The sequence below is a fragment of the Rhodococcus rhodochrous genome (assembly GCF_014854695.1).
Classification (GTDB): Bacteria; Actinomycetota; Actinomycetes; order Mycobacteriales; family Mycobacteriaceae; genus Rhodococcus.
The window spans coordinates 346029-402760 of record NZ_CP027557.1; the positions used below are offsets into that span (position 1 = coordinate 346029).

Annotated in this window: 52 protein-coding genes, 1 tRNA gene and 1 other RNA gene (2 of these 54 cut by a window edge); 26 read left to right on the top strand and 28 right to left on the bottom strand. The window is 68.6% G+C overall.

What is annotated here, in order from left to right:
- The 5 genes from C6Y44_RS01535 to C6Y44_RS01555 all read left to right on the top strand — a co-directional run.
- Positions 1-328, top strand: partial view of a beta/alpha barrel domain-containing protein gene (locus C6Y44_RS01535; RefSeq protein WP_016690980.1) — the final stretch only. The gene continues 839 nt to the left of window position 1, outside the view; only the last 328 of its 1167 coding nucleotides appear in the window; its start codon lies beyond the left edge, outside the window; its stop codon occupies positions 326-328.
- Complete coding sequence (locus C6Y44_RS01540; protein WP_016690981.1) at positions 325-1560, top strand: CaiB/BaiF CoA transferase family protein; 1236 nt, start codon at positions 325-327, stop codon at positions 1558-1560. The genes C6Y44_RS01535 and C6Y44_RS01540 overlap by 4 nt, the downstream gene beginning before the upstream one ends.
- 26 nt (positions 1561-1586) lie before the next feature.
- Positions 1587-2411 (top strand): enoyl-CoA hydratase/isomerase family protein, encoded by an 825-nt coding sequence (locus tag C6Y44_RS01545; protein ID WP_016690982.1) that lies wholly within the window; start codon positions 1587-1589, stop codon positions 2409-2411.
- A gap of 34 nt (positions 2412-2445) precedes the next feature.
- Complete coding sequence (locus C6Y44_RS01550; RefSeq protein ID WP_159419064.1) at positions 2446-3903, top strand: benzaldehyde dehydrogenase; 1458 nt, start codon at positions 2446-2448, stop codon at positions 3901-3903.
- 97 nt (positions 3904-4000) lie between these two features.
- Entirely contained in the window at positions 4001-4756 is a 756-nt protein-coding gene (locus C6Y44_RS01555; RefSeq protein ID WP_016690984.1) for an IclR family transcriptional regulator, read from the top strand.
- Positions 4757-4785: 29 nt separating this feature from the next.
- On the opposite strand, the gene C6Y44_RS01560 is transcribed toward C6Y44_RS01555, so the two are convergent.
- Positions 4786-5703 carry a LysR family transcriptional regulator gene (locus C6Y44_RS01560; protein WP_120281139.1) on the bottom strand — a complete coding sequence of 306 codons (918 nt, stop codon included), beginning with the start codon at positions 5701-5703 and terminating at the stop codon, positions 4786-4788.
- Positions 5704-5843: 140 nt separating this feature from the next.
- Between C6Y44_RS01560 and mdlC the strand changes: the two genes are divergently transcribed.
- Genes mdlC through C6Y44_RS01580 form a run of 4 tightly spaced genes read left to right on the top strand, consistent with a single transcriptional unit; the run spans position 5844 to position 11519 of the window.
- Complete coding sequence (mdlC, locus tag C6Y44_RS01565) at positions 5844-7424, top strand: benzoylformate decarboxylase (RefSeq protein ID WP_159416939.1); 1581 nt, start codon at positions 5844-5846, stop codon at positions 7422-7424.
- A 39-nt stretch (positions 7425-7463) separates the two neighbouring features.
- The gene (locus C6Y44_RS01570) at positions 7464-8585 is read left to right on the top strand and encodes an ABC transporter ATP-binding protein (RefSeq protein WP_016690987.1); all 1122 of its coding nucleotides are present in this window, start codon (positions 7464-7466) and stop codon (positions 8583-8585) included.
- Positions 8582-10390, top strand: a complete 1809-nt coding sequence (locus C6Y44_RS01575) for an ABC transporter permease (RefSeq protein ID WP_016690988.1) — start codon at positions 8582-8584, stop codon at positions 10388-10390. The genes C6Y44_RS01570 and C6Y44_RS01575 overlap by 4 nt, the downstream gene beginning before the upstream one ends.
- Positions 10391-10421: 31 nt before the next feature.
- Positions 10422-11519: an ABC transporter substrate-binding protein gene (locus tag C6Y44_RS01580; RefSeq protein ID WP_159416938.1), complete on the top strand. Its 1098-nt coding sequence runs from the start codon at positions 10422-10424 to the stop codon at positions 11517-11519.
- Between the two features lie 80 nt (positions 11520-11599).
- Here the strand turns inward: C6Y44_RS01580 and C6Y44_RS01585 are convergent, their stop codons facing one another.
- Entirely contained in the window at positions 11600-12481 is an 882-nt protein-coding gene (locus C6Y44_RS01585; RefSeq protein ID WP_159416937.1) for a LysR family transcriptional regulator ArgP, read from the bottom strand.
- A 72-nt stretch (positions 12482-12553) separates the two neighbouring features.
- On the opposite strand from C6Y44_RS01585, the gene C6Y44_RS01590 reads away from it, so the two are divergent.
- The gene (locus C6Y44_RS01590; protein WP_145691022.1) at positions 12554-13156 is read left to right on the top strand and encodes a LysE/ArgO family amino acid transporter; all 603 of its coding nucleotides are present in this window, start codon (positions 12554-12556) and stop codon (positions 13154-13156) included.
- A 5-nt stretch (positions 13157-13161) separates the two neighbouring features.
- On the opposite strand, the gene C6Y44_RS01595 is transcribed toward C6Y44_RS01590, so the two are convergent.
- Both C6Y44_RS01595 and C6Y44_RS01600 read right to left on the bottom strand, forming a co-directional pair.
- Positions 13162-14028, bottom strand: coding sequence for a cation diffusion facilitator family transporter (locus C6Y44_RS01595; protein ID WP_174247093.1), 867 nt, complete (start codon positions 14026-14028; stop codon positions 13162-13164).
- A gap of 36 nt (positions 14029-14064) precedes the next feature.
- A complete protein-coding gene (locus C6Y44_RS01600) occupies positions 14065-14484 on the bottom strand; it encodes a pyridoxamine 5'-phosphate oxidase family protein (RefSeq protein WP_145691020.1) in 420 nt (139 codons plus the stop codon).
- Between the two features lie 148 nt (positions 14485-14632).
- On the opposite strand from C6Y44_RS01600, the gene C6Y44_RS01605 reads away from it, so the two are divergent.
- The 3 genes from C6Y44_RS01605 to tgt all read left to right on the top strand — a co-directional run bounded on the left by C6Y44_RS01605 (position 14633) and on the right by tgt (position 20030).
- Positions 14633-17374 (top strand): calcium-translocating P-type ATPase, PMCA-type, encoded by a 2742-nt coding sequence (locus C6Y44_RS01605; RefSeq protein WP_159416936.1) that lies wholly within the window; start codon positions 14633-14635, stop codon positions 17372-17374.
- 161 nt (positions 17375-17535) lie between these two features.
- The gene (locus tag C6Y44_RS01610) at positions 17536-18774 is read left to right on the top strand and encodes an MFS transporter (protein WP_159416935.1); all 1239 of its coding nucleotides are present in this window, start codon (positions 17536-17538) and stop codon (positions 18772-18774) included.
- Positions 18771-20030 carry a tRNA guanosine(34) transglycosylase Tgt gene (gene tgt, locus C6Y44_RS01615; protein WP_174246950.1) on the top strand — a complete coding sequence of 420 codons (1260 nt, stop codon included), beginning with the start codon at positions 18771-18773 and terminating at the stop codon, positions 20028-20030. The genes C6Y44_RS01610 and tgt overlap by 4 nt, the downstream gene beginning before the upstream one ends.
- A gap of 32 nt (positions 20031-20062) precedes the next feature.
- Here the strand turns inward: tgt and C6Y44_RS01620 are convergent, their stop codons facing one another.
- The 5 genes from C6Y44_RS01620 to C6Y44_RS01640 all read right to left on the bottom strand — a co-directional run bounded on the left by C6Y44_RS01620 (position 20063) and on the right by C6Y44_RS01640 (position 24639).
- Complete coding sequence (locus C6Y44_RS01620) at positions 20063-20794, bottom strand: queuosine precursor transporter (protein WP_120281144.1); 732 nt, start codon at positions 20792-20794, stop codon at positions 20063-20065.
- Positions 20795-20919: 125 nt separating this feature from the next.
- Positions 20920-21657: an RDD family protein gene (locus tag C6Y44_RS01625; protein ID WP_120281145.1), complete on the bottom strand. Its 738-nt coding sequence runs from the start codon at positions 21655-21657 to the stop codon at positions 20920-20922.
- 109 nt (positions 21658-21766) lie between these two features.
- Positions 21767-22711: a DUF2189 domain-containing protein gene (locus C6Y44_RS01630; protein ID WP_120281146.1), complete on the bottom strand. Its 945-nt coding sequence runs from the start codon at positions 22709-22711 to the stop codon at positions 21767-21769.
- Between the two features lie 86 nt (positions 22712-22797).
- Positions 22798-23730 (bottom strand): tRNA glutamyl-Q(34) synthetase GluQRS, encoded by a 933-nt coding sequence (gene gluQRS / locus C6Y44_RS01635; protein ID WP_159416934.1) that lies wholly within the window; start codon positions 23728-23730, stop codon positions 22798-22800.
- Between the two features lie 9 nt (positions 23731-23739).
- Positions 23740-24639, bottom strand: a complete 900-nt coding sequence (locus tag C6Y44_RS01640) for a LysR family transcriptional regulator (protein ID WP_120281148.1) — start codon at positions 24637-24639, stop codon at positions 23740-23742.
- Positions 24640-24762: 123 nt separating this feature from the next.
- Between C6Y44_RS01640 and C6Y44_RS01645 the strand changes: the two genes are divergently transcribed.
- Together C6Y44_RS01645 and C6Y44_RS01650 are read left to right on the top strand one after the other, a co-directional pair.
- Positions 24763-26151 carry an MFS transporter gene (locus tag C6Y44_RS01645; RefSeq protein ID WP_120281149.1) on the top strand — a complete coding sequence of 463 codons (1389 nt, stop codon included), beginning with the start codon at positions 24763-24765 and terminating at the stop codon, positions 26149-26151.
- Entirely contained in the window at positions 26148-26885 is a 738-nt protein-coding gene (locus C6Y44_RS01650; RefSeq protein WP_120281150.1) for a 3-hydroxybutyrate dehydrogenase, read from the top strand. The genes C6Y44_RS01645 and C6Y44_RS01650 overlap by 4 nt, the downstream gene beginning before the upstream one ends.
- Positions 26886-26938: 53 nt before the next feature.
- On the opposite strand, the gene C6Y44_RS01655 is transcribed toward C6Y44_RS01650, so the two are convergent.
- On the bottom strand, positions 26939-27523 hold the full coding sequence (locus C6Y44_RS01655) for a TetR/AcrR family transcriptional regulator (RefSeq protein ID WP_088899132.1): 585 nt from the start codon (positions 27521-27523) through the stop codon (positions 26939-26941).
- A gap of 53 nt (positions 27524-27576) precedes the next feature.
- Complete coding sequence (locus C6Y44_RS01660; RefSeq protein ID WP_159416933.1) at positions 27577-28242, bottom strand: YoaK family protein; 666 nt, start codon at positions 28240-28242, stop codon at positions 27577-27579.
- A gap of 138 nt (positions 28243-28380) precedes the next feature.
- Here C6Y44_RS01660 and C6Y44_RS01665 point away from each other — a divergent pair, with 138 nt between their 5' ends.
- A complete protein-coding gene (locus C6Y44_RS01665; protein ID WP_159416932.1) occupies positions 28381-29451 on the top strand; it encodes a GmrSD restriction endonuclease domain-containing protein in 1071 nt (356 codons plus the stop codon).
- 90 nt (positions 29452-29541) lie between these two features.
- Here the strand turns inward: C6Y44_RS01665 and C6Y44_RS01670 are convergent, their stop codons facing one another.
- Both C6Y44_RS01670 and C6Y44_RS01675 read right to left on the bottom strand, forming a co-directional pair.
- Positions 29542-29805, bottom strand: coding sequence for a hypothetical protein (locus tag C6Y44_RS01670; protein WP_016691009.1), 264 nt, complete (start codon positions 29803-29805; stop codon positions 29542-29544).
- A gap of 85 nt (positions 29806-29890) precedes the next feature.
- Positions 29891-29978: transfer RNA gene (locus C6Y44_RS01675), tRNA-Ser, on the bottom strand.
- Positions 29979-30094: 116 nt separating this feature from the next.
- Between C6Y44_RS01675 and ffs the strand changes: the two genes are divergently transcribed.
- The 5 genes from ffs to C6Y44_RS01700 all read left to right on the top strand — a co-directional run bounded on the left by ffs (position 30095) and on the right by C6Y44_RS01700 (position 34637).
- An RNA gene (ffs, locus tag C6Y44_RS01680) (signal recognition particle sRNA small type) lies at positions 30095-30189 on the top strand.
- A gap of 47 nt (positions 30190-30236) precedes the next feature.
- Positions 30237-31529, top strand: a complete 1293-nt coding sequence (locus C6Y44_RS01685) for an aminotransferase class I/II-fold pyridoxal phosphate-dependent enzyme (protein WP_159416931.1) — start codon at positions 30237-30239, stop codon at positions 31527-31529.
- Positions 31530-31910: 381 nt separating this feature from the next.
- Positions 31911-33269 carry a hypothetical protein gene (locus C6Y44_RS01690; protein WP_225623695.1) on the top strand — a complete coding sequence of 453 codons (1359 nt, stop codon included), beginning with the start codon at positions 31911-31913 and terminating at the stop codon, positions 33267-33269.
- Between the two features lie 22 nt (positions 33270-33291).
- Entirely contained in the window at positions 33292-33864 is a 573-nt protein-coding gene (locus C6Y44_RS01695) for an HhH-GPD-type base excision DNA repair protein (protein WP_120283876.1), read from the top strand.
- Positions 33861-34637 (top strand): trypsin-like peptidase domain-containing protein, encoded by a 777-nt coding sequence (locus C6Y44_RS01700; RefSeq protein ID WP_159416929.1) that lies wholly within the window; start codon positions 33861-33863, stop codon positions 34635-34637. Before C6Y44_RS01695 ends, C6Y44_RS01700 begins: the two co-directional genes overlap by 4 nt.
- Positions 34638-34658: 21 nt before the next feature.
- Here C6Y44_RS01700 and C6Y44_RS01705 read toward each other — a convergent pair whose 3' ends face one another.
- Genes C6Y44_RS01705 through C6Y44_RS01715 form a run of 3 tightly spaced genes read right to left on the bottom strand, consistent with a single transcriptional unit; the run spans position 34659 to position 37567 of the window.
- Positions 34659-35765, bottom strand: coding sequence for an LLM class flavin-dependent oxidoreductase (locus tag C6Y44_RS01705; protein WP_120281156.1), 1107 nt, complete (start codon positions 35763-35765; stop codon positions 34659-34661).
- Entirely contained in the window at positions 35765-36610 is an 846-nt protein-coding gene (thiM, locus tag C6Y44_RS01710; protein WP_192378614.1) for a hydroxyethylthiazole kinase, read from the bottom strand. The genes C6Y44_RS01705 and thiM overlap by 1 nt, the downstream gene beginning before the upstream one ends.
- A 60-nt stretch (positions 36611-36670) precedes the next feature.
- Entirely contained in the window at positions 36671-37567 is an 897-nt protein-coding gene (locus C6Y44_RS01715; protein WP_120281158.1) for a sulfurtransferase, read from the bottom strand.
- A 124-nt stretch (positions 37568-37691) separates the two neighbouring features.
- On the opposite strand from C6Y44_RS01715, the gene C6Y44_RS01720 reads away from it, so the two are divergent.
- Entirely contained in the window at positions 37692-38381 is a 690-nt protein-coding gene (locus C6Y44_RS01720; RefSeq protein WP_060653963.1) for a GntR family transcriptional regulator, read from the top strand.
- Positions 38382-38385: 4 nt separating this feature from the next.
- Here the strand turns inward: C6Y44_RS01720 and C6Y44_RS01725 are convergent, their stop codons facing one another.
- A complete protein-coding gene (locus tag C6Y44_RS01725; protein ID WP_159416927.1) occupies positions 38386-39033 on the bottom strand; it encodes a PadR family transcriptional regulator in 648 nt (215 codons plus the stop codon).
- Between the two features lie 131 nt (positions 39034-39164).
- Between C6Y44_RS01725 and C6Y44_RS01730 the strand changes: the two genes are divergently transcribed.
- Complete coding sequence (locus C6Y44_RS01730) at positions 39165-41414, top strand: DNA polymerase III subunit gamma and tau (protein WP_159416926.1); 2250 nt, start codon at positions 39165-39167, stop codon at positions 41412-41414.
- Positions 41415-41446: 32 nt separating this feature from the next.
- Here C6Y44_RS01730 and C6Y44_RS01735 read toward each other — a convergent pair whose 3' ends face one another.
- Positions 41447-42517, bottom strand: coding sequence for a PDDEXK nuclease domain-containing protein (locus tag C6Y44_RS01735; RefSeq protein ID WP_225623696.1), 1071 nt, complete (start codon positions 42515-42517; stop codon positions 41447-41449).
- 130 nt (positions 42518-42647) lie between these two features.
- On the opposite strand from C6Y44_RS01735, the gene C6Y44_RS01740 reads away from it, so the two are divergent.
- The gene (locus tag C6Y44_RS01740; protein WP_120281160.1) at positions 42648-43226 is read left to right on the top strand and encodes a DUF2231 domain-containing protein; all 579 of its coding nucleotides are present in this window, start codon (positions 42648-42650) and stop codon (positions 43224-43226) included.
- 99 nt (positions 43227-43325) lie between these two features.
- Here C6Y44_RS01740 and C6Y44_RS01745 read toward each other — a convergent pair whose 3' ends face one another.
- The 8 genes from C6Y44_RS01745 to C6Y44_RS01780 all read right to left on the bottom strand — a co-directional run bounded on the left by C6Y44_RS01745 (position 43326) and on the right by C6Y44_RS01780 (position 50095).
- Entirely contained in the window at positions 43326-43760 is a 435-nt protein-coding gene (locus tag C6Y44_RS01745) for a RidA family protein (RefSeq protein ID WP_120281161.1), read from the bottom strand.
- Positions 43750-45348, bottom strand: a complete 1599-nt coding sequence (locus C6Y44_RS01750) for a gamma-glutamyltransferase family protein (protein ID WP_159416925.1) — start codon at positions 45346-45348, stop codon at positions 43750-43752. Before C6Y44_RS01750 ends, C6Y44_RS01745 begins: the two co-directional genes overlap by 11 nt.
- Positions 45345-45701 (bottom strand): Rieske (2Fe-2S) protein, encoded by a 357-nt coding sequence (locus C6Y44_RS01755; RefSeq protein ID WP_006552493.1) that lies wholly within the window; start codon positions 45699-45701, stop codon positions 45345-45347. The genes C6Y44_RS01750 and C6Y44_RS01755 overlap by 4 nt, the downstream gene beginning before the upstream one ends.
- Positions 45702-45740: 39 nt before the next feature.
- Positions 45741-47195, bottom strand: a complete 1455-nt coding sequence (locus tag C6Y44_RS01760; RefSeq protein WP_192378615.1) for an aldehyde dehydrogenase family protein — start codon at positions 47193-47195, stop codon at positions 45741-45743.
- Complete coding sequence (locus C6Y44_RS01765) at positions 47192-48418, bottom strand: NAD(P)/FAD-dependent oxidoreductase (RefSeq protein ID WP_159416923.1); 1227 nt, start codon at positions 48416-48418, stop codon at positions 47192-47194. The genes C6Y44_RS01760 and C6Y44_RS01765 overlap by 4 nt, the downstream gene beginning before the upstream one ends.
- Positions 48415-48801, bottom strand: coding sequence for a Rieske (2Fe-2S) protein (locus C6Y44_RS01770; protein ID WP_159419062.1), 387 nt, complete (start codon positions 48799-48801; stop codon positions 48415-48417). Before C6Y44_RS01770 ends, C6Y44_RS01765 begins: the two co-directional genes overlap by 4 nt.
- An 84-nt stretch (positions 48802-48885) precedes the next feature.
- Entirely contained in the window at positions 48886-49605 is a 720-nt protein-coding gene (locus C6Y44_RS01775) for a TenA family transcriptional regulator (protein ID WP_006552489.1), read from the bottom strand.
- Between the two features lie 40 nt (positions 49606-49645).
- Complete coding sequence (locus C6Y44_RS01780; RefSeq protein WP_159416922.1) at positions 49646-50095, bottom strand: GlcG/HbpS family heme-binding protein; 450 nt, start codon at positions 50093-50095, stop codon at positions 49646-49648.
- 328 nt (positions 50096-50423) lie between these two features.
- Here C6Y44_RS01780 and C6Y44_RS01785 point away from each other — a divergent pair, with 328 nt between their 5' ends.
- Positions 50424-52076 carry a PucR family transcriptional regulator gene (locus C6Y44_RS01785; protein WP_120281166.1) on the top strand — a complete coding sequence of 551 codons (1653 nt, stop codon included), beginning with the start codon at positions 50424-50426 and terminating at the stop codon, positions 52074-52076.
- Here C6Y44_RS01785 and C6Y44_RS01790 read toward each other — a convergent pair.
- On the bottom strand, positions 52063-53535 hold the full coding sequence (locus C6Y44_RS01790) for an MFS transporter (protein ID WP_159416921.1): 1473 nt from the start codon (positions 53533-53535) through the stop codon (positions 52063-52065). The genes C6Y44_RS01785 and C6Y44_RS01790 overlap by 14 nt on opposite strands.
- A gap of 327 nt (positions 53536-53862) precedes the next feature.
- On the opposite strand from C6Y44_RS01790, the gene C6Y44_RS01795 reads away from it, so the two are divergent.
- Positions 53863-55443, top strand: a complete 1581-nt coding sequence (locus tag C6Y44_RS01795; protein WP_159416920.1) for a TRAP transporter large permease — start codon at positions 53863-53865, stop codon at positions 55441-55443.
- A 40-nt stretch (positions 55444-55483) separates the two neighbouring features.
- On the opposite strand, the gene C6Y44_RS01800 is transcribed toward C6Y44_RS01795, so the two are convergent.
- On the bottom strand, positions 55484-56732 hold the 3' portion of the coding sequence (locus tag C6Y44_RS01800) for an FUSC family protein (RefSeq protein WP_159416919.1). 350 nt of this gene lie beyond the right edge of the window; only the last 1249 of its 1599 coding nucleotides appear in the window; the start codon falls outside the window, past its right edge; the stop codon is at positions 55484-55486.

Sequence of the window (56732 nt, forward strand, 5' to 3'; positions counted from 1 at the left end):
CGTGCACTTCCTCGAGAGCGAAGGCATCGACACCGGTGTCGATCTCGCGGCTCTCATCGAGGCCGTGGTGCTCGCCGAGGAGATCGTCGGGCACGAACTGTGGGGTCACGTCTCGAAGGCGGGTCCGCGACCCTACGGCAGCGACGTCTACGCGATGGACATGCCGTTCATCGAAACCTTCGAACAGGCACAGCATTTCCGGCTCGGACCGCAGGTCTACGAGGGCGCACTCTCGCCCTGGAAGACCGAGATCCGCTCGGCCGCCCGCGACGACTTCGAACGCACGCTGCTCACCGGTGCGTCGTCCCGAACAGGAGATTCCGCATGAGCACTCCCATCCAGGAGCCCACACCCGGTTCCCTCACCGGCCTGCGGGTGATCGAGATCAGCACCTCGGTCGCCGCGCCGTTCGGCGGGCAGATCCTCGGGGATCTCGGCGCCGAGGTCATCAAGATCGAGCGACAGGCCGGGGACGACACCCGCAAGTGGGCGCCGCCCGCATGGAACGGCGAGTCGATCGCGTTCATGTCGTTCAACCGCAACAAGAAGTCCGTCGTGCTGGACTACAAGACCGACGAGGGCAAGAAGATCCTCGTCGACCTGTTGCGCGACGCCGACGTGCTCGTCCAGAACCTGCGCCCCGGCGCACTCGCCAAGGCGGGATTCACGTGGGAGTACCTGCACGAACTCAACCCGCGGCTGATCTACTGCGAGATGTCCGGCTACGGCCACACCGGCCCCCGCGCCATGCAGCCCGCCTACGACCCGCTGCTGCAGGCGTTCTCGGGCATCGTGTCGATGACCGGTGAGGACGGCGGCGAACCCGCCCGCGTGCCCGTCTCGCTGCTCGACATGGGCACCGGCATGTGGATGGCGATGTCGGTGCTCGAGGCGCTGCGCCGCCGCGATATGACGGGCAACGGCTGCCACGTGCAGAACTCGCTGCTTCAGACGGCGCTGACCTGGATCACCTCGCCGCTGATCGGGATCGCGGCCGGCAACCCCGCCCCGCGTCGTCTGGGCTCCGGCTTCCGCGGCGTGGTGCCCTACGGCGCCTTCCCGACCGCCGACGGCCACATCTTCATCTCGGCCGGTAACGACGATATCTTCCGTCGCCTGCTCGAGGCCATCGACGCGCAGGACCTGGGGGAGCGCGAAGGCTTCACCAGCAACCCCGTGCGCGTCGAGAACCGCAAGCTCGTCCAGGACGTTCTCGGCGAGCGCACCTCGCAGTTCACCCTCGACGAACTGCTCGTCCGGTTGAAGGCCGCCAACGTGCCGCACTCACCGGTGAACACGGTCGACATGGTGTACCGCGACGAGCAGGTCAAGGCGACCGGCATGCTGCAGCCGCTGCCTCATCCCGTCGTCGAGGATCTCGAGGTCGTCAACCTCCCGGTCACCTTCGACGGGCAGTACCCGCCGCTGACCAAGTGCCCGCCCGCCCTCGGTGAGGACACCGTCGAGGTGCTCGCGGCGCTCGGACGCAGCGAGGACGAGATCCGCGCACTGATCGCCGACGGTGTGGTGCGAGCCGCCACCGAGCAGGCTCCGGCCTGACGAGACCGCGAAAGGAACGAAAGAGCATGACCACCACCGAAGTCGGTTCCGTCGACAACGCCGAGCCGGATTACTCCGACGAGGTCCTCTACGAGGTGCGCGGCAACGCCGCGTGGATCACGATCAACCGTCCGCATCGCCGCAACGCGATGGCGCGTCGCACCGTCAACCAGCTCACCGAAGCGTTCGTCGAGGCGGGGGAGGACCCGGACGTCTTCGCCGTCGTCATCACCGGTGCCGGGGACAAGGCGTTCTGCGCCGGCGGCGACATGAAGGAGATGGACGACATCGCCCGCTCGGGGCGTCAGGTCCACGTCCCGATGACCGGCCTGTACCGCGCGCTGTTCGAGGTGATGCTCGAGACGTACAAGCCCGTCATCGCCGCGATCAACGGCCACGCCATCGCAGGTGGCTGCGAGATCGTGCTCTCCAGCGACGTCCGCATCGCCGTCGAGGGTGCCACGATCGGCCTGACCGAGGCACGCCGCGGCATGGGCGCCAACCTCGGCTCGGTGCTGCTGCCGCGTCTGGTGCCCCGCGCCGTCGCGATGGACCTGCTCTACACCGCGCGGACCATCCCGGTCGAGGAGGCCAAGGAGATGGGCCTGATCAACCGCGTCGTCCCGCGCGAGGACTTCGAGGCCGAGGTCCAGAAGTACGTCGACGACATCCTCGCGAACTCACCGGTGACGTTGCGCCGCTACAAGGAGATGGCCACCAAGAGCTGGGGTCTGCCGCTGCCGAGCGCCCTGCGCCTGAACGTCGGCCCCAATCCGTACCTGAGCGAGGACCGCGTCGAAGGTGTCCGTGCCTTCCTCGAGAAGCGCGCACCCGTGTGGAAGAACCGCTGACCGAACCGACGCCGCGGCGCCTGCAAGGAGCATGATGAACCTTCTCGACCCCGGCCGTTGGGCCGGCAACATCCACAGCGGTGGCTGGATCCCCGGAGCGGCGGGCGACCAGCCGGCGCTCGAGGCCGCCACCGGCACGGAGCTCGGCCGGATCGGTGTCGCCGACGCCGGCCAGGTCCGGGCTGCGGCGACCGCTGCAGCCGGTGCGCAACGGGCGTGGGCCACGACGAAGCCTGCCGACCGGGCTGCCGTGCTGCGTCGCGCCGGCGACCTGTTCGCCGAGCACGCCGGGGAGATCGAGGAGTGGCTGGTCCGCGAGTCGGGTGGCACCCGGCTCAAGGCCGGCCGGGAGCTCGCGGCAGCGCGAGCGGAATGCTATGAGGCGGCCGGTCTTCCGACGCATCCGTCGGGAGAGGTGCTGGCCACCGACAGTGACCGCTGGTCGTTCTCGCGTCGCCGTCCCGCGGGCGTGGTGTCGGTGATCGCTCCGTTCAACTTCCCGCTGACGCTGTCGATCCGTTCCGTCGCACCGGCGCTCGCGCTCGGCAACAGCGTGCTGCTCAAGCCAGATCCGCGTACGTCCGTGAGCGGTGGGGTCGTTCTCGCGCGGATCTTCGAGGAGGCCGGTCTCCCCGAGGGTGTGCTCCACGTGCTCACCGGTGGCGCCGACGTCGGGGAGGCCGTGGTCTCCGCACCGGAGGTCGCCGTCATCTCGTTCACCGGTTCCACCGCAGCCGGGCGCCGGGTCGGGGAGGCCGCATCGCGCCTGCTCAAGCGGGCCCACCTCGAGCTCGGAGGCAACAACGCGCTGATCGTGCTGCCCGGAGCGGACCTCGACCGCGCCGCCTCCGCCGGAGCCTTCGGGTCGTTCCTGCACCAGGGGCAGATCTGCATGGCGACCGGCCGCCACATCGTCCATCGCGACATCTACGACGAGTACGTGGCGAAGTTGGCCACGAAGGCCGACGCGCTGCGGGTCGGCGATCCGTTCACCGACGACGTCGATCTCGGCCCGATCATCGACGAGCGACAGCTGAAGTCGATCGACGCGATCGTGCGCGACGCCGTGGACGCCGGTGCCCGGGTGTGTGCCGGTGGCACCAACGACGGCCAGTACTACCGGCCCACCGTGCTCGCCGACCTCGACCTGTCGATGCGGGCGTGGACGGACGAGATCTTCGGACCGGTCGCCCCGGTCGTGCCGTTCGACGACCTCGACGAGGCCGCTGCCCTGGTGAACGCGAGCGAGTACGGACTGTCGGTCGGCATCCTCGGCGAAGTGGGGCTCGCGATGCAGTTGGCCGATCGCATCGACTGCGGCAAGCTGCACATCAACGAGCAGACCGTCGGCGACGAAGCGTACGCGCCGATGGGGGGCACCGGGGCGTCGGGAACGGGTTCCCGCTTCGGTGGTCCGGCGGCGAACTTCGAGGCCTTCACCGAAACCCAGTGGGTCACAGTGCGGTCGGAGATCGCGCCGTATCCGTTCTGAGAACGATCGACGGTGCGCGGCACGGCTGTCCGGGACGGTGCGTGCGGGATGTGATTCGATGTTGTCGTACACATCCCGCACCACCTCAGGACGAGCCATGAGCAACAACGACGACGGCAAGCGGTCGGTCCTGGGTCGTGCCTTCGAGATCCTCGACTGTTTCGCCGGGGGCGCCGAGATGACGGTCGCGGGGATCTGCGACCGCACGGGGCTCCCACCGGCCACGGTGCATCGGATGCTTGCGGCGCTGGTGCGGTGGGAGGGCGTCGAACGCCTGTCCCACGGTCGCTACCGTCTCGGACGGCGGATCTGGAGCCTGGGAATCGGTGCGCCGCAGGTGCGTCGCCTCCGGGAGCTCGCGCAGCCCTATCTCGTCGACCTGCACGTCGCCACACGCGGCACCGTCTACCTGGGTGTGCGGGACGGATCGGACGGGATCTTCTCCGACCGCATCACCCGCGTCAAACCCACCGCCAATTCCTCCCGGGCGACCCGCAGACTTCCGTTGCACCGCACCGGAGGTGGGCGGGTCCTGCTCGCCTACAGCCCCGAGGCCTGGGACGAGCTCGTCGCCGATGCGGAGTCGGATCCGGAGATGGCGGCACGGATACCGGAACTGCGTGCGCAGCTCGCGGAGATCCGCCGCACGGGTGTGGGGATCGCCCGCAACGACGGCCTGCCCGGCCGCACGTCCGTCGCGGCCGCCGTGCTCGATTCGCAGGGCGGCATCGTCGCCAGCGTGACGGTGGCCTTCCCCGAGTCCCGGATTCCGCAACCCCAGCAGATCGTGCCGCGCGTGATCGCTACGGCACGTGCGATTTCCCGTGATCTCGCGGCGACCGGCGAGTTCTGACCGGCCGTATCCAGCATGCGAGCGGATAGCTACGCCGGGTCGAGCGTCGAACCGTCGCCGAGGATCTCGACGACGAGCTCGCGTAGCCAGTCGATCTCGGGGGACGGCAGGTCGCGCCGGATCGTGTACAGCGATACCACCGATTCCGGTACCTCGAAAGGCAGTTCGTACAGGCCGACCTCACCGAGACGGGCGGAGCGTTCGGCGTAGACGCGCGGGGCGAATCCCAGATAGGTGGTCGAGGCCAACACGCCGGCGATGCCGGTGAAGCTCGGGAGGGTCACCGCGACGTCGCGGTGGATTCCGAGTTCCCGGATGCGCAGATCCACTGCAGTATGTCCGGTTTCGACGGCAACCGACACGTGCCGTTCCGCCTCGAATTCCGCGAGGTTCGGTGTCGGTCCGATGCGTGGATGGTCGGGTCGGCGCACTCCGATGTAGGGCTGCGTGAACAGCGGCGTGCGGTCGAGATCCTGCCCGTTCAGAACCGGTGTGCACACCACCGCGTCGGCGTCCCCGAGCCACAGCGCCTCGCCTGCGTGCGAGAGGGCGAGGGGAACCACGTCGACGCTCGCGAGGGGAGCCCGAACGGACAGGGCAGCCATGATTTTGGGCAGAAGCCCCGTAATGCCCACATCGGACAGCACCAACCGGAAGGTCCGGGTCGTGGCGGCCGGGTCGAACGCCTCGGCGGCGTTCATGACGGCATCGAGACGCTCGAGCACCTCCCGCAGGCGGGGGTAGAGTTCGTCGGCCAGTCGTGTGGGTACGAGTTGCTGGTGGCGGCGGACGAACAACTCGTCGCCGAATCGCTTGCGCAGCTTGCCAAGTGCGTAGCTCACGGTCGGCTGGGCCACGAAGAGGTTCTCGGCGGCGAGCGTGACGCTTCTGGTCTTGTAGACGGATACGAACACCCGCAGCATACTGAGGTCGTAGTTGTTCGCCATTCGGTCGACTATAGATGCATTGAATAATGCGATCGGCAGAATCTATTGGATCTATGTGACCGCTCTAACATAGTGTGCTGATAAGTGGTCGTCCCGACCCTATGAATTCTCTTCTCGTCCTGCTGTAAGGGGACCTCTGCATGCCCACGATTCGCGAAGTGACCTTCGAGCTGCTGCGCCGGCACGGTATGACCACGATCTTCGGCAACCCCGGCTCGAACGAACTTCTGTTTCTCAAGGATTTCCCCGAGGACTTCGAGTACGTCCTCGGTCTCCACGAGGGCGCCGTGGTGGCGATGGCGGACGGTTACGCGCAGGCGAGCGGACAGCCGGTCTTCGTGAACCTGCACGCCGCAGCCGGCACCGGCAACGGCATGGGGGTGCTCACCAACTCGGTGTACTCGCACTCGCCGCTGGTGATCACCGCGGGGCAGCAGGTGCGCGACACCATCGGCCAGGAAGTCATGCTGGCCAACGTCGATGCGGCGAGCCTGACCCGACCGCTCACCAAGTGGAGCGCCGAACCGACCTGCCCCGAGGACGTGCCCCGCACCATCAGCCAGGCCGTCCACATGGCGACCCTGCCCGCCCCCGGCCCGGTCTACGTCTCGGTGCCCTACGACGACTGGGAGCACGAGGCCCCGGCCAACACCTCCTACCTCGCCGAGCGGCGCGTCACCACGACGACCGAACCGTCCGAGGCGATGACGGTCGAACTGCTCGCCGCCCTCGACGGTGCGGTCCGTCCCGCCCTGGTCCTCGGACCGGACGTCGACGCGGAGCGCGCGAACGGCTTCGCGGTGCAGCTCGCGGAATCGCTCGGAGCCGCGGTGTGGATCGCACCGTCGCCGTCGCGGTGCCCCTTCCCCAACACCCATCCGCTGTTCCGGGGGGTGCTGCCCGCCAACGTCATGTCCATCCACGAGGCACTGGCCGACCATGACGTGGTGCTCGTCGCCGGTGCCCCGGTCTTCCGCTACCACCACTACCGTCCGGGTCCCTTCCTGGCGGAGGGCACGCGTGTGCTGCACCTGTCCGAGGACACCGGCGAGGTCGCCCGTGCGCCCTTCGGCGAGGCCTACCTCGCGCCGGTCGGCGCGACGCTGCGCATCCTCGCCGAGCGGGTCCGCAGCCGCGACCTTCCGGCCGAGCCGGCACGGGAGGCGTTCGCACGCGGAGCCGATCGCACCGAGGCCATGCACCCCGACACGGTGTTCGCCACCATCGCCGAGATCGCTCCCCGCGACGTGGTCTACGTCAACGAATCCACCTCCACAGCGGACGCCTTCTGGCGGCACACCCAACTCGTCGAACCGGGTTCGTTCTACTCGCCGGCCTCCGGCGGCCTGGGCTTCGGCCTGCCCGCTGCCGTCGGCGTCCAGCTCGCCCATCCGGAGCGTCGCGTGGTCGCGACCATCGGTGACGGATCCGCCAATTTCGGGATCACCGCACTGTGGACCGCGGCCCGCCGCGACGTGCCGGTGGTGTTCGTCATCCTCAACAACGGTACGTACGGCGCGCTGCGCCGGTTCACCCGCGCTCTGGACACCGGCGACACCCCGGGACTCGACGTGCCCGACATCGACTTCGTCAAGATCGCGGAAGGCTACGGCGTGAAGGGCGAACGGGTCACCGGTGCCGAGGAACTGAAGGCGGCCCTGCACCGAGCTTTCGAAGGCACCTCCCCGGTGCTGATCGAAGCCGTCACGTACTTCGAGTAGGACCCGACACCCGCCGGAAAGACAACCTGAGGAACCACTATGAAGATCACGATCGAGAACCTGCAGCTCCGCTACGGGAAGTTCACGGCCATCGAGAACCTCAACCTCGAGATCGACGAGGGCGAATCGGTTGTGCTCCTCGGGAAGTCGGGCTGCGGCAAGACCAGCACCATGCGGTGCATCGCCGGCCTCGAGGAACCCACCGCCGGTCGCATCACCATCGGCGACACGGTCGTCTTCGACGCGGCGAAGGGCATCAACCTGCCGCCCAACAAGCGCAACGTCGGCATGGTCTTCCAGTCGTACGCGGTCTGGCCGCACATGACCGTCTTCCAGAACGTCGCGTACTCGCTGAAGCTGCAGAAACTCCCTGCGGCGGAGATCAAGTCGCGTGTCGCGGAGGTGCTCGAGCTCGTCGGTCTGTCGGACTTCGCGCAGCGTGGCGCGAGCCTGCTCTCCGGTGGACAGATGCAGCGTGTGGCACTCGCGCGCTCGCTCGTGATGCGCCCCTCGGTGCTCATGCTCGACGAGCCGCTGTCGAACCTCGACGCCCGCCTGCGCGACCGCCTGCGGGTGGAACTGCGGGAGATCCAGCTGAGCCTCGGCCTGACCACGGTCTACGTCACGCACGACCAGCAGGAGGCATTCGCACTCGCCGACCGCATCGCGCTCATGCAGGGCGGACGGATCGTGCAGATCGGCGGCCCCACCGCGATCTACAACGAGCCGGCGAGCGCGTCGATCGCGCACTTCCTCGGTGTGTCCAACATCTTCGACTGCACCGCCACCGTCGGCACCGACGGTTACGTCACGGCCGTTCGCGACGGGGGAGAGGTGATCCGCACCGAGCAACGCGGCCTCGCCGCAGCCGACGACTTCAAGGCGTGCATCCGGTCCGAGGACCTGATGCTGTCGACTGTGTCCGGCGGTGGCACCAACGAGTTCTCGGGTCGCGTCGCCGTCACGAGCTTCCAGGGCTCGAGCGTCCGCTACGCCGTCACCCTCGACAACGGAGGTGAGCTCGACATCTTCGCCCCGACGAAGGGCGCCGAGCGCTTCGAGATCGGCGATCGCGTGTTCGCTTCGGTCTCACCGGAGAACGTCCAGGTCCTGCCGGCCGATGTGGCACGACAGGCACGACTGCAGGAGGTCGCGGCATGACCCAGCTGGCCACACCCCCCGAAACACATCCGGTCGACGACCTCGAGCCGGAGACCCCGGTATCGGCGCCGTTGTGGCGCAGGGGAATCCTCCGCAAGAACGGCGCGGCACTGGTGGTCCTCGCCGTCCTGGCCGTCCTGGTGATCATGCCGATGATCCTGGTGCTCGTCGCCGCGATCGCCACCGAGGTGCCGCGGCCGGGCAACAGCGGTCTCGGTGCCCTCACACTCGACAACCTCAAGGTGCTCACGAGTCCCGACGCCGTCAAGGGTCTGGTGAACTCCCTCATGCTCGGCCTCGGGGCGACGGTCATCGCGCTCGTGATCGGTGCGTCGCTCGCCTTCATCTGTGCTCGCACCGATGCGCCCTGGCGCCGGTTCATCTTCTTCATCGGCATGGCGCCGGTGTTCGTGCCGGCTCTCGTGGGTGCGCTCGCCTGGTCGCTGCTCGCTTCTCCCAGTGCCGGATTCGTCAACATCCTGCTTGCCGACCTGGGCCTGGGCATGACGATCAACATCTACAGCATCCCGGGCCTGATCTTCGTTCTCGGCCTGTTCTACGCGCCGTACGTGTTCATGCTGGTGCACAGTTCGCTGTCGATGATGAACGCCGACCTCGAAGAGGCCGCGACCGTGCACGGCGCCTCCCTGAAGACGATGTTCCGAACGGTGACCCTGCCGCTCGCCATGCCGGCCCTGCTCGGTTCGGGCATCCTCGTCTTCGCGCTGAGCATGGAGAACTTCCCGGTCGCGGCGGTGCTCGGTAACCCCGCGGGGATCGAGACCCTGCCCACCTACATCTTCCGGCTCATGGGTGCGGCCCCGGCCCAGGCGAACGCCGCCGCCGGTATCGCCATCCTGCTCACGCTCGGCCTGGTCTTCGTCACCATGGGCCAGCAGTGGATCGTCAACCGCCGCAAGTTCACGACGATGACCGGCAAGGGTGCCCGTCCCCGTCAGGTGCCGCTGCGCGGCTGGCGTTGGCCGGCAACGATCTTCGCGCTCGTGTACTTCCTGCTCGCGATCGCACTGCCGATGGGCGCGCTCTTCCTCGCCGCCACCCAGGACTCACCGTACCTGTACAGCATGTCCCAGATGTTCCAGGGCGGAATGTCGTTCGACAACATCGTGGAGGTGGCCTCGGCGGCCGACTTCCAGAAGGCGCTCGTGAACTCGGTGGTCGTGGCCGTCGTCGCCGCCTTCGCCGGTACGACGATCAGCTTCTCCGCCTCGTACATCCGCTACCGGACCAAGAGCCGCCTCGGCGCCCTGCTCGAGCAGATCGCCACCGCACCGCTCGCCATCCCGTCGATCGTGCTCGGCATGGGCATCCTCTGGACCTGGCTCAGCCTGCCGATCCCGATCTACGGCACGCTGATCATCCTCGCCGTCGCCTGTGTCGCCGTGGCGTTGCCGCAGGGCTACCGCTCGATCTCGTCGTCGATGCTGCAGCTGCACAGCGACCTCGAGGACAGTGCCGTGATGCTCGGCGCCCGCCGGTCGCGCGCCATCGTCAACGTCACCGTGCCGCTGATGCGCGTCGGTATCGTGTCGACCTTCCTGCTCCTGCTCATGCTGGCGATGCGCGAACTGTCGGCCTCGCTGTTCCTGTTCACCTCCGACACCCGGATCCTGTCGATCCTGGTCTTCGACAACTTCGAGAACGGGCAGACGGCGGTCGCGGCCTCCATCAGCGTGCTGTTCGTCCTGGTGATCGCCGTGCTGGCCGTCCTCGCCCAGCTCGCCGGCAACCGGGAGAAGAAGCAGCTCGCCGAAGCGTCGGACTCCGGAACCAATTCGCTCTGACCGGACTTTTCGAGAAACGAAGGGCCTCACCATGAAAACGCGCAAAGTAGCGCTCACCGCTCTGTCGGTCGTCCTCGCCACGACACTCGCGGCGTGCGGTGGCGGAGATTCCGACGGCGTCACCTCCCAGGCCGAGGTCGACACCTCGGAGGGTCTGGTCATCGACGGCGAGACGATCGCCGACAAGGAGACCTACGAGGTAGCGAAGTCGCAGACGCTGAGTCTGTACTCGAGCTACCAGGAATCCAACGAGCAGGCCTTCATCGAGGCGTTCACCCGCGACACCGGCATCAAGGTCGACCTGATGCGCCTCGTCCCGGCCCGCTTGGCCGAGCGCGTGCTCTCCGAGCAGGGCGCAGGCCGTCTGAACGCCGACGTGATCCGCACCTCCGACTACGACATCGTCGACAGCTTCACCGACGCCGACGTGTGGAATCCGTACATCGTGCCCGGCACCGAGGAACTCGAGGAGGTCGTGATCCAGGACGGCAACTTCTCCCGGGTCACGAACGTGGTGCAGACCTTCGGTTACAACACCCGCGCCATCACCGAGGAGGAGGCACCCACCTCGTGGGCCGACCTGCTCGACGAGAAGTGGCGCGGCAAGATCGGCATCTCGCAGGGTGCGACGGGCGGTTCCAACGTCGCACTCAACTGGTTCGTCGAGGAGAAGCTCGAGGACGGCTACTGGGAGAAGCTCGCGGCGCTGCAGCCGACGATCTACGACGGTGCCGGCCAGAAGCTGACGGCCTTCGCCCGCGGTGAGGTGCCGATCGCGACCACGGGTTCGGCGTCGGTGAACGTCACCGCCACCGAGGACAAGGCGCCCATCGACTTCGTCGTACCCGAGGAAGGCTTCGTGACCTTCGACTACTACCTGGGCAGGACCGCCACCGCCGAGAACGCGGAAGCGGCCGAGGTGTTCATGAACTACAACTTCTCGAAGCGCGGCCAGGAGCTGTTCACCGAGCTGGGCGACTACAGCGTGCGACCCGACGTCGCACCGCCGACCGCGCTCGGCCGTGAACTCCCGCCGCTCGACTCCGACAAGGTCTGGCGTATGCCGCTGACCGAGGTGGAACGTCAGGCCGAGTACTCGCAGCACTGGGCAGAGGCGTTCAACTACTGATCCGCATCACGACGAGAGCGGCCCGAACCGGAGCAATCCGGTTCGGGCCGTTCCGTTTCGGAAGGTCGGGTTCGGGGAGATCAATGCAGCACTTCGCGCGCGGTGCGACGGACCGCATCGGTCAGCGCGTCGAGAACGGGAGAGTCCAGCCGCCACCGCTGCCAGTACAGCGGCACGGCGATCGGGTCGTCCGGGGCCAGGCTCACGAGATCGGTCGTGTCGGCGACCATCGCGTCGGGGAGCATGGCCCAGCCCAACCCCAGCCGCGCGGCCTCGACGAACTCGAGGGCGCCGGGAACGTAGTTACGCGGCGGATTCAGCCGCCGCCGGGTCCGCTTGCGGACGAAGCGATCCTGCATGTCGTCCTTGCGGTCGAAGGTGAGCATCGGGGCCTCCCGCAGTTCGGTGGGGGTCATACCCTCGGGGAACCAGCGTTCGGCGAAGTCCACGCTCGCCATCGCGTGATAGCGCATGGCGCCGAGCTTCTCGGACGTGCAGCCCTGCACGGGTTCGGGGACGGAGGTGACCGCCGCCATGGCGGTGCCGTCGCGCAACAGATCCGTGGAGTGGAACTCGTCTTCGCGGTGCAGTTCGAACAGGGCTCGGTAGCGCACGGGCATCCGGGCCAGGGCGCGCAGCATCCAGGTGGACATCGAGTCGGCGTTGACGACGAGCGGAATCGTGGCGTAACTCCCGGTGTCGGCGCCGAGACCGAGTTCCTCGGAGGCGTCCTGCTCCAGCCGCGCGACCTGCCGGGCAAGTCGCATCACCACTTCGCCGGCCGCGGTCGCGCTGACGGGCCTGGTCCGTCGCAGCAGTACCTGACCGACGTGTTGTTCGAGCGACTTGATGCGTTGGCTCACCGCGGACGGTGTGACGCGAAGAACAGCCGCCGCACCCTCGAAAGTGCCCTCGTCCAATACCGTTGTAAAAGTGCGAAGTTGAGCGAAGTCCAGGTCCACATTAAGAAACTCTAATGCAGGTACAGCACAATCAACTGTTCTTATCTCGGCAGGATTCCTAGCGTCGATGCCATGTCACTCGTCGTTGCCGGATTCGTCACAGGTCTGTCCCTCATCGTCGCCATCGGTGCGCAGAACGCCTTCGTCCTGCGCATGGCGATCGCGCGACGATTCGTGCTGCCTGTGATCGCGATCTGCGTGATCTCCGACGCCGTGCTCATCACCGCGGGCATCGCCGGGATCGCGACGATCCTCGACCACGCTCCCGGCGCGATCGACGTGATCCGTTGGGCGGGTGCCGCTTTCCTCATCTGCTACGGACTCTTCGCGGCACGTCGCGCGCTGAAGCCGTCGGCACTGTCCGCCGCCCCGGGCGGTGCCGTCACCATCGGCGCGGCCCTGCTGACCTGCCTGGCGCTGACCTGGCTCAACCCGCACACCTATCTCGACACCGTGCTCATGCTCGGTTCGGTGGCCAACCATTACGGCAACCCCGGCCGGTGGTGGTTCGGTGCCGGGGCGATCACCGCGAGCGTCGTGTGGTTCGCCGCCCTCGGGTACGGCGCCCGTTATCTGCGTGCCTGGTTCGCCAAGCCGTCCTCGTGGCGCATCCTCGACGGCGGCGTCGCGGTCCTGATGCTCGGCCTCGGTGCCGGGCTCGTCGCCTCGGCCTGATCACCTCACCTGCGTCCCGTGGGGGCGCGGTCGGGCTCGAGATGGCTGAACACCACGACGCCGGGCAGTGCCTCGCCGAGATCGGCCTCGATGCGGTCGAGCAGGTCGTGGCCGGCGCGCACCGTCCAGTCGCCCGGCACCCGCACGACGAGGTAGACGAAGCGCTGCCGTCCCGACTCGCGGGTGCGCGGCGGCAGGATCGTCACCACCCCCGGTTCCCGATAGCGGTCGAGGACGGCGTTCACCGCCGTCACGTCCTCCGGGGGAAGAACCGCGTCGAGCATGCCGACGACCGCCTGCCGCACGAGCCCGAAGCCGATCCGCAGGATGTTCAGGGCGACGAGGATCGCCACGATCGGGTCGAGCACGTCCCACCCGGACAGCGCGACCAGCGCGACGCCGACGAGCACGCCCGCCGACGTCCACACGTCCGTCAGCAGGTGTTTCCCGTCGGCGACCAGCGTGATCGATCGATGTGCGCGGCCTTGCCGGATGAGCAGCAGACCGACCACGAGATTGAGCGCCGACGATCCGGCCGACAGGACGAGACCGAGTCCGACCTCGGTCACCGGCTGCGGGGAGATCAGGCGCTCGACCGAGGTCCACAGGATCACCGTCGCGGCGGCGAAGACCATGGTGCCCTCGACCGCGGCGGAGAGGTACTCGGCCTTCCCGTGCCCGAAATCGTGGTTCGCGTCGGCCGGCTTCGCGGCGAGACGTAGCGCCGCGAGACCGACGACCGCCGCGACGAGGTTGACCCCGGATTCGAGCGCGTCCGACAACAGACCCACCGATCCGGTGATCCACGCCGCCGATGCCTTCAGCAGCATCGTCGCGAGCGCGGTCGCCACCGACAGCAGCATGAACCGCATCAACAGGCGGTGCTGCTGCGCAGAGGGCGCCACCGTTCAGCGCTTGACGAGCGTGAGCTGCATCCCGGTGAGGTCGGTGGCCGTCAGCGCGACGTAGTCGTATTTCGGGGTGGGAACCCACGGCGACAGTCCGAGGGCGTCGATCCGCGCCGCGTCGTCGAAGCTCCGCAGGATCCGGGCGTGTCCGTGCAGCACGACGCTCCACGCGGAGTCCTCGCGGATCTCGTCCACCTCGAAGGCCACCTGAGGGTGCACCGCCAGTTCGGAGAGCTTGCTGCCCTCACCGCTGCGGAAGTACACCGTGCGATCGTCGGTGACGTAGTTGACGGGATAGATCTCCGGTCGCCCGCCGACGACGGTGACGAGGCGGCCCACCTTGCCCGTCGCGAGCAGGTCCCAGCACTGGTCCTCGTCGAGTTGGACGACAGGATCGTCGGTGTTCGGGTTGTCGCTCATCGCGTTCACTCCTCCGGTTCCGCTGCCGTATCCAGCACATCACGAACCGGCTTCCGGCGCAGTGGAACGCTCCGCCGGTTACGGTGAAACCGGCCGTCAGGACCGTGTTCGCCCGATCCGCCGAGAGCAGCCCGAACGAGGAGTGCCGATGTCCGCACAAGCTCCCGCGACCACCTCGAGTTGGCACACCCGCGCCGCGACCGACGTCGCCGAGGCGTTCGAGGTCGATCCGCAACGAGGGTTGAGTGCGGACGAGGTCGAACGACGGCGTGGCGAGTACGGCCCGAACCTGCTCGACGAGGCGAAGAAGGTACCGACCTGGCGGCGCGTGCTCTCGCTGCTGGCCGACAGGATGACCCTCGTTCTGGTCGTGGCGGCGGTGGTCAGCGCCACCGTCTCCCGCGAGTGGGAGACCCCCGTCGTCATCTTCGCGGTGATCGCGCTCAACACCGTGCTGAACTACGTGCAGGAATCCCGGGCCGAGAGCAGCCTCGCCGCGTTGAAGAAGATGTCGGTGTCGACCAGCCGGGTGCTGCGCGACGGCAGGGGGACGGAGGTGCCCCGCGCCGAACTCGTCCCCGGAGACGTGGTGCTCCTCGAGGCCGGCGACACCGTCCCGGCCGACGGCCGACTCGTCACCGCCGTCCGGCTGCAGGTCGCGGAGGCCGCCCTCACCGGTGAATCCCAGCCCGTCGACAAACAGGCCGACGTCGTCGACGATCCCGACGCGCCGCTCGGCGACCGCACCGACATGCTGTTCATGAACACCGAGGTCACACGCGGACGTGCCGCGATGATCGTCACCGGCACGGGCATGCGTACCGAAATGGGTGCCATCGCAACCCTTCTCGGATCGGCCGGTGGCGAACAGACGCCGCTGCAACGGCGCATCGGCCAACTCGCCCAGACCCTGACGATCGTCGCGATCGTGACGGTGGCGCTGGTGTTCGTCCTCGGTCTGCTGCGGGGACAGACCTGGTCGGATCTCCTCGTCACCGCGGTGTCGCTGGCGGTCGCGACGATCCCCGAAGGGCTCACGGCCGTCGTCGCCTTCACCCTCGCGATGGGAGCCTCACGTCTCGCGGCCCGCGGTGCGATCGTCAAACGACTCGCCGCGGTCGAGACGCTCGGCAGCACCACCCACATCTGCACCGACAAGACCGGCACCCTCACCCTCAACGAGATGACGGTGCAGCGACTGCTCGTCGCGGGTCGTGCCTTCCGCGTCACCGGCACCGGGTACGGAACCGACGGCAAGATCCTCGTCGGTGACGGTCTGCCCGCACCGGACTTCACGGACGCACTGCTCGGGATGGGACTGTGCAACGACGCGACCGTGCGCAACGGAGTGCTGGTCGGCGATCCCACCGAGGGTGCCCTCGTGGTGCTCGCCGAGAAGGGCGGCATCGACGTCGAGGGTGCGCGGGCCGCGCTGAACCGCATCTCGGAGGTGCCGTTCGACTCGGACTACAAGTACATGGCCACCTTCCACACCCTGCCGAACGGCGGATACCGCTGTTTCGTGAAGGGCGCGCCGGGTGTGCTCCTCGACCGTGCCACCTCGATCGCCGGCCCCGACGGCCCGATTCCGCTCGACGACGACGGTCGCGCGAGGATCCAGCGGGCCGTGGAGGCGCTCGCGTCGGAAGGTCTGCGAACCCTCATGATCGCCGGTCGCGACCTCGATGCCGTTCCCCGCGGCGACACCGATGCTCTGCAGGAGAAGGTGGCCGACCTGACGATCCACGCGATCGTCGGCATCGTCGACCCGCCGCGGACCGAAGCCGAGGATGCGATCGCCGTCGCCCACGAGGCGGGCATCTCGGTGCACATGATCACCGGCGACCATCTGGTGACGGCTTCCGCGATCGCCGAGGAACTCGGAATTCGCGGGTCGGCTGCCTCCGGTTCAGATCTCGACAAACTCACCGACGACGAACTGCGCCGGAGGGCAAAGGAATTCGGCGTCCTCGCCCGCGTGGCGCCCGAACACAAGATCAGGTTCGTCGAAGCGCTGCAGGCCGACGGGCAGATCGTCGCGATGACGGGCGACGGCGTCAACGACGCTCCCGCGCTCGAACAATCCGACATCGGTGTGGCCATGGGGATCACGGGAACCGACGTCTCCAAGGGCGCCGCGGACATGATCCTCACCGACGACAACTTCGCGACCATCGTCGCCGCCGTGGCCGAGGGACGCGGAATCTACGACAACATCGTCAAATTCGTGAAGTTCCAGCTCACCACGGCGTGGGGCTTCGTCCTCATCTTCCTGACGGCCGGTGTGCTCGGACTCGCGGGTGGCGCGCCCTTCAGCGCACTGCAGATCCTGTGGGTGAACATCATCATGGACGGACCGCCGGCGCTCGCACTCGGTGTCGACCCGACCGCCCCCGACGCGATGAGGCGACGACCGCGGCCCGCGAACGAGGCCCTGCTCGAACGCGCCCGGGTCCAGCGCATCCTCGGCCTCGGCATCGTGATGACGGTAGGCACGATCGCAGTCCTGCACTTCGGACCGGAACTGTTCCCCGACAGCGCATCCGACCCGTTGTTCGCCACCACCCTCGCGTTCACGACGTTCGTCTTCTACCAGGTGTTCAACCTGTTCAACGTGCGCTCGGATCTCGGATCGGTGTTCTCGGCGCAGACGTTCACCAACCACACCATCTGGATCGCGATCGGCGCCGTCGTCGTCCTGCAGATCTGCGTCGTGCAACTCGGCGCCCTGCAGGGATTCATGGACACCACCTCCCTCACCTCCGAGCAGTGGCTGCTCGCGGTCGCAGTCGGCTCGTCCGTGCTGTGGGTGGACGAGATCGGCAAGTTCGTCGCCAGGAGGATCGAGGCGCGCAGGGCCGAGCGGGCGGATACGACCTTCCTCACCTGACGATCGGGAGATGGCGGAACTCACGTCACCGCGGGGAGAAGTGCGAGGCCGGACTGCCCCAGAATGGAGGCTGCCCCGCGTTGCTCCCCCGAGCGCGCCCGCGTCCCGGCCCCACGACCTCCGGCTCCGGGACCCTCGACAGATCGAAGGTTTCCTCACCGATGACCACCACGGCTTCCGGCCGCCCACTCGACGATCCTGCCCATACCGACTCCGGACATCCCGCGCGCACGCTCGTGATGTGGGCGCTCGCCCTCGGCGGGTTCGGGATCGGAACCACCGAGTTCGTCGCCATGGGGTTGCTCCCCGAGATCGCGACGAGCATCGGGGTCTCCGAACCCACCGCGGGCCACGTCGTCTCCGCCTACGCGGCCGGTGTCGTCGTCGGTGCCCCGCTCATCGCGACGATCGCCGCCCGCGTGCCGCGCAAGACACTGCTGGTCGCGCTGATGGTCGCGTTCACCCTCGGCAACGCCGCCACGGTGCTGGCCCCGAACTACGGTCTGCTCGTCGTCTCCCGGTTCGTCGCCGGCCTGCCGCACGGCGCGTACTTCGGGGTCGCCGCGCTGGTCGCGGCGCATCTCGCCGGACCCGGTCGGCGCGCGCGGGCGGTGTCGCTGGTGATGATGGGGTTGTCGGTGGCGAACGTCGTCGGGGTGCCCGCCGCCTCGTGGCTCGGCATGGCGTTGGGCTGGCGCGCGGCGTTCGTGCTGGTCGCCGCGATCGGAGTGGCCACCGTCGTCGCTCTCGCCGCCTGGGTGCCGACACTGTCGATACCGACGACCAGCGTGCGGGTCGAACTCGGGGCGTTGAAGAGCAGCACCGTCTGGCTCACGCTCGCCGTGGCCGTCATCGGCTTCGGTGGTGTGTTCGCGGTGTACACCTACATCAGCACCACGCTGACCGACGTCGCCGGAGTGTCGAGATCGCTCGTGCCGGTCGCGCTGATGCTCTTCGGCGTGGGCATGGTCGTCGGCAATGCCATCGGTGGTCGCGTCGCCGATCGCGGTGTGATCCCCGGCGTCTACGCGTCGATCACCTCGCTCGCGGTGCTGCTCGCGCTGTTCGTCGCCGCGGCCCACAACCCGTGGACCGCCTTCGTGATGGTCTTCGGTCTGGGTGTCGGATGCGCCGCGGTGGGCCCGGCTCTGCAGGTGCGGTTGATGGATGTCGCGGAGGACGCCCAGACGCTCGCGGCGTCGCTGCACCACGCCGCGTTCAACCTGGCGAACGCGTTCGGTGCGTGGATCGGCGGGGTCGTGATCGCGGCCGGATTCGGCTACACCGCTCCCGCCGCGGTCGGTGTGCTGCTGGCGCTCGCCGGTGTCGCCGTGTTCGCGATCTCCGTTCGCCGCCGTGAGAAGGCCGCACCTTCCCGACGTGATTGGATACGGAAGTGACCGATTCCAGCATTCCGACCCCGCCCGATCCCTTCTTCACGGTCGGAGCGCGTCTCGACAACGGACTCGGCCGCACGGGCACGATCCACACCCCGCACGGAGACATCCGCACCCCGGCCTTCGTCCCGGTGGGTACGAAGGCGACCGTCAAGGCGGTGCTGCCCGAGACGATGGCCGAGCTCGGCTCGCAGGCGCTGCTCGCCAACGCCTACCACCTCTACCTGCAGCCCGGCTCCGACATCGTCGACGAGGCCGGCGGGCTCGGGAAGTTCATGAACTGGCCCGGCCCCACCTTCACCGACAGCGGCGGATTCCAGGTCATGTCGCTCGGGGCCGGGTTCAAGAAGGTCATCGCGATGGAGTCCGTCGGCGTCCAGAACGACGACGTCATCGCCAAGGGCAAGGAACGGCTCGCCCACGTCGACGACGACGGTGTGACCTTCAAATCGCACCTCGACGGGTCGCGGCACCGGTTCACCCCCGAGGTGTCGATGCGTATCCAGCACGAGCTCGGTGCCGACATCATGTTCGCCTTCGACGAGCTCACGACCCTCATGAACACCCGCGGCTACCAGGAACGCTCCCTCGAGCGGACCCAGGCGTGGGCGGTGCGGTGCATCGCCGAGCACGAGAAGCTCACCGCCGAACGTGCCCACCGCCCCTACCAGGCGTTGTTCGGGGTCGTGCAGGGCGCGCAATACGAGGACCTGCGACGACAGGCCTGCCGCGGCCTCGAGTCCATCGTCGGTGAGACCGGCCGCGGGTTCGACGGCTACGGCATCGGCGGGGCGCTCGAGAAGCACAATCTCGGCACGATCGTGCGGTGGTGCACCGAGGAGCTGCCCGAGCACAAGCCGCGGCACCTGCTGGGCATCAGCGAACCCGACGACATCTTCGTCGCGGTCGAGCACGGCGTCGACACCTTCGACTGCGTCAATCCGTCGCGGGTCGCGCGCAACGCCGCGATCTACCACCCGGACGGCCGGTTCAACATCAACACCAGCCGTCACCGGCGCGACTTCACGCCGATCGACGAGAACTGCGACTGCTACACCTGCCGGAACTACACGCGCGCGTACATCCACCACCTGTTCAAGGCGAAGGAGATGCTCGCCTCGACGTTGTGCACGATCCACAACGAACGGTTCACGGTGCGCCTCGTCGACGACATCCGGACGAACATGGAGAAGGGCACGCTCGCCGAGTTCAAGGCCGAGACGCTCGGCCGGTTCTACGCGAGCCGGCGCCAGGCCTGAGTCGTCGGGCCTGAGTCGTCAGGCGTGAGTCGTCACGCGTAGGAGGGTTCGCGCTTCTTGACGTACGCGATCACGCGGTACGTCACCGGGAGCACGACGATCTCGACCAGCGTCTTCCACAGGAACCCGACGATCACGAAGTTGACGAAGTCGGCCCAGGTCGTGATGCCGATGGCCCCTGCGGCGATCGAGCAGAAGATGAGGGTGTCGGCGAACTCGCCGACGACGGTCGACCCGATCAGCCGCGCCCACAGGTGCTTCTCCCGGGTGCGTTCCTTGATGCGGACGAGCACGTACGAGTTGAGCAGCTGCCCGACCGCGTACCCGGCGAGCCCGGCGATGAGCATCCGGGGCACCACGCCGAGCACGTTCTCGAAGGACTCCTGACCGGCGTAGAAGTCGGCCGGAGGTAGCTGCTGCGTGATCCAGAAGCACAGCGCGGACAGCGCGACCGCCCCGAAGCCGTAGAAGACGGCGCGGCGGGTGGCCGCGAAGCCGTACACCTCGCTGAGCACGTCGCCGAGGATGTAGGCGAGGGGGAACAGGAAGAACCCGCCGTCGGTGATGATCGGCAGGATCTGCAGCGGACCGGCGGTGAGTTCGGAGCCGGTGAAGAACGCGATGCCCTTCGTCGCGGAGATGTTGGAGATCATCAGTACCGCGGTGAACAGCACGACGATCCCCGTGTACGGGCTGCGGCCCACGCGCGCGAAGGCGGCGTGGTCGAAGAGGGCGGGGGAGGTGTTCGATCCGTGCTCGGTCACCCGGACATCCAAGCATCACCATGGGGCGATCACGAAGTTGCGGACGGTCTGTACGTGCGCGAACACCCCATATGCGACGAACGGGCCCCGTCCTGACGAGGACGGGACCCGGAACGCGCGGGAGATCAGGACTTGCGTACCCGGGTGCCGCCGGCGAACTTGTCGTGGAAGCCCTGTTTGTCGCCGTCCTGCTCGATGGTGACCGCGATACCGATGTATGCGGCGAGCGACAGCAGACCGGCGAGGAAGCCCAGCAGCGGGATGCCGGTGAGGATCTGCAGCGCGACGAAGGCATTGCGCTTGGCGGCCTGCTCGAGGGTGGGGTTGCCACCGGCGGGACCGACGACCGACAGGCCGAGGAGCTTCTTGCCGACGGTCGCGCCCCGAGCGGACTCCATGTACGTCCAGTAGCCGAAGGCGACGACACCGCTGACGACCGTCATGAAGAAGTTCACGAAGCCGCTTCCGCCGCTCGCGAGGAGCATGATCGCGGTCAGGATCCCCATGGGGATGCCGACGATGAGACCGTCGATGATGCGGGCGCCGAGACGCGGGAGCAGCTCCCCCGGGGTGCCGGTGCCGAAGTTCGGATCCGGACCGGGGAATCCCGGGCCTCCGAACCCATTGCCCTGCGGTGCACCGTACTGAGGTGCACCGTACTGGGGAGCGCCGTTCTGCGGTGTTCCGTACTGCGGCGTTCCGTACTGGGGAGCGCCGTACTGAGGGCCACCGTTCTGGGGAGCGCCGTACTGAGGGAACTGCTGGGTGTAGTCGGGCGGGGTGGCACCGTACGAGGGGGCGCCGGGATGACCGCCCGTCGCCCGAGGATCCTGCTGAGGGGGTGGATAGCCACCAGTGGTCACTTATGTCTCCCTTGTCGCGATCGGCATGGCAACGCGCCACGGTACAGCGTGCCGTGGCGCGTCGGTAGATGCCTCCGGATGCGACGGGAGGGTCCCCGCCGGGGTTGTGTCAGGCCGCTACGGGACCACCCGTGGTGACCCGGTAGGCGTACGTGACGGCGATGATCGACACCGGCACGGTGACCAGCAGGCCGATCAGGCACAGCAGGGCACCGAGGAGGTTGATGCCGAGCAGTGCGAGGGCGAGCAGCACCAGCGTTCCCGCATTCGATTTGACGGCATTGAAGCTCGACTTGATCGCGGTGACGGCATCCTGATTGCGATCGATGACGAACTGCATCGTCCACCACGCGAAGAACGCGAACACCAGGCCCGGGAGGATGCACAGCACGAGACCGATCGACGTGCCGATGCCCACGAGCAGACCCGCGACGATGACCGCGCCGATCGGGCCGATCTGGAGGAACGTCCCGAAAGCGGGTCGCTGCCCGTCGGTTTCGGCCAGTGCGCCGCGCACGAAGGCGGCCTGGATCAGGTATCCGACGATCGTCGTGACGATGCTGCCGATGGCGCTCAGGAGGGTGAAGTCCGTCGCCTCACCGGTGAAGTCGAACCCGTTGAAGATGCCGCTGATCAGGCCCTGGATGACGAACGCGGCGAGCATGAAGACGATCCACACGCCGGCGTTGCCGCTGAACTTCGACCAACCGTAGGAGATCGCGTCGCCGACACTCAACTGATTCGGGGGCGGACCACCGAAGCTCCCGGCGCCGTACGCGCCCGGCGGGGGCGGGTAGTCACCACTCGACGGGGGAGGCGGATAGTTCCCCGGCGGCGGGTAGGACCCACCCGGAGGCGGGTAGTTGCCACCCGAGGGCGGGGGATAGTTCCCCGGAGGCGGGTAGTTGCCGGGCGGCGGATAGTTCCCACCCGGCGGGGGAGTGCCACCCCCCGAGGGCGGCGGATAGTTTCCGGGTGGTGGGTAGTTTCCGGGTGGCGGATAACCACCCGGGTTCTTCGGATCCTGATTCGGGTCGTAACCACCGGTGGTCATGGCTGCCTCTCGTCTCCGGGATCGGACACTTCCGAGAGAGTACGGACATCACCTCGGGTCCGCATCCGCTATGTCCGCATCGTGTCCTATCGGATGCCTTCCTCCGACGGCGCGAACACCCACGGATCACGGGGGAGTCTCACGGGATTCCAGCGGTCCAGCAACAGTTCCGGCGACACGGGCTCGCCGGGGTCGGCGAGTCGCAGCGACACGGCGATCGTGCCCAGCACGTCGTCGGCCGTGTGACCGAGCGCGAGCTGATCGGCCAGTGTCACCGCGCCGTCCCGTTTGGCCAGTCGCTTGCCCTCCTTGTTGAGCGCGAGCGGCACATGCGCGTAGACGGGTTCCGACAGTCCGAGAAGGTGTGCGAGATAGGCCTGCCGGGGCGCGGAGGTGAGCAGGTCGTCTCCGCGCACCACCTGATCGATGCCCTGGTCGGCGTCGTCCACCACCACTGCGAGGTTGTACGCGGGGGTTCCGTCGTTGCGGCGCAACACGAGATCGTCGACGATGCCCGTGAAATCTCCGTGCAGCAGGTCGTGGACGGTGAACCACTCCTCGGTCGCCCGCAATCGGATCGCGGGGGCGCGGCCGGAGGCCCGGCGCTCGGCCCGCTGCTCGTCGGTGAGGTTGCGGCAGGTGCCCGGATAGGCGCCCGCAGGGGCGTGGGGTGCGGAGGTGGCCTCGAGGATCTCGCGTCGGGTGCAGTAGCACTCGTAGGTCAGGCCGGCCTGCTCGAGCCGCGCGATCGCCTCGTCGTACAGGCGCCGGCGGCGGGACTGGTGGACCACTCGGCCGTCCCAGTCGAGACCGATGGCCGCGAGATCCGCGAGCTGGCGTTGCTCCGCGCCGGGACGCACCCGGTCGAGATCCTCGACGCGGACCAGGAACCGACGGTTCGTCGACCGCGCGAACAGCCACGCCAGAACGGCGGTGCGCAGATTGCCCAAGTGCAGGTCGCCGGAGGGACTCGGTGCGAAGCGGCCCGCTCCTGCTTCGTCCTCGTCCGGAAGTGACACCCGTGCACTCTATCGAGCGACCCCCAGGAGCACTGCTCGCTGGGCGTGCACGACCTCCCGGATCGCCGCGACCGCGGCCGCGACCTCCGGCCGCCGCAGCGTCTCCGAGCGCGCGACGAGCCAGTAGGCCAGACGCGCCTCGACCTCGCCGGGCAGGACCCGGACGAGATCGGGGTGCCGATCGGCCATGAAGCACGGCAGCAGACCGAGGCCTCCGGCGGCACGGGTCGCCTCGACGTGCACGAACACGTTCGTCGAGCTGATCGAATCCTGCATGTCGGGGGCGATGCGCCGCGCGACGTCGAGATCGTCGACCTGCAGCATCGAATCGATGAAGTACACGAGGGTGTGTTCACGCAGGTCGCGGACCGACGACGGGGAGCCGTGCGTGGCGAGATAGTCGCGCGACGCGTAGAGGCCCAGGTTGTAGTCGGCGAGGCGGTGCGCTTCGGCCCGATGCACCTGCGGGCGTCCCACGACCACCTCGATGTCCATGCCGGATCGTTGCTGCGAGGCGCGACGGGTGGTCGCGACGATCTCGACGGAGATACCCGGATGGCGTTGCCGCACGAGCGCGCCGGCCGGGGCGGCGATGTATGCGCTGAAGCCGTCGGTGGCGGAGATACGCACGACGCCTTCGAGGCGGCGCTCACCCCGGGGGTTCCGCAGAGTCCCGACCGCGGCCTCGATGCGTTCGGCGGCCTCGAGCGCCTCGCGACCGAGGTCGGTCAGTTCCCATCCCGCCGCCGACCGCGCGAGCACGCGACCACCGAGGCTGCGCTCGAGCGAGGCGATCCGCCGGGAGATCGTGGTGTGGTTGACGCCCAGGTCGTCGGCGGCGCTGGTGAACCTGCCGCTGCGCCCGACGGCGAGCAGGACGAGGAGGTCATCGGCCGAGGGCACGCTCATGTGTGCAGTTTTGCAGATCGCATCTGCGAATCGCGTCATTGTGGATGCATATGTGCGTACCGATACTCGGCATATGCGTTTGGAAGTGTTCCCCGTCACACAGCGTCCCGGGAGGGTGCAGGCATGAGCGTCGAACAGGCACGAACGGATGGGCCGGAGAGTTCACCGTCGGCATTGCGCAGGGTAGTCGGTGCGTCCATGGCGGGCACCGTCGTCGAGTGGTACGAGTTCTTCCTCTACGGCACCGCCGCAACCCTCGTCTTCGCCAAGGTCTTCTTCCCCGACGGCGGCAACGAACTCGACGCGATCATCGCGGCGTTCGTCACCTACGCCGTGGGCTTCGTCGCCCGGCCGCTCGGTGGGATCGTCTTCGGCCACTTCGGTGACCGGTTCGGACGCAAGCAACTGCTGCAGACCAGCATCATCATGGTCGGCGTCGCGACCTTCCTGATGGGCTGCCTGCCGACCTTCGGTGCCATCGGGTACTGGGCGCCGGCGCTGCTCGTGACGCTCCGGTTCATCCAGGGCTTCGCGGTCGGCGGCGAGTGGGGCGGCGCGGTACTGCTGGTCGCCGAACACAGCCCCAACCGCTCACGCGGGTTCTGGTCGTCGTGGCCGCAGGCCGGTGTGCCGATGGGCAATCTCCTCGCGACGATCGTCCTGCTCGTCCTCACCACCACGTTGCCCGAATCGGCCTTCCTGTCGTGGGGCTGGCGAGTCGCGTTCTGGCTCTCGGCCGTCATCGTGCTGATCGGCTACTACATCCGCACCAAGGTCACCGACGCCCCGATCTTCCTCGAGGCGCAGCAGGAGGCCGACAAGCTCAAGGAGACGTCGTTCAACGTCTTCGAGGTGCTCAAGCGTTACCCGCGCGGCGTGTTCACGGCCATGGGCCTGCGGTTCGCCGAGAACGTCATGTACTACCTCGTCGTCACCTTCTCGATCACCTATCTGAAGATCGTCGTCGGTGCCGACACCAGCCACATCCTGTGGTGGATGCTCGCCGCGCATGCCGTGCACTTCGTGATCATCCCGATGGTCGGACGACTGTCGGACACGCTGGGACGCCGTCCCGTCTACATGATCGGTGCCGTCACCGCCGGGGCCTGGGGCTTCCTCGCCTTCCCGATGATGGACACCGGCAACAGTGCGTGGATCGTCTCGGCGATCGTCATCGGACTCGTCTTCCACTCGTTCATGTATGCGGGGCAGCCGGCGATCATGGCGGAGATGTTCCCGACCCGCATGCGCTACTCGGGCGTCTCGCTCGGCTACCAGGTCACCTCGATCGTCGCCGGGTCGCTCGCCCCGATCATCGCCGCGAGCCTGCTCAGCCGCTTCGAGTCGTCGGTCCCGATCTCCTTCTATCTGCTCGGCTCGTCGCTGATCACGATCGTCGCGGTGATCGTGGCCCGGGAGACGAAGGGCATCTCGCTGCGCGACATCGACGCCGCGGACGCGGAAACCGTCGCCCAGGAGAAGGCCGCCGAGAACGCCAGGGTCTCGGCATGAGGGCCCGCACCGCACTCGTGACCGGTGGTGCCGGCGGGATCGGGGCGGCCTGTGCCCGCGCTCTCGCTCGGCAGGGAGTCCGCGTGACCGTCGCCGATGTCGACGAGGTCGCCGCGAAGACGCTCGCCCACGAGATCGGGGGAGAGGGGTGGGGGGTCGACCTGCTCGACACCGACGGCCTCGACGGTCTCCGCCTCGACGTCGACATCCTCGTCAACAACGCCGGCATCCAGGTGGTGCGGCCGGTGGAGGACTTCGCCCTCGCCGACTTCCGCCGCATCCAGACGCTCATGGTCGAGGCGCCCTTCCTGCTCGTGAAGGCCGCGCTGCCCGGCATGTACGAGCGGGGCTTCGGCCGGATCGTGAACATCTCGTCGGTCCACGGGCTGCGGGCGTCGGCGTTCAAGGCCGGGTACGTCACCGCCAAGCACGGCCTCGAGGGGTTCTCCAAGGTCGTCGCGCTCGAGGGCGGCCCCCGCGGCGTGACGAGCAACTGCGTCAATCCGGGTTACGTCCGCACCCCGCTGGTGGAGAAGCAGATCTCGGAACAGGCCCGCGCACACGACATCCCGGAGGATCGCGTGCTCTCGGATGTGCTGCTCACCGATCAGGCGGTGACCCGGCTGGTCGAGCCGGAGGAGGTGGCCTCGCTCGTGTCGTGGCTGGCCTCCGACGAGGCCGGGATGGTCACCGGCGCGTCGTACACGATGGACGGCGGCTGGTCGGCCCACTGACAGGACGGTCCGACTGCAATCACCGACCCGCGTCCCGGATTCCGGGGCGCGGGTCAGTGCGCGTCGGCACCGTCGAGGACGAGCTGGACCTGGGCGTGCAGAGCGTGGGTCAGATACTCGCGCGGATAGAGTTCGGGGCTGGCCGCCGCGTCGAGCGCAAGCCCGTTCGCGGCCGAGAGCAGCAGGGCGGCCCGGGTCTCCGGGTCGGGTGTACCGGCGCGGATCAATACGCGCGCTATGCCCGTGCGGATCGTGAACAGGGTGGCGGTGCGGATGGCGCTCAGCGCGGGGGAGGTGACCGCCCGCACGGCGAACGCCGACATCACGTGCACCTCGCTGCCACGTTCCTCGTCGAGGGGAAGCAGCTGGCTGAGTGCGGAGAACAGGGTGCGCGCCGGATCGATGTCGGGATCGACGTTCGTCAGCCGGTTCAGCACCCGGTCCGAGAGGGTACGGAACGAGTACGCGAGCATCTCGTCCTTGGTCGGGAAATGGTGCTGCACCGCCCCGATCGAGACCCCTGCCTCGTTGGCCACCTCCCGCACGCTCGCCGCGTCGAGACCGTTGCGTGCGGCCACGTCGAGCAGGGCCGCAGCGAGCCTGGTGGGGCTGGTGGTGACGTAGGGGCGCGTGCGCATGGGGAGCACCGTAGCCGAGCTCTCCACCGTACGAACGTACGGGGAGGTGGGAATCACACCCCGCCGGTGAGCTCGTGATCGGAGAGGAAACGGACCGCCACCGTCAGCGCGGCTGCGAACGCCGCTGCGATCCACAGGGCGTGCAAACCCAGTACCCGGTGGGCGAGCGCGCCGAGAACGGCACCCGTCACCAAGCCGCCCCACAGGCCCAGATAGGGCAGCCAGCTCCAGCGCGGACCGCCGAAGAAGGCCGCCGCGATCCGCTGCCCGATCTTGACCAGCGCACCCGTCATGTAGGTGAGGGCGACGGTCGTCTCCCCGTGCCGCCGGAACACCGAGTTCTCCGTTCCCATGGCCAAGGTCATCGCGATCACCGCGACCGGTGTCCGGTCCACGAGGACCGCCGCGGCGGCGATCGTCAGCAACACCGTCACCGTCGCGAGGACCGCGGTCTTGCGGGTCCGCCGGTCTCGGTCGGTCAGTTCCGCCACCACACTGCCGAGGATCACCCCGACCACGAACAGCGCGAGCACGCCGCCGATGAGCGCGACCGTCTGCCACGCACCGTCGGCCGTCCCGACCGCGAAGCGCGTGGAGTTGCCGCTCATGAACGACACGAAGACGCCGCCCAGGGTGATGAAACCGAGGGCATCGATGAACCCCGCGAGAGAGGACAGCGCGATCGCGAGTCCCTGCAACTGCCTGCCGTAACCGACCACCAGACGATAGTAGGAACCGTTCCTGCCGGACGCCGACGATGTCGGCTCCCGGATACTTACGCGGTGTAACGACCGGGCGTGGTGGGCGCGATGAACAAGGGGAGCCGTCCGGCGCCGTCGTTCTCAGGAGTTCCCTCGATGTCCTTGCCCCGCTTGTCGTCCCGGCTGTCCGTGCTCGTCGTCGCGACGGTCGCGGGTCTGACCCTCACCGGTTGCGATTCGACCACCGAGGACACCTCCGTCGCTCCGGCGGCGACCTCCGAACGGTCCCCGGCACCGAGCTCCGATACCCCCACGACGACACCGTCCCCCACCACGACGCGTCCCACTTCGGCGACCGCGCCGGGTCCCGCTGCGTCCAACCCGGCAGCGTCGGCGGATTCGTCGGAGGCCCTGGCCCGGCTGGCGACCCTGCCCGTCAAGGGGCGCGCGCCCAAGACCGGGTACAGCCGCGACCTGTTCGGCCAGGCGTGGAGTGACGACGTGTCGGTGGAGTTCGGGGGCAACGGCTGCGACACCCGCAACGACATCCTGCGACGCGACCTGGTCGACATCGTCTACCGGCCCGGTACCCGCGATTGTGTCGTGGCGTCGGGAACGTTGAACGATGTGTACACCGGCACGACGATCGCGTTCACCCGCGGACAGGACACCTCGACCGCGGTGCAGATCGACCACGTCGTCGCGTTGTCGGACGCGTGGCAGAAGGGTGCACAGCAGCTCGACGCGGGCACCCGGGCCGATTTCGCGAACGACCCGCGCAACCTCCAGGCCGTGGACGGGCCGACCAATCAGCAGAAGAGCGACGGCGACGCCGCGACCTGGCTGCCTCCGAACCGCGCGTACCGCTGCACGTACGTCGCGCGGCAGATCGAGGTCAAGGCGATCTACGGCCTGTGGGTGACGCAGGCCGAGCACGACGCGATGGCGCGCGTCCTCACCGAATGCGGAGGTGGGTCTCCCGCAGCTGCACCCGCTCCCGCACCCACCACGACGACGCGACCGGCGCCCGCACCTGCGCCCGCACCCGCACCCGCGCCGGCTCCGGCACCTGCGCCCACCCCCGCGGAACCGGCCCCTGCTTCGGCGGACGTGTATTACGAGAACTGCGCGGCGGCCCGGGCCGCGGGAGCTGCGCCGCTGTATGTGGGAGAGCCCGGCTACCGGCCGAAGATGGACGGTGACGGGGACGGCGTCGCCTGCGAGTAGCGCGCCGCAGCGTCTGCGAGTAGCGCACCGCAGCGTCTGCGAGTAGCGCACCGCAGCGTCTGCGAGTAGCGCACTGCCGCGATCTTCCGGTCAGCTGAAGCGGTCGGTGAGATTGCGGCGCATGCGGTGCAGCTCGCGAAGCTGGGCGCCCAGCCGCTCGACCTCGGCGTCGAACCGGCGCGCCCGGTCCACGGCCCCCACCCGGTGTTCGGCGAGGGCCTTCTGTTCGGTCTTCTCGATGGCTGCGGACACCTCGTCGATCTCCCGGTCCAGCATCTCCACCCAGACCGAAGCCTGCTCGTGATCGGCGTCGCCGGCGAGCGGGAAATTGTCGTCCGCGGTCACGAGACGCATCGTGCCCGAGATCGGCCCGGTACGCGAACAGGGGAACCGGAAAAGCAGAAACCCCGTGGGACGCTGTGCGCCCCACGGGGTTCCGTGGCGGAGGATAGGGGATTTGAACCCCTGAGGGCGTTAACCCAACCCGCGTTCCAGGCGAGCGCCATAGGCCACTAGGCGAATCCTCCGTGGGGAAGCATACCGAATGGAGACCCCAACTTGCCAAACGAGCACGTCGCACCCTGATTCCGGGGGTGCTGCGGGGGTGGTTCGCCGCCGGGGCGCTCGTTCCTCTACACTTGCCGATGGATCCCGCGCGGCGCGCATCCTGTGAACTCCCCCAGGGCCGGAAGGCAGCAAGGGTCAACGGGCTCTGCCGGGTGCGCGGGGTCCTCTTAATTTCCGCCGATGCCCGTGTCGCCGTGCACGGTGAAAGGTCCCTCCGCATGCCTACGCAGACCCAGTACGGGTTGATGAGCCATGAGGAACTCGTTGCAGAGCACGAGCGCCAGTCCGCCAACTACGAACGGTTGAAGTCGGAGAAGCTGACGCTGGACCTGACCCGCGGCAAGCCCTCGCCCGAGCAGCTCGACCTCTCCGCGGAGTTGCTGTCGCTGCCGGGTGCCGACGACTTCCGCGACGGCAACGGCACCGACACCCGCAACTACGGCGGCCTCACCGGCCTGCCCGAGCTGCGCGCGATCTTCGCCGAGCTGCTGAACATCCCGGTCGAGAACCTCATCGCGGGCAACAATGCGAGCCTCGAGATCATGCACGATCTCGTTGTCTGGTCGCTGCTGCACGGCACCGTCGACTCGCCGCGCCCGTGGTCGCAGGAGTCGGTCGTCAAGTTCCTGTGCCCGGCGCCCGGCTACGACCGGCACTTCGCGATCACCGAGTCGCTCGGCATCGAGATGATCCCCGTGCCGCTGCGCGAGGACGGACCCGACGTGCGGTTCATCGCCGATCTCGTCGCGAACGACCCGCAGATCAAGGGCATGTGGGCCGTGCCGACCTACTCGAACCCCACCGGCGCGGTGTACTCCGAGGAGGTCGCCCGCGAGCTGGTGTCGATGCCGACGGCCGCTCCCGACTTCCGCATCTTCTGGGACAACGCCTACGCGGTGCACCCGCTCACCGAGCACCTCGCGCCCGCGATCGACATCCTCGGTCTGGCCGCGCAGGCCGGTCACCCGAACCGCGTGTTCGCGCTGGCGTCCACCTCGAAGATCACCTTCGCCGGTTCGGGCGTGAGCTTCTTCGGCAGCTCCACCGAGAACCTCACCTGGTACCAGAAGCACCTGGGCATCAAGACCATCGGCCCCGACAAGGTCAACCAGCTGCGTCACCTGCGTTTCTTCCGCGACGCCGAGGGTGTTCGTGCCCATATGGCCAAGCACCGCGAGATCCTCGCGCCGAAGTTCGCGCTCGTGCGTCGTATCCTCGAGGAGCGTCTCGGCACGTCGAAGGTCGCGTCGTGGACCGAGCCCGAGGGCGGCTACTTCATCAGCCTCGATGTCGTCGAGGGCACGGCGGCCCGCGTCATCGCCCTGGCGAAGGAAGCGGGTATCGCGCTGACGGGTGCCGGTTCGGCGTTCCCGTACAAGAAGGACCCCGAGGACAAGAACATCCGACTCGCGCCGAGCTTCCCTTCGCTCGGCGAGCTCGAGAAGGCCATGGACGGTGTCGCGACCTGCGTGCTGCTGGCCGCGGCGGAGAAGGCGCTCGCCGACAAGTAGTGCGCAGGTAGGTACGCAACGCGAGGACGAGGCTCGCAACATCGGCAGTCACTGCCGGCGTTGCGAGCCTCGTTTCTTTGTTGCGTGCCTCCGCCGACAAGAATGTGCACTCCGAGTGTGAGTTTGTTCCCAACCTGTGGATAAAGTTGTGCACAACACGTGGACGGGCGGTGGACAACTCGGATCGGCCCTGTTCGGGGCATTATCGGTGTCCGCCGTCACCACGACTTGCTTTCCCCGACCGACCTGACATACTCGCTGGTCAGGGTCGCCGCATACCGTGCGGCGGGTTCGGAAGTGGTGAGTGTGATGGAAAACCGCGCTCTCGTGAATTCCGGAGTCGGCGCATCGGCCGTCGGATCTGTCACGGGGTGTCTCGGTGTGCTGAAGGTGTTCCTCCTGGCGCTCGACATCGAGGCGGCGCCCGAGACGCCACCGCGGGTCCCACCCGTCGAAAAGGTGGAGCCCTTCCTGCCGGCACGCATCGCCGAGCAGCCCGAGACGGACCACGGAGTGCGTCCGCCGTGCCTGCTCGCGTTCCGGCACGTCGTCGACCCGACACGACCGGAGATCTCGTTCGGTGCATCGACGGGGTCGCTGCGCGAGGCGCCGGACGCGACCAGACCGTATGTGGGACACCCCGCGACATGCGTGTCGCTGTGGGACGTCCCCGGCCACGGTCTCGTCCTGGCGCTGGAATCGCTGTCGGACCACGGTTCCCCGCTCGTCGACTGGCGCAGCGACCCGCTGCAGGACCGCGAGGGCGCCGGTCTGCGCCCGGTGCTCGGTGAGTTCCTCGCGCCCTTCGAACTGACCGCCGACGCCTGCCTGAACGACGTCTTCCCCGGACTGAACAGGCGGTTGTGCGCGCCGACGACCTATCGACCCCTGCACGAACTCGTCGTCCACCGCCACCGGGGAGTCGGCGATCGCGAGGTCGCCGAGGGTATGGTCGTGGAGGTGGTCTCGAGCGGCGGCGAACGCGTCCGCTCGCTCGTCGACGGCCCGCGCATCGGACCGGAGGCCCGCGCCGCGGCACGGTCCTGGGGTGTGTTGTGGAAGTGGGACCGGGTTCCGCTGGTGGACCGGCCCGTGCAGCCGGGGGCCGCCATCGCCGTGCGGGAGGACTCCGGTGCGGTGCTGTTCGACCTCGAGGCCACCGCCCTCGGCAGCGACTATGTCGGGCACGGCACCCGCGAGATGATCTACGGGCTCATCCCGTGGGTGGCGGTGCGGGCACGGGCCTCCGCCGACTACTGGACGACCATGGAGCATCTGCGCCACCCCGACGGGCTCGATGGCGATCGGCTGGCCACGGTCCTCGACGACATCGCGATCATGCAGGCGCGCCGGATGGAACGGGCCCTGCTGCGCAAGGAATCGATCCACGACGACCGGTTCCACTCGTGGACGCAACCCACACAGCTGCGAGCACTCATGGCCGGCCGGGTCGCCGACGAGTTGGCCGAACTCGACGCGGAACTGTCCGAGGCCGTGGACGTCGTCGAGCACGCCCTGTTGCGCAGTGCGGAGTTGCGCGGTGCGAGGCACACTCGCCTGGCCCAGGGCTGGTCCGCGGCGGCCTCGGTCATTGCCGTCGTGGCGTTGTTCGCCGCCCTGGCCGCCGTTCCGGCAACGTCACAACCGACGCTCTTCCCGCACTGGATGCATGCTCTGACCACGTCGATCGCGCTCACCCTGGGCATCGTGATCGCGGTGGTCGTGTGGCGCCGCCCCTGACGTGCAGGGCATGATCGTCTGCATGTCATCGACGCTGAACCTGGTCGGAGATCCCGACGCCGACGCACTGCTGGCCGAGAACCCGCTGGCGCTTCTCATCGGCATGCTGCTCGACCAGCAGGTGGCGATGGAGGTCGCGTTCGCGGGACCGAAGAAACTTGCCGACCGTCTCGGCGGTCTCGACGTGTACCGCATCGCGTCGGCCGACCCCGACGAGTTCGTCGCGGTGTGCGCGCAGCAACCGGCCGTCCACCGGTTCCCCAAGTCGATGGGACAGCGGATCCAGGCGCTGTGCGCGGCGATCGTCGAGGACTACGACGGCGACGCTTCCGCACTGTGGACGTCCGGCGACCCGGACGGCAAGGAAGTGCTGCGGCGGCTGAAGAAGCTGCCGGGCTACGGCGACCAGAAGGCACGTATCTTCCTGGCGTTGCTCGGCAAGCAGATGGGGGTGCGACCCGAGGGCTGGCGGGAGGCCGCCGGCGATTACGGGCACGAGGATGCGCGCCGGTCGATCGCCGACGTCGTCGACGAGCAGTCGCTGCGCGAGGTGCGCGAGTTCAAGAAGTCGATGAAGGCAGCGAAGAAGTCATGAGACGCGTCGTAGCAGTGTGCGGCGCCGCCGTCGCCTTCGCCGCGGGAACCGGGGGCGTGGCCGCGGCCGGCGGGGGAGACGACCGGGTCGTCCTCCGGCCCGGCGACGGGATCGTGTTCTCCGCGGAGCCGACACCGGGTTGGTGTTCCGTGGCGGCGGTCGGGCACGACGACGCGGGTCGTCTCGTCGCGATCACGGCGGGGCACTGCTACCGGACGGGATCGTCGCCCGTCTGGAAGGTCGACGAGCAGCACCGAGGGCCGGTCGGAACCGAAACGGACGTCGCGAGTACGGGTTCGGTCGATCAGCTGGGATTCCCCACCGACGAGATCGCCGACTACGCGGTGGTCCTGCTCGACGAGACCCGCGTGCGGGGATCGAACACGTCGGTACCCAACGATCGGGGAGAGCGTGTCGTGCTCGAATCGGTCGCGGCGTTCGGCGAGGGCGAGGTGCCGGTCGGAACACAGTGCGCGGCAGGGCGAAGCACGTCGGTGGCCTGCGCGACCGGCGATGTGCGGGTGGACGGGAACCTGATGTCGTCGCCGCTGCTCATGCGGCCGGGCGACTCCGGCGGGCCGCTCGTGCGTGCCGAGACGGGCGAATGGATGGGACTGTCGGTGGGCTATCGGTTCCCACAGACCGCGGTCTCCGACGACCGGCAGGTTCCCGACACGAGGTTCGCCGCCTACCAGCGGGCCGACCGGATCCTTGCCGAGATCGACGCGCGCGACGGGATCGGCTCGGGGTTCCGTCTCGTCGACACCCCCTGACCGATCCCGCCGGCGTTACCGTCAGAGCTTGTCGAAACGCGGAATCAGATGTTCGGCAACGTTCTTCGCCTCGTCGATGAGCGGCCATCCGGCGAGGATGAGGGAGGTCAGTCCGGTCGCGTCGCGCAGGGTGCGCACGTGGCCGGTGATCTCGTCCGGGTCGCCGACATAGTAGACGGCCGACGATCCCGTGGCGAAGATGTCCAGCGGTGACCACGCGGTGATGCCCGCGTAGAGGCCGTCGCCGAGATACAGGTCCTCGGGTTCGGGCAGCTTGCCGGCATTGATGGTGTCGACCCAGCCCTGCCGCTGCGCGTCGCGCGCGGTGAAGGTCTTCAGATCCTGCTTGCCGTGCGTGCGGCGCCGAACCGCGTTGTCGAGCACGTCCTGGATCTGCTCGATGCCGGCCTTCTCGAACAGCGACCGGAACCGCTCGAGTGCCTCCTCCCGGTTCGGACGCACGATGACGCCGGACAGGGCGCCGAAGTCGGTGTACTCGCGGCCCTCTGCTGCAGCGGATTCGCGTGCGGCGGTGAACTTCTCCGCGACGAACGAGGTCTCGCGCAGCATGATCAGGTAGGCGTCGAGCACCTTGCCGGCGTTCTGCAGACCGGCGGGTGAGTCGCCCGTTCCCCACAGCGGCACCGAGTGGTCTGCGGGAGCATCGATGCGCAGCGGGGTGTTCGGGAAGTTCGACGCGGTGCCCTCGGCATAGATACGCCGGAACTCCGCCCAGTACTTCTCGCCGAGCTCGTACCGACGGTCGTGCTCGACGTTCATGTCGTACTTGGTGAGGATGTTCTCCCGGCCGTTGACCGAGTTGATCATCAGGCGACCACCGCTGAACGCGTCGAAGGTGAGGGCCTTCTCGGCGAGCAGTCGCGCGGGCGTCATGTTCGCGTAGATCGCGACGAGGAACTTCATCCGGCTGGTGTGCGCCGCAGCCCAGGTCGCCGAGATGAAGGGGTCGTTCGGCCAGGTCGCGACGAGCGCACCTTCGAAGCCGCCGTCGTCGATGGTCTTCGCGAGCTCGATCTGCCGCTGCCCGTCCACCGGGTACAACCCGCCAGGGCTCCAGGGGTAGTCGCCGTCGGCCTGGGTGAGATACCAGAAGGTCTTGATGGGCATTACTTCGTGTCCTTCGAGGGGAGTTCGAACGGTTCGACGCGGGCGCGGGCGCGCAGCGTGTCGGCGTCCACGGCGAACAGGGCGTCGAGATAGGCGACGGCGAACGAACCGGGGCCGGTGGAGTTCTCCTCGGCGATCTCGGACGCCACGGCGACGTGCGCGTGGGCCGCCGCGAGGCCGACGAGAGGGGTCTCCGCAACCGCGAGATAGGCCGCGACGAGTCCGCCGAGGGAGCATCCGGTGGAGGTCACGCGCGGCAGCATCGCGCTGCCACCGGCGATGCGCAGTCCGACGATCCCACCGTCGCGGTTGCGTCCGACGAGGTAGTCGACGGGACCGGAGGCCGACACGGCGTCCGCGCGGTCGAGCAGTGCGAGCGCCGCGGGCACGGCGGCTGCGGCCTCGTCGGCGCTGTCGACGCCGCGCGTGTCACCACCCAGACCGGCCAGCGCGATGATCTCGGAGGCGTTGCCGCGGATCGCGGTGGGACGGAACTTCAGCAGGTCGGCGGCGAGCGAGGTGCGCCACGCCAGTCCGCCCACTCCCACGGGGTCGAGGACCCACGGGGTGCCGGCGTCGTGCGCGGCCTCGGCCGCGCGGGTGAAGGCCACCGAGGTCTCGTCGAAGGGGGTGCCGAGGTTGACGAGCACTCCACCGGCGATGCGCGCGAAATCACCTGCCTCGTGGGCGTTGTCGATGTGCGCGTTGCTGGCGCCCGCGGCGAGCAGCACGTTGGTGAGGAAGTTGGCCGAGACGATGTTGGTCAGCGAGTGCACCAGCGGCGTCTGCGCGCGCAGGGCGTCGAGGGTGACGGCGAGATCGTCGACGGTGGGGGTCGTGGTCACGGAAGATCCTGTCGGGAAGGAGGGGAGGGGACGAAACGGGTCAGGATCGCGGACATCGCATCATGCGTCGCCCTTCCCTTCTCCGAGTGTCCGCATGGGGAGTGCGGGGTCGGCCGTCCACTCCTCGAGGGATCCGTCGTAGACGGCGATGTCGTCGTGGCCCGTCCGGACCAGTGCGAGCGCCACCAGGCACGCCGAGACGCCGCCGCCGCAGTAGAGGATCAGAGGCCGGGAGGTATCGGCGAGGGCTTGGTCGGCCGACTCGGCGATCCGCTCGGTGCTCCGCAGGACGCCGTCGGCGAGCAGGCTCTTGGCCGGTAGGTTCCGGCTCCCGCTGATGTGCCCGCGGCGCGCGTAACGAGTGGTGGCGGTGCCTGCGAACTGCTCGGCGTCGAGCGCGCAGACGAGGGTGCCCGGTGCATCGCCGGACACCACGGCGAGCACGTCGTCGCGATCGCGCCACAGGCCGTGGTCGGGCAACCCGGTCCGGGATGTGGTGGCGCGGCGCTCGGCGGCGTCACCGGTCTCCACGGGTAGGTCGAGCGCGGTCCAGCGGGCGAAGCCGCCGTCGAGGACGCGGGCGGAGACACCGATGTTGCGCAGCATCCACCACAGCCGGGACGCCCAGGTCATGCCGCCGTCGTCGTAGATCACGAGGTCGGTCTCGGGGGCCACGCCGAGTTCGGCCAGGGCCGCCGCGAGGGCGTCGGGGGTGGGGCGGGAGAAGTGCAGGTCGGTGTCGGGGGCGCTGAATCCGCCGAGTAGGTCGGCGTGCACGGATCCCGGGATGTGCGCGGCGCGCCAGGTCGCGTAGCCGGATTCCGGTCGGTAGTCGCCGTCGAAACGGGGCTTCGGAAAGGTGACCGTGGCGTGCAGGACCGTGTGGGCGCCGGGGTCGCTCGAGAGCTCTTCGGCGCTGATCAGCACCTGTTCGTCCCGGAATGCCGCCTCGGTCACGCGTTGGGTCCTCTCGTCGTGTTCGAGGAGCGACGCTAAACGACGAATAACGTATACGCAAGTATTCGTACGTTGACGGTGGCATAATCGGCGCACGTGAACGGCACGCCTACGGAGGGTGTAGATGACCGAGCAGGACGCGACGGCCGAGCTGGAGAGCTCTCTTCTCGTCGAATCGCCCACCGGGCGCGACGACCAGACCTCCAAGCAGTACCTGCGCCTGCGCTCGGACATCCTCGCGGGGAAGTTCCCGCGCGGCGCCGCTCTGCACGAGACCCAGCTCAGCGAGACCTACGGGGCGTCACGCACCCCGATCCGTGAGGCGCTCAACTGGCTCGCGCACGACGGTCTGCTCGAGCGGGCGAGTCGCGGCTTCCGGGTGCGTTCGGGCACCCCCGAGGACGTCATCGAGATCTATGCGGCGCGCGTCGCGCTCGAATCCGAGGCGGCCGGCGCCGCGGCGATCCGGCACACTGATCTCGACATGGCCCGGCTCGAGCGGCTGCACGATTCGTGCTGCTCCGCCACCGACGACGCCGCGGTGCGCATCGGGAATTTCCGGTTCCACGAGGCGTTGTGGCAGGCCGCGCACAACTCGACGATCATGGCGTTGCTCGTGCGGCTGACCACTCAGCTGCGGATCTACGACTCCGGGCCGCCGTCCAACTACGGCGAGCCCGATCTGCTCAACCGGGAGCACGCGCAGATCCTCGACGCGTTGCGGGCGCGGAACGAGTCCGCGGCCCGCGAGCACATGCGTGCTCATCTCGAGCGCAGCCGCGAGCAGCGCATCCGTCTCTTCGCCCGCGGCTGAGCCCTCACTCCTGATCGAACGTGTCGAGGTCGCCGGCGAGAATCCGGTAGAGGGATTTCTTGGCTTCGATGAGGACCGCGTGTGCCGCGGCGACCTCGGCGTCGGAACCGCTCATGGCGACCGACCGAGTCGCGACCTGCAGTTCGCGCAGTGCGAGTCGCAGGTCCGGGGCGTCGGAATCGGGATCGTGACCGGCGAAGGGGTCGATGAGTTCGTTCCCCGGATCGTCGATGTACGTGCGGCCCGCATCCGTCAGTGAGACGAGCTTGCGTCCGCCCTCCTTCTCGACCGTGACGAGTCCTTCGTCCTCGAGCTGGGAGATCGTCGGATAGATCGCGCCGGGGCTGGGGCGCCAGGCGCCGCCCGTCCGTTCTGCGATCGCTTCCATGAGCTGGTAGCCGTGCATCGGCTCGGTGCCGAGCAGGCGCAGGACTGCCGCGCGGACGTCGCCTCGTTGTGCTCGGCCGCGTCGTCCTCCTCGCGGGCCTCCGCGTCCCCGTCCGCCGCCATCGCGGTGCGGGCGGAAGCCGGGTTCGTCGTCGTGCGGATGGTGTCCGCGACGGCGGGGTCCGTCGGCACGGAACGGGCCACCGGGGAGATTTCGATCGTGCATGGCGCGGCGACGGCCGCGGGGATGTTCGTGGGTTCGCATCTGTGCGTCTCCTTCTTTGTCGATACGATCACGATAGATCTCGATATATCGTTAACGCAAGAGTGGTCTCGGCCACAAATGTCGACGGACCGACCTCCGTGCATGTCGGGAGCCGCCGGTACGCTCGGCGCGTGGCTCTGTACCGGAAGTATCGACCTGCGACCTTCGCGGAGGTGGTGGGGCAGGAGCACGTCACCGTGCCCCTCAGCACGGCGCTCGACACGGGCCGCATCAACCACGCCTACCTGTTCTCGGGTCCTCGTGGATGCGGCAAGACGTCCTCGGCCCGAATTCTCGCCCGCTCGCTCAACTGCGAGACCGGCCCCACGTCCACGCCGTGTGGAACGTGCCGGTCGTGCGTGTCGCTCGGCCCGGGCGGTGGAGGCAACCTCGACGTCACCGAACTCGATGCCGCGAGCCACGGCGGTGTCGACGACACCCGCGAACTCCGCGACCGCGCGTTCTACGCTCCGGCCGAGTCGCGCTACCGCATCTTCATCATCGACGAGGCGCACATGGTCACCACGCAGGGCTTCAACGCCCTGCTCAAGATCGTGGAGGAGCCGCCGGAGCACCTCATCTTCGTCTTCGCGACCACCGAGCCCGAGAAGGTGCTGCCCACCATCCGGTCGCGCACGCACCACTATCCCTTCCGGCTCCTCGCTCCCACGGCGATGCGGGGTCTGCTCGAGCAGATCTGCGGCCAGGAGAACGTGCCGGTCGAGGACGCGGTCTATCCGCTGGTCATCCGTGCCGGCGGTGGATCCCCCCGCGACTCGCTGTCGGTGATGGACCAACTCCTCGCCGGTGCCGGCCCCGAGGGCGTCACCTACGAACGCGCTCTGTCGCTGCTCGGCGTCACCGATGTCGCGCTCATCGACGAGGCCGTCGATTCGCTCGCGGCCGGCGACGGCGCGGCGCTGTTCGGCACCGTCGAGAAGGTCATGGACGCCGGGCACGACCCGCGTCGCTTCGCCGTCGACCTCCTCGAACGTCTCCGCGACCTCATCCTCATGAAGTCCGTCCCCGACGCCGCCGAGCGCGGACTCGTCGACGCACCCGGCGACGTCCTCGAGCGGATGCGCGACGAAGCGACCCGCCTGGGCCCGGCCACCCTCACCCGCTACGCCGAGATCGTGCACGCCGGGCTCGGTGAGATGCGCGGGGCGACGTCGCCGCGTCTGCTGCTCGAGGTGATGTGCGCGCGCATGCTGCTCCCCGCGGCGTCCGACGCGGAAACGGCTGTCCTGCAGCGCCTCGAACGACTCGAGCAGGGCATCGTCGCAGCCCCGGCGGGAGGTGCCGCGCCGAAGCCGGTAGCGGCACCCGCCGCGCCGCCCATCTCGCCCGACGAACCCGCGGCACGTTTCCAGCGTCCCTCCCAGCGCCGCGCAGCGGAGGCGGCGCCTGCCGCACCGTCCAACGAGACTGCTCAGCCTCGCGAGACTGCTCAGCCGCAGCCGGAAGTGCCTGCTCAGCAGGCCCCTGTCCAGCAACCCCCTGCCCAGCAGGCGCCGGTGCAGCCCGAACCGGCCCAGCCGGCACCGGCCCCGACACCGCCTCCCGCAGCAACGCAACCTCCCGCCGTCCCGGAGGTGCCGCAGCCGCAGAGCGCGCCCGACGAGGTTGTCGCGCAGGAGGTTCCGCCGCCCGCGCCCCAGGAACCGGCCACTCCCGAACCCGAGCCCGAACCCGCCCGCGCGACAGGCGGTCCCGACGCGGCCCAGATGCGGGGTGTGTGGTCGGAGGTCCGTGCGAAGGTCCGCGAACGCAGCCGCACCGTCGAGGTGATGCTCTCGGGCGCCACCGTGCGGTCGGTCGACGGCACCCGGGTCGTGCTCGTGCACGACTCCGCTCCGCTCGCGAAGCGACTCGCCGACGCGCGCAATGCCACGGTCATCGCCGATGCGCTGAAGGCGGTCTTCGGTGGAGAGTTCGAGGTCACCTGCGTCCACGGCTCCGCTGCTGCGGAGGCACCTGTCAGAACCCCGGCGCCCGAGAAGAATTCGCGTCCGGCGGGTCAACCGCGTTTCTCCCGGCCGAGCCAGGCGAAGAATGCCACGCCGCCCGCACCCGTCGAAGCCCCCGCTGCGCCGCAGCGACCGGCAGCCGCACCGTCGGCTGCCCCGACGTTCACACGCCCGTCCGCGGAGAGCGTCGACGACATCCCGCCGCCCGAGGCTCCCGATCTTCCCGACGATCCGGGCCCCGGCTACGACGCCCCGCCGCCCGACCCGTCGCAGATGACGGAGGCGGACGTCGAGGAGATGTTCGCCGAGGCCGCCACGCCCGGCGACCCGTCGACGCGCCGCGATCCGGAGGAAGTCGCGATCGAGCTGCTCAAGGACGTGCTGGGAGCGAAACCGCTCGACGAGAAGTAGTCCCGGGCCCCTGGTGTTGCCGACGAGCGATGTCAGCTCTGCGCGGTGTCTCCGTCGGCGCGGTCCGTCGTGAGTTCGTCCCAGGTCGCATCGACCGCGTCGGCGAGTTCGCTGTCGGTAGGCACGAGTTCGCGGATGGGTTCGGGCAGGGTGTCGTAGGTGTAGTTCGCAACCGCCAAGGGAGCGGTCGTGCCCGCGAGCGAATAGCGCACGACGTTGTCGTTGCGCCCCGCGCACAGCAGGATCCCGATGGTCGGTGCGTGCCGATCCGCGACTCGCAGGTTTGCGTCCACCCAGGAGACGTAGAAACCGAGTTTGCCGGCGTATTCGGGCTCGAACCGGCCGATCTTGAGCTCGACCACCACGAAGCGCGACTGAATCCAGTTGAAGAAGAGCAGGTCGATGTAGAAGTCGTCGTGGTCGACGGTGAAGTGGTACTGGCGGCCGACGAACGCGAACCCGTGCCCCAGTTCGAGGAGTACCTGTTCGAGGCGTGTCATCAGTGCCGCTTCGAGTTCTCGTTCCGCGGCCCGCTCGTCGAGATCGAGGAAATCGAAGATGTACGGGTCGCGGACGAGTTGCTGTGCGAGGTCGGAGTCCTGTGGAAGAAGTTGGTCCGGAAAATTCGACGGCGCGGCACCTACACGGCGATGTAACTGCCCGGCGATCTGATGGGTCAGAACGTGACGCGACCACCCGTGTTCTGCTGCGCGCGCGGCGTACCAGTCGCGAAGCTCTCGGTTGTCGAGCTTGTCCAGAAGTACCGTCACATGTCCCCATGGCAATTGTGCAACAGGCTGTTGCACTATTTCCTGGGGCCAGGCGTCCGCGAAGGACCGCATGTAGAAGAGATTGCGGCGTGAGAGACCGCGCATGTGTGGAAACTCGGAGCGCAGGTCCCTGGCCAGTTGGTCGACGACCTTCGATCCCCAGCCGTGTACACGTTGACGCTCGAGAAGGGAGTGCCCGAGCGTCCAATACAGGATCAGCAGTTCGGTATTCGCGGCGCGTGTAGCCCGTAGACGCGCTCGACGAACCTGTGCTTCGAGTTCGTCCAGGAATTGCGGATAGTCCTCGGGAAGCCCGACGGTCTTTTCGGTCACGGCCACATGGTGCCCTCGGGATACGACAGAAATACGAATGCCGCCCTCGTCATGGCCGGCAATCGAAGGGTGCCGTCGCATCGCGGTCACCCGGCGGTTCGTATCTGCTGCCGACGGGTATCGCCTCATCATGAACCTGCACGAACTCCTGCGCGCCGTCGAATCCTTCGACGCTGTGGATCGGCCCGCCGAGCGCATCGCGCAGCGCATACGGCGAGTCCTCGACGGCTCCGTCGTCGACGACCTGCTCCGAGGTTCCTGGCTCGGACATCCCGTCCATCCGCTCCTCGTCACCGTCCCGATCGGGTCGTGGGTGTCCGCGGCGGCGTTGGACGCGCTGCCCGGGCAGCGCACCGCGTCCCGGCGACTCGTCGCGTTGGGACTGGGCGCGGCCGTCCCGACGATCGTCACCGGATACACCGACTTCTCCACCCTGGAGGATGCCCCTCAGCGCAGGGTCGGCGCGGTGCACGCCGTGTCCAACGCGATCGGGGTGATCTGCATGGCGACGTCCTATCGCGCGCGACGTGCCCGTCACGACCGGGCGGGAACGATATGGACTTTGATCGGTCTCGGCGCCGTCGGTGTCGGTGGTGCCCTCGGTGGCCATCTCTCCTACGCCCAGGGTGGCGGAGTGTATCGGTGGCAGCGACCGTCCGAGAGTGTCGATCTTGCAGCCGAACTCGAGGACATCGGCGCGAGGAGCTGAGCGTTCGTCCCCGAGGTTCACAACCCACAGATGAGGCTCACAACCCTGATGGTCGACCACCGGGGTTGTGAGCCTCGTTTCTCGGTTGTGGACCTCCGTCTATCCGCGGACGGCGGTCAGCGCGATCTCGAGCGGTGCCCCACCGGGCAGGGTGTGGACGCCGACGGCGGTGCGGGCCGGTAGCGCGTCCACACCGAGTTCGCGTTCGATCACGTCCGACGCGCCGTCCGCGACCACCGACAGATCGACGAAACCGGGCGCGCTCGCGACGTAGACGACCATCTCGACCGGCCGGAACGACGTGCCCTCCGGCAGCGTCGCGCGGATCGCCGCCAGCGCGTTGCCCACCGCGACGACCGCGGCGGCCCGGGCCTGTTCGACGGTGACCTCCGCACCGACCCGTCCGGTGAGGATCAGTTCGCCGTCTCGACGCGGTGTCATGCCCGCTGTGCGGACGGTGTCGCCGGCCAGCACGGCCGGGACGTACCGACCCTGCGGACGCGGTGCAACAGCAGCTGCAGTATCAGAGGACACCCAGAGCCACCCCCTCCTGTCGTGGATCGCTGCCGCCGGAGAGCACTCCGCGGTCGTCGATCGAGATCACCTGCGCGCTGCCCTCGGCACCCAGCGGTTCGAGGACTTCCACCCGGTGGCCGAGTTCGCGCAGTTCGTCGCACACGCCGTCGGCGACGTCGCCTTCGATCCGCAACGCGGTCGGTTCGCCGAGCACATCGGCGTCCGATCCCGGGAAGACGGTGAAGCGCGGCGCCGAGACGGCTTCCTGGGGGTCGAGACCGTGGTCGAGCAGGTGCGACAGCAGCTGCATGTTCCACTGCACCTGCCCGTCGCCGCCGGGTGTGTTGCCCACATGCCGCAGCTCGCCCGCCGAATCGGTGACGATCCACGCGTTGAGCGTGTGCAGGGGCTTGCGGCGCGGCGCCACCTCGTTCGGATGGCCGTCGATCAGGTAGGCACCGCGACCGAGCCGGTTGTTGAGCACGATGCCCGTCCCGGGCACCGTGAGCTTCGCTCCGAAGGTGAACGCCAGCGAATGGATGAACGACACCGCCCGCCCCTCGGCGTCCACGGCGACGAACGATGTCGTGTCCCCGGCGGAGACGGTGAACGCCTCGGCCGGTGCACGCCCGTCGATCCGTGCGCGACCCGCTGCGATGTTCGCGGGATCGAGCACGCGTGCGACCCCGTCGTTGTCCGACGAGCACCAGCGGAGCCTGTCTTCGAAGGCGGCGGTGGCCGCGCGGGCCATGCGGTCGATCGACGCCGCACCGAGCACGGGGTGGGTCCCGAGTGCGTCGTCGCACAGGGCGGCCTGGTGCAGCACCATCCATCCCGGTGTGGGGAGGGGGGTCTGGTGCAGGACGTGCCCCGCATAGCTGCCGGTGAGCGCCGCCTCCGCGTCCACCGACGCCCCGGCCTGCCATTCGTCACCGCTGAACGGTGCTCCGCCCCCCTGCAGCGCAGCCACGCAGCGTTCGGCGAGCGTGCCGGTGTAGAACGATCCCGGATCCTCGGCCAGGGCACGGATCGTGCGGGCCAGGTCGGGCTGGGGAAGCACGTCGCCGAGGCGCGGGACCCGGTCGCCCGGTGTGTACACCGAGGCGAGTCCGGTGTCGCCGCGGATCGCATGCAGGGCGGTCTGTACGTCGGTCCGGGTCTTCGCCGAACACGGCAGACCGCTCTCGGCGATCCGGGCTGCCGGTGCCCACAGTTCGGGCAGCGACCTGCTCGCTCCCCGCCGGTGCAGTGCGGCCAGCGCGGCGGGCGCGCCAGGGACGGCGACGGCGAGCGCCCCGTCGAGGGGGATCGCGTCGAGTCCCCGTTCCCGGTAGAAATCCGGTGTGCCGCCGTCGGGTCCGTAACCGCTGCCGTTGACGGTCCACACCGACCCGTCGGGCTCGCGGACCACGGCGAACGCGTCGCCGCCGATGCCGCACTGCCCGGGCAGGGTCAGCCACGTGACCGCTGCCATCGCCAGGGCCGCGTCGACGGCGTTGCCGCCGTCTTCGAGGACGCGGACCCCGGCGAGGCTCGCGAGCGGATGACTCGACGCGACCATGCCTCCGGTCGCGAGCGTCGCCGGTCGTGTCGCGCGCCGCGTCATGCCGACCGCATCCGACGTCGACGGGGTCCTTCCGGCGGCTCGGCGGGGTCGATCCCGACGAAGATCTCGCCGTCGCGTTCCTCGCACGGATAGGTCTTGATGGGCTCGGTGGCCGGCGGGCAGATCGGCTCACCGGTCTCGAGGTCGAATGCGCTTCCGTGGCAGGAGCATCCGATGCCGTCCTGGACGAGCTTGCCGGACGACAGCAGGCAGTCGAGGTGTGAGCAGTAGTTGGACGTCGCGTACGCCTTGCCGTCCAGTCGGGAGATGGCGAACTCGTAGTCCTCGGCGTAGAACCGGCGGACGATGCCTTCGGGCACCTGCCCGGATCGGGCCACTCGCTTGAACTCCATGGTCTTTCCTCCAGGCTTGTCGAGGGTCGGTGTCGCCGGTCAGGCGTCGGGGGACAGGTAGACGGTCTTCTCGGACTGGTAGAACTGCATGAGCGTGGGGCCGGCCTGTTCCTTGAAGGTCTGCGTGCTCGACTGCTTGTAGCCGCCGAACGGCGCGTTCATGGCCATTCCCGTGGTGGGCTGGTTGACCTTTACGAGCCCGGTCCGCGACCCGGCGATGAAACGCTGTGCGGCGGAGAGACTCCGGGTCACGACGGAGGCGCTGAGCCCGAAGGCGGTGTCGTTCGCCAGGGCGAGTGCCTCGTCGAAGGAGCCGGCGCGCTGGAAGGCCAGGACCGGGCCGAAGATCTCGTCGGTGAGCAGGCGCATCCCCGGGGCGGTGTCCGCGAAGATCGTGGGCCGCACGAAGAATCCGTCTCGCAGCGCGTCGTCCTCGCACCGCACGCCGCCGCACACGAGCCGTGCGCCTTCGTCCGTGCCGATGGTGACGTACTCGAGGAACTTGTCGAGCTGACCGCGACTCGCGAGCGGGCCGACATCGACGGCGGCACCCGAACCCGGTCCGACCCGCAGGGCGCGGGTGCGTTCGGCGATCTTCTCGAGCAGTTCGTCGTAAATCGCGTCGACGGCGACGACCCGGCTGGTGCCGGTGCACGCCTGGCCCGACAATCCGAAGGCGCCCTTGACGATCAGTGCGGCCGCCGCGTCGAGGTCGGCGTCGTCCAGGACGACGACGGGGTTCTTGCCGCCCATCTCCAGCTGTACGCGCCGGTCGGGGCCGACGCTGCGGTGGATGGCGCGTCCGACCTCGGTGGACCCGGTGAAGGTCACCGCGGCGATCCGCTCGTCGCCGGACACCGCCGCACCGGCCTTGCCGTCGCCCTGTACCAGCGCGATCGCGCCCTCGGGCAGACCACCGGCGAGCAGGGCCTCGACGAGTCGCTGACCCATCAGCGGGGTGATCTCGGACGGCTTGAACAGCACCGTGTTGCCGGCGGCGAGCGCGGGCCCGAGCTTGCGGGAGGGGATGTTGAGCGGGAAGTTCCACGGCGTGATCGCACCGACGATCCCGATCGGTTCGCGCACGGTGTAGATGGTCGTGGAGCCCGGTGCCGGGAAGGTCGCACCGGTGGCGCGCAGTGCCTCGCCTGCGTAGAAGCGCAGGTTCATGGGGGTGCGGCTCACCTCCATCGACGCCTCGGCGCGGGTCTTGCCCTCTTCGCGGATGAGTTCGTCGACGAGTTCGGCCGAGCGTGCGGCGAGATGGTCGGCGGCTGCCTCGAGGATCGCGGCGCGACGCTCGGGCGGGGTGGCGGCCCATTCGGGTGCGGCCTTGTCGAGCGCGTCGACGGCGTTGCGGACGTCGATGGCGTCGGAGTCCGGGAAGGTGCCGATCAGGTCGGTCTCGTCGGCGGGGTTGCGGCGTTCGAAGACCGCGCCGGAGGCGGCCGGTACCCAGTTGCCGTCGATGTGGTTCAGTCCGGTGATCGTCATGCGGGCTCGACCTCCTCGTACATCTCCCACAGATCGGTGTCCTCGTCGGCGAGCAGCGCTGCGTCGACTCTGCGGCCGACGAGTTCGCGGGCCGCCATGATGTCCTCGCCGCGGTCCATCGCGAAGGCGGCGGTCAGAACGTCACCGGCGAGGTAGAAGACCGAGAACTCTCCGCTGTCGGTGTCACCGCGGACGACGAGTTCGGTTGTTCCGGAAGATGATCCGGCGAACTGGATGTTGGAGTCGTACTGGTCCGACCAGAACCAGTGCGGGTCGTCGGAGAGCGACTGCCTCCCGACGATCGTGTCGGCGACCACCGCGGCCTGGCGGTTCGCGTTGTCGAAGTGTTCGACGCGCACGTGCCGGCCTTCACGCGGGGAGAACCGCTTCGCGACATCGCCTGCCGCGTAGATGTTCTCGACCGAGGTGCGCCCGGTGGCGTCGACCACGATCCCGCCGTCGACGGCGAGTCCGCTCGCCGCCGCGATGTCGGTGTTGGGGACGATGCCGATGCCGACGACCACGGCGTCGGCCTCGACGACCCCGCCGGTGGTGGTCTCGATCCGCACACCGCGATCGGAAGTGGTCACCGAGGTGACGCCCGTGCCGGTGCGCAGGTCGACACCGTTGCGGCGGTGCAGATCGGCGCAGTGCCGGCCGACCTGCTCGCCGAGGATGCCTCCGAGGAGGTGCTCGGCCTGTTCGAGGACCGTCACTGTCACGCCGAGAGATCGTGCGGTCGCGGCGATCTCGAGTCCGATGAAGCCGCCGCCGACGATCGCGAGGCTCGAACCCGGGGTCAGACGGGCTGCGAGGGCGGTCGCGTCGTCGAGGGTGCGCAGGTAGTGGACGAGATCGGGCCGGGAACCGGTGGTGGCAAGGGTGCGGGGGCGTCCGCCCGTGGCGAGGACGATCGCGTCGGCGGCGATCTCGCCGCCGTCGAACTCGACCGTGCGGGTCGCGGTGTCGATGCGCTGCACCGACACACCGGTACGAATGTCGATGTCGTTGGCGTCGAGCCATTTCCGGGGCAGTAGTGCGAGGGAGTCGACTCCTTCGCGGCCTGCGAGGAATTCCTTCGACAGGGGTGGGCGCTGGTAGGGGGCGTGCTGCTCGTCGCCGAGCAACACGATGCGTCCGTCGAAGCCGCGGCGACGCAGGGTGCGTGCGGCGACAGCGGCGACCTGGCCGGCGCCCACTGTGACTACGGTGCGAACGGTCATGCCGTGCACTCCTTTCCGGATGCGGCCGGTGCCGGACGCGGGGTGGGGTCGACGAGGACGGTCTCGTCGCGCACGAGGACGGGATAGACCGGCTGGCAGAGGTCCTGGTCCTCTTCGTATCCGGTCTCGAGATCGAAGCGCCACTGGTGGCCGGGGCAGATGACCCGGCCGTGCAGGAGCGTGCCCTTCACGAGCGAACGGTCCTGATGGATGCACAGGTCGGCGAAGGCGTAGATGCGGTCGTTCGCATGGAACAGTGCGATCGCGAGGCCGTCGACCTCCACGCGGAGTTTGCGGCGTCGGGTCACCTCTTTCACCGTGGCGACGGCGACCCAGGTCGGGGACTCTGCGGCGGCGTCGGCGCCGGCGGTCCCGCTGCCCATGATTTCGGTGGACATGCTTCTCCTTCGCTCGTGTGCGAGACCGGGAGCGGAAGCCGCGAGCGACTTCCGCTCCCGCGCATCGGATCAGGCGGACGCCAGCTCCAGATCGGGGGCGACGTACGTGTCGTACAGACCCTTCGTGTACGAGAAACGCATCTCCGCTCCCCAGCGGACGAGCTGCAGGCAGCGCTGCTGCAGCTGCGGGGTGTCGGCGCAGTCCAGGACGATCTGGTAGCCGCGCTCACCGTGCACCACGTCCGAGGTGATGTGCAGGTCGAAGAACTCGATCTCGTCCTCGGTGAAGCCGTACACCTCGCGGAGCGGGACGATCTGCTTCTTGTAGATGCTCGGCACCTGGGATTCGAGACCGACGACCAGGGCCGCGGTGGCGACGACGAAGTGCTCGCGCTGGGACACCGCGTAGCACCAGGCCTGCAGTCCGCGGGTGACCGCGTTCATGTTGTTCGGGTCCTCGACGCGCTCCTTGGTGGTGCCGCACGCCTCGGCGAACTTGATGAGCAGGTCGGTGTGCCGGATGTCGGCCAGCTCCTCCTCGTACATGTTCTGGAGGGTGAAGTCCTTGGCGTCGGTGAAGTGATCGGGGGTGTTGGAGTAGATGTTCGCCAGGTAGTCGGCGAAGGGGCCGACGTAGTGGTAGTGGTTCTCGGCCCACCGGGCGAAGTGGTGCTTCTCGAGCTTGCCCTCGGCCCACGCCTTGCTGAACGATGCGTTCTTCGCCTCGCGTCCCTTGATGGCGTCTTCGAGTGCGGCGCGGAATTCGTCGCGTCCGAGCAGTTCGGTCATGATGATGCCTTTCGATGAGGAGGTCGTGCGGGGGATGCGATCAGGCGTTGATCGCGGAGGTCAGGGCTTCGAATTCGGCGATCATGGCGGCGCCGACCGCCTTGTCCTGCTCGCCGTTGCCGCCGCTGATGCCGACGGCGCCGACGATCTGTCCGTCGTAGACGAGGGGGAAGCCGCCGACGAAGATCGCGAACTTCCCGGGGAGCATGTGGCTGATGCCGAACGCTTCGTTGCCGGGGAGGGCGGGTCCGTTGGGACCCTCGTTGAACAGGTGGGTGGCGCGCTCGTGGCCGGCGGCGGTGAACGCCTTCGCCATGGCGATCTCGACGCCGGTGAGGCGGGCGCCGGGAAGCCGGTGCAGAGCAATGACGTTCGCGCTCTCGTCGCAGACGCAGAGGGTCTGCTTCACGCCGATCTCCTCGGCCTTCGCGCGGCCGGCGTCCAGCAGGGGGAGTGCGTCGTCGAGGGTGATGCGGTGGATTCGATGCATTGGTCTCCACTTTCGAAGTCGGGTCGGAGAGTCGGACGATTCCTGGTCCGCGTCGGGATCCGTGTGCGTCCCGCCGATGCCGCGTCGCTGAAGTGTCGGCGGGTGCCGGAGCGGTGGAGCGGTGTGTCCGGCGTGGCTCATTTCTAACAGGACCGTGCGCCGATGGGGACGGTCAGGATCACCGTTGTTTTCGGTATTCGATGTACACAGTGCACATGTGTCTGGGACGCATGACTCTGGTATCTGGTGTAGAAAGTGCACACCGCCACGGTGTCGACGGGTCCACCCCCTCACGGCCCGCCGATGCTCCCGATGGAAGCAGGTCCCCATGGAATCGAGCCCGCGTCTGACAGTCCGAGGGCTGCTCGACGAACCGCTCATGGAGGGCGCCCGGGTCGTGGATCGGGAGGCCGATCTCGACCGGGCGCTCACCTGGGTGCTGCCGTTCGGCGAGGTCGTCGGCCGATTCGACGATCTCACCGGCGTCGCCGTGTACATGCGGCCGGAGGCACTGGCCGACAGTGCGCACGCCCTGTCCGCGCTCGCGGCCCGCGGCGCGGCGGCCCTGGTCGTCGACGGCGCGGTGCCCGCCGGAATGTCCTGGCCGGCGGGGTTGGTGGTGATCGAACTCGACCTGCCCGTCGGATTCGCGGCGCTCAACCGGTTGCTCGCCGAGCGGTCGCTGATGCAGGAAGTGCACGTCATGCGCTATTCCGCGCACGTGCACTCGACGCTCGCCGGTCTGCTGCACCGCGGCGCGGGGCTGACCCTGCTCGTCAAGGAGGTCTCGGCGCTCGCACAGCATCCGGCGATCGCGCTCGACGCGCGTGGTCAGGCCGTCGCCTTCCACGGCGTGGATGCCGCTCGGGCGGAAGAGATCTCGGAGATCCTGCACAAGCAGCTGTCGACGGTGACGGCCGCGGAGCGTCACGCCCACCACGACACCCGCGTGCTGGAGGAGGTCGTCGGTGGCACACCCTGGACGTGCACGGCGAGCACCATCCGACTCGGCAAACGGTTCGAGGGCTGGGTGGTCGTTCTCGCGTCGGGGACGTCTCCCGGACCGCACGAGCTGGCCCAGCACGCGGTCGTCACCGAACAGGCGACGGCGATCATCGGATCGGAGATGCTGCGGCAACGCAGCGTCGACGAGGCCGAGGAACGGGCCCGCGGCGATTTCGTGCAGGCGCTGGTGCACGGCAGTTTCACCAGCCAGCACGACATGCAGGCGCGCGCCGAGTACCACGACATCGACCTCACCTCGTCGTTCGCGGTCTTCGTCGCGCCCGGTTACGGGGAGAACCCGGCCGGTCCGGGCGGCGACGAATCCGGTGGACTGTTGCGGTTGGCCCGGTACGCGGCCAGCGTCCTGCCCCACCCGTCGGTGCGCTCGTACGTCACGGTGATCGGCGACGTCCTGGTGGTGGTGCGGTCGCTCCGCTACCGCGACCCGCGCGACGTCGAACTCGAGATCGCCGAGTACGCCGACGCGGTGTCGCAGGACCTGTCCCGTCGGCGCGTGCGCCCGGTGCCCGTCGCCCACGGCGCTCCGGCCGTCGGCGCGGACCAGATCCGGGAGAGCTACCGGCAGGCCCGCGTGGCGCTCGGCATCGGGCAGCGGCTCGGGATGTCGGGTTCGGTGGCCTACCGCGACCTGCGGGGTTACGGCGTGCTCGAGCTGGTCGCCGAGACCGATCGCAGCCGCAGGTTCGTCGGCGACGTCTTCGGGACGCTCAAGCCCGGCACCGACCTGTACGACACCCTGCTGGCCTATCTGGCGGCGGGCGGGAACGTCAACGCGGCGGCGCGCGAGTTGTCGGTGCACCGCAACACCATGCTGTCGAAGCTCGACCGGATCTCCCGCGCGATGGCGATGGACGTCCGGCTGCCGGAGAATCAGTTCACGGCCTGGCTCGCCGTCCGTCTCGAGCTTCTCGACCGACTGCGTACCTCGGTCGAGAACGAGATCAACTACCGCTGAGGGCGGTCGACTCGGAGCCGGTCGTTGCGTGGTCCTCGGGGTCCGCCCCCAGGAACGACGCGGCGAACCCCGCGCACACGACCACGGCGCACACCGCGAAGAGCGGTCCCACCGTCCACGAACCGAACGCGACGGTCACCCACGCGGCCCCGACGGCCGAGCCGCCGAAACGGATCAGGTTGAACACCCCCAGCCCCGTCCCACGCTCGCCCGCCGGGGACCGCGTCGAGCCGGCCGCCGCGGGGGTCTGCACGGCAGCGATGCCGGCACCGGTCATCGCCAGGACGGTCGCCACGAGCCACAGCCGCGGTTCGTCCGCCGAGAGGACGACGGCAAGCGCGATCTGACCGACGAGCAGCACCACCAGTCCCGCCCGCAACATGCGCCGTCCGCCGACGCGATCGACGGTGCGGCCGACCACCGGCGCGAGGGCCGCCATGACCGCAGGCAACGCGAACAGGATCGCTCCGGCCGTGGCCGTCGACGCACCCGTCGCGTGCAACCGCAGTGGGACCGCCAGCAGAGCCGCGCCCAGGCAGAACATCTGCGCGAAGGCGGCGGCCGCGCTCCGCGCGAACCTGCTCTCGACCAGCAACCGGACGTCGACGAACGGTACGTCCGCACGTAGGCAGTGGACGACGAAACCGACCAGTACGACGATCGAGACCGCCAGGGCGATCCCCGCGACGGACGTGGGAACGCCCGCTTGCCCGAACATGCTCAGTCCCAGCACGACTCCGGCGGAGCCGAGCGTCAGGGCGATCGCACCGGGCACGTCGAGGGTCATCCTGCGACCGGGGAAGATCGGGATCCAGCGCAGCGTTCCGGCGAGCCCGATCAGTGCAATCGGGATCATCGGGACGAATACCCATCGCCAACCCCAATGTCCCGCAACGAAACCGCCGAGGGTGGGGCCGATGGCCTGACCGAGTCCGTTGACGGTGGCCCACGCACTCACCGCGCGTGCGCGTCGGTGCGCGCCGAACAACCATGCGATCAATCCCATGACCGCGGGGGCGAATGCGGCGGCCGCGACTCCACCGAGGGCGCGCCAGGCCACGAGGATCTCGAGGGTCGGCGCCGTCGCCGCTCCGGCAGCACAGATCGCGGTGCCGAGCAGGGCGCCGCAGTAGACGCGACGCCGACCGTATCGGTCACCGATGTACCCTGCAAGGGGCATTGTCGCAGCAAAAGTGAGAAGGAACCCGACGGCCAGGAGTGCGCCGTCTTCGAGGCTTGCGTCGAAGTCGGAAAGTATCTGTGGCAGTGGGACATTGATGATGTTGTTGCTCAATGTCCCGACGAGGGTTCCGGCGAGCAGTGCGGACAGGGCCAGAGGAGTGCCCGTATCCGTCTCGGCGGCCGGCGCTGCCGGTGTATCGGTGCGAGTGGTCATCGAACTCTCCGGAACCTCGGGGAACTGCGCGGCACGGTTCGTGCCGTCGAACCACTTTCGCACTGCGCTACCGTCGGATGCATCGCCATCGCGGAGTGAAGGTGCACATCGGATCCGGGTGAGCCGGTGCAGGGTGCACATTCGACGACGTCGTGAGGGCGGCGCGGGGCGCGCGACACATGTTCGTAGCAATATTTCACACCGGAGCGCCTCGTCGTCACGAAATCGCAAAAGTGGAACACAGTGCACAACTAGCGTGGCGGGCACTGTGCACCGTTCTCGTTGACCGAGCACGGGCCGTAGCGGAAAGTTCCCCCAATACATCGAGTTCCCATTCACCGTCCACGAACACAGCCCGACTCGTTCCACCCCCCTGTCGAAGGAATCGCCTTGGACGTACAACTCACCGCCGCGCACTGGGTCTACCTGGCCGGCATCCTCGTCATCCTGGCCACCATGGCCCTGCGGAAGAACATCGTCGTTCCTGCAGTCGTCGCAACCTTCCTGACCGCACTGACGTTCTCCGGCAGCATCGTCACGGGACTGTCGGCCATCTTCAACGCGAGCCTCGTCGCGGCGAAGGAACTGTTCAACATCTTCCTCATCATCGCGATGGTCACGGCCATGCTCGGCGCGCTGCGCCAACTCGGTGCCGACCGGATGATGGTCGCGCCGTTCCGGCGGGTCATGCGTGCGGGCACCAGCAGCTTCCTCGTCCTCGCCGCGGTCACCTACGTGATCTCCCTGTTCTTCTGGCCCACCCCGGCCGTGCCCCTCGTCGGCGCGGTGCTCATCCCCGTCGCGATCCGCGCGGGCATGTCCCCGCTGTCGGTGGGCATGGTGATCGCGATCTGCGGTCAGGGCATGGCACTGTCCTCGGACTACATCATCAAGGTGGCGCCCGGTATCTCCGCATCGGCGGCCGGCGTCGAGGCCGATGCCGTCGCGGACAAGGCCATGGTCCTGTCCCTGATCGTCGGCGGCACGGCTCTGCTGATCACCTACCTCGTGCAGAAGCGGCACTGGCGTGCGCCGTCCCCCGACCTCCTCGTCGAGTGGGAGGCCGCAGCCGACCGCGGCATCGGCGACACCCGTGGTGGCGACGACTCCTCGGGTGGCGGGGGTGGCTCCCGTCCTCCGCGTCGGCCGGAACCGGCCGGTGGCCCCAGCGGCGGCGGAGAGCAGGTGGCGACGGCCACGGCGGTGCTCGTGGCGCCGTCCGACCCGAACGCCGACCCCGACGCCGAGGCGGAGAAGGAACGCCGCGGTACCGCGAAGGCGTTCGCGATGCTTGTGCCGCTGGCCTACCTCGCGTTCATCGTCTACCTGATGCTGGGCAAGTTCACCGAGGTCGTGCCGCCGCTGCAGGGTGGTGACGCCGCCGCGATCGTGGGTGGGATCGCAGCGCTGATCCTGTTCGCCGCCGCAGCGTCGACCGACCGCGGAGGTTTCCTCGAGACCACTTCGGACCATCTGGTCGACGGCCTGGTCTTCGCCTTCAAGGCCATGGGCTGCGTCCTCCCGATCGCGGGCTTCTTCTTCATCGGCAATCCGGAGTTCGCGGGACCGATCCTCGGCATCTCCGCCGACGCCGCGGGCCCGGCGATCCTGTTCGACCTCGTGACCACGGTGCAGTCGCACCTTCCGCAGAACGCCTTCATCACGTCCTTCGGCATCCTGCTCATCGGCCTCGTCGCCGGACTCGACGGGTCCGGATTCAGCGGACTGCCCCTCACCGGCGCGCTGTCGGGTGCTCTCGGCCCCGCCGTCGACGTCGACCCCTCGACGCTCGCGGCGATCGGTCAGATGGGCAACATCTGGGCCGGTGGCGGCGTCATCATCGCCTGGTCCTCGCTGGTCGCGGTGGCCGGTTTCGCCCGGGTGCCCGTGCTCGATCTCGCCCGCAAGTGCTTCCTGCCGGTGATGGCGGGGCTGATCCTCTCGACCGTCTTCGCAGTCCTGGTGTTCTGACGACGGCGCGTGTTCCGACGGAAGCGGCCGGGTCCCTGCTTCAGGGGCCCGGTCGCTCCGGCAGGGTCAGGATCCGGTAGCCGAGTTCGTGGAGTCGGCGATGCTCGGTCCACCGGTCCCGGGTCCACGCCGGCTCGGTGTGCGCGGCGATGACAGCCGCGGTGGTGGAGGCGTGCAGGTCGAACTCGAGGTCGCGGCGCAGTTCGGGCAGTTCGCGCGCGTCCGTCGACGCGGCGATCCTCGTGACGGCGTCGCGGACGCGGCCGTCGGCGAAGACAAGGACGCGGCGGTGGGCCCGGGGAAGTACGCCCCACAGCACCGCGAGCGCGACGAGGACGCCGACAACGGTCTCGAGGAAGCGGTCGCGCGCGACCGTCATCAGATCGCCGGGGGCGCCCAGCCCGCCGAGGACGACGACGAGCGGGGTGATGAAGACCATCGCCAGGCCGTAGTTCCGCACCAGGAACATCTCGGTGCCGGCCATCACCGCGGCCAGCACCACGACGAGGGCGACCCCACCGGGATGGAAGGGCGTCAGGCAGGCCACCAGGACGAGCCCGAGCACGGTGCCGAGGAAGCGGTGCGCCGCCCGGTATGAGCCGAGGATCCGGTCCGGTCCCTGATGCAGGATCATCGCGGCCGTGATGACCGCCCAGTCGGGGCGTCCGACGCCCAGCGCGATGGCGATCGTCCCGGCGAGAGGTCCCGCGACGAGCAGGCGCACGGCGATCGTCGCCGACCGGCTGCGGAGGTGCGCGGCGCGCGCGAGGCGGTACCGCACGGAGGGGCGTCGCAGCGGGGTCCGCAGTCGCAGATCGTCCTCCGGAACCGCCTCGTCCCGCGGACGCTCGTCCAGTGTCTCCGCGCATCGGAGGTGCGCCGCGCGCAGCGTCTGCTCCAGCGGATGCCCCGAATCGACGAGTCCGGCGTCGTGCAGGCACTGCCAGGCCGCGTGCAGATCGTGGACCGCGGCGCGGCGATTGCCGGGCGAGTTCTCCTCGAAGACCGCGTCGACGGCGGAGACCGCAGCGGCCACCGCGATGCGTTCCGGAGTTCGCGGCCGGACCGGGGCGCCGGACAGGGAGACCACGACGGCCGTCCCCGCGCCGATCGCGGTCCAGGCAGAGACCGTCGGGACGGACACTCCCAGTGCGGGGAGAGCGGACGCGATCTCGAGGGACAACAACATCAGGAAGGCGCCGGGCGCACCCATCCGCAGCGCGTCGACGACGAAGGCGCACCCCGCGACGGTCGCGGTCATCGCCGCGACGACCAGCAGGTACCACCAC

Excerpts from the sequence above, each read along its gene's own strand:
- C6Y44_RS01540 (WP_016690981.1), top strand. The coding sequence starts at position 325 with ATGAGCACTCCCATCCAGGAGCCCACACCCGGTTCCCTCACCGGCCTG.
- C6Y44_RS01545 (WP_016690982.1), top strand. The coding sequence starts at position 1,587 with ATGACCACCACCGAAGTCGGTTCCGTCGACAACGCCGAGCCGGATTAC.
- C6Y44_RS01550 (WP_159419064.1), top strand. The coding sequence starts at position 2,446 with ATGAACCTTCTCGACCCCGGCCGTTGGGCCGGCAACATCCACAGCGGT.
- C6Y44_RS01555 (WP_016690984.1), top strand. The coding sequence starts at position 4,001 with ATGAGCAACAACGACGACGGCAAGCGGTCGGTCCTGGGTCGTGCCTTC.
- C6Y44_RS01560 (WP_120281139.1), bottom strand. The coding sequence starts at position 5,703 with ATGGCGAACAACTACGACCTCAGTATGCTGCGGGTGTTCGTATCCGTC.
- mdlC (WP_159416939.1), top strand. The coding sequence starts at position 5,844 with ATGCCCACGATTCGCGAAGTGACCTTCGAGCTGCTGCGCCGGCACGGT.
- C6Y44_RS01570 (WP_016690987.1), top strand. The coding sequence starts at position 7,464 with ATGAAGATCACGATCGAGAACCTGCAGCTCCGCTACGGGAAGTTCACG.
- C6Y44_RS01575 (WP_016690988.1), top strand. The coding sequence starts at position 8,582 with ATGACCCAGCTGGCCACACCCCCCGAAACACATCCGGTCGACGACCTC.
- C6Y44_RS01580 (WP_159416938.1), top strand. The coding sequence starts at position 10,422 with ATGAAAACGCGCAAAGTAGCGCTCACCGCTCTGTCGGTCGTCCTCGCC.
- C6Y44_RS01590 (WP_145691022.1), top strand. The coding sequence starts at position 12,554 with ATGTCACTCGTCGTTGCCGGATTCGTCACAGGTCTGTCCCTCATCGTC.
- C6Y44_RS01595 (WP_174247093.1), bottom strand. The coding sequence starts at position 14,028 with ATGCGGTTCATGCTGCTGTCGGTGGCGACCGCGCTCGCGACGATGCTG.
- C6Y44_RS01600 (WP_145691020.1), bottom strand. The coding sequence starts at position 14,484 with ATGAGCGACAACCCGAACACCGACGATCCTGTCGTCCAACTCGACGAG.
- C6Y44_RS01605 (WP_159416936.1), top strand. The coding sequence starts at position 14,633 with ATGTCCGCACAAGCTCCCGCGACCACCTCGAGTTGGCACACCCGCGCC.
- C6Y44_RS01610 (WP_159416935.1), top strand. The coding sequence starts at position 17,536 with ATGACCACCACGGCTTCCGGCCGCCCACTCGACGATCCTGCCCATACC.
- C6Y44_RS01630 (WP_120281146.1), bottom strand. The coding sequence starts at position 22,711 with ATGACCACCGGTGGTTACGACCCGAATCAGGATCCGAAGAACCCGGGT.
- C6Y44_RS01640 (WP_120281148.1), bottom strand. The coding sequence starts at position 24,639 with ATGAGCGTGCCCTCGGCCGATGACCTCCTCGTCCTGCTCGCCGTCGGG.
- C6Y44_RS01645 (WP_120281149.1), top strand. The coding sequence starts at position 24,763 with ATGAGCGTCGAACAGGCACGAACGGATGGGCCGGAGAGTTCACCGTCG.
- C6Y44_RS01650 (WP_120281150.1), top strand. The coding sequence starts at position 26,148 with ATGAGGGCCCGCACCGCACTCGTGACCGGTGGTGCCGGCGGGATCGGG.
- C6Y44_RS01655 (WP_088899132.1), bottom strand. The coding sequence starts at position 27,523 with ATGCGCACGCGCCCCTACGTCACCACCAGCCCCACCAGGCTCGCTGCG.
- C6Y44_RS01665 (WP_159416932.1), top strand. The coding sequence starts at position 28,381 with ATGTCCTTGCCCCGCTTGTCGTCCCGGCTGTCCGTGCTCGTCGTCGCG.
- C6Y44_RS01670 (WP_016691009.1), bottom strand. The coding sequence starts at position 29,805 with ATGCGTCTCGTGACCGCGGACGACAATTTCCCGCTCGCCGGCGACGCC.
- C6Y44_RS01685 (WP_159416931.1), top strand. The coding sequence starts at position 30,237 with ATGCCTACGCAGACCCAGTACGGGTTGATGAGCCATGAGGAACTCGTT.
- C6Y44_RS01695 (WP_120283876.1), top strand. The coding sequence starts at position 33,292 with ATGTCATCGACGCTGAACCTGGTCGGAGATCCCGACGCCGACGCACTG.
- C6Y44_RS01700 (WP_159416929.1), top strand. The coding sequence starts at position 33,861 with ATGAGACGCGTCGTAGCAGTGTGCGGCGCCGCCGTCGCCTTCGCCGCG.
- C6Y44_RS01705 (WP_120281156.1), bottom strand. The coding sequence starts at position 35,765 with ATGCCCATCAAGACCTTCTGGTATCTCACCCAGGCCGACGGCGACTAC.
- C6Y44_RS01720 (WP_060653963.1), top strand. The coding sequence starts at position 37,692 with ATGACCGAGCAGGACGCGACGGCCGAGCTGGAGAGCTCTCTTCTCGTC.
- C6Y44_RS01725 (WP_159416927.1), bottom strand. The coding sequence starts at position 39,033 with ATGCGAACCCACGAACATCCCCGCGGCCGTCGCCGCGCCATGCACGAT.
- C6Y44_RS01740 (WP_120281160.1), top strand. The coding sequence starts at position 42,648 with ATGAACCTGCACGAACTCCTGCGCGCCGTCGAATCCTTCGACGCTGTG.
- C6Y44_RS01750 (WP_159416925.1), bottom strand. The coding sequence starts at position 45,348 with ATGACGCGGCGCGCGACACGACCGGCGACGCTCGCGACCGGAGGCATG.
- C6Y44_RS01755 (WP_006552493.1), bottom strand. The coding sequence starts at position 45,701 with ATGGAGTTCAAGCGAGTGGCCCGATCCGGGCAGGTGCCCGAAGGCATC.
- C6Y44_RS01760 (WP_192378615.1), bottom strand. The coding sequence starts at position 47,195 with ATGACGATCACCGGACTGAACCACATCGACGGCAACTGGGTACCGGCC.
- C6Y44_RS01765 (WP_159416923.1), bottom strand. The coding sequence starts at position 48,418 with ATGACCGTTCGCACCGTAGTCACAGTGGGCGCCGGCCAGGTCGCCGCT.
- C6Y44_RS01770 (WP_159419062.1), bottom strand. The coding sequence starts at position 48,801 with ATGGGCAGCGGGACCGCCGGCGCCGACGCCGCCGCAGAGTCCCCGACC.
- C6Y44_RS01775 (WP_006552489.1), bottom strand. The coding sequence starts at position 49,605 with ATGACCGAACTGCTCGGACGCGACGAATTCCGCGCCGCACTCGAAGAC.
- C6Y44_RS01780 (WP_159416922.1), bottom strand. The coding sequence starts at position 50,095 with ATGCATCGAATCCACCGCATCACCCTCGACGACGCACTCCCCCTGCTG.
- C6Y44_RS01785 (WP_120281166.1), top strand. The coding sequence starts at position 50,424 with ATGGAATCGAGCCCGCGTCTGACAGTCCGAGGGCTGCTCGACGAACCG.